This window comes from Mesorhizobium sp. M1169 (genome assembly GCF_040318345.1).
Classification (GTDB): Bacteria; Pseudomonadota; Alphaproteobacteria; order Rhizobiales; family Rhizobiaceae; genus Mesorhizobium.
Window position 1 is genome coordinate 1 of record NZ_JAMYME010000036.1, and the last position, 56820, is coordinate 56820.

General features: G+C 61.8%; 56 protein-coding genes and 1 pseudogene (1 of these 57 only partly in view). 41 read left to right on the forward strand and 16 right to left on the reverse strand.

What is annotated here, in order from left to right:
* Positions 1 to 312: 312 nt before the first annotated feature.
* The 5 genes from NKH41_RS26340 (at position 313) to NKH41_RS26360 (ending at position 4938) form a co-directional block, all read left to right on the forward strand.
* Positions 313 to 1563, forward strand: coding sequence for a lanthanide ABC transporter ABC transporter substrate-binding protein PedA1 (locus tag NKH41_RS26340; RefSeq protein WP_352934622.1), 1251 nt, complete (start codon positions 313 to 315; stop codon positions 1561 to 1563).
* A gap of 21 nt (positions 1564 to 1584) precedes the next feature.
* Positions 1585 to 2550 carry a YVTN family beta-propeller repeat protein gene (locus tag NKH41_RS26345; RefSeq protein ID WP_352474598.1) on the forward strand — a complete coding sequence of 322 codons (966 nt, stop codon included), beginning with the start codon at positions 1585 to 1587 and terminating at the stop codon, positions 2548 to 2550.
* Between the two features lie 98 nt (positions 2551 to 2648).
* Positions 2649 to 3437, forward strand: a complete 789-nt coding sequence (locus NKH41_RS26350) for a lanthanide ABC transporter ATP-binding protein PedB/LutE (protein ID WP_352934624.1) — start codon at positions 2649 to 2651, stop codon at positions 3435 to 3437.
* Between the two features lie 11 nt (positions 3438 to 3448).
* Positions 3449 to 4309 (forward strand): lanthanide ABC transporter permease protein PedC, encoded by an 861-nt coding sequence (locus NKH41_RS26355; protein WP_352503305.1) that lies wholly within the window; start codon positions 3449 to 3451, stop codon positions 4307 to 4309.
* The gene (locus NKH41_RS26360) at positions 4309 to 4938 is read left to right on the forward strand and encodes a hypothetical protein (protein ID WP_352934627.1); all 630 of its coding nucleotides are present in this window, start codon (positions 4309 to 4311) and stop codon (positions 4936 to 4938) included. The genes NKH41_RS26355 and NKH41_RS26360 overlap by 1 nt, the downstream gene beginning before the upstream one ends.
* Before the next feature lie 27 nt (positions 4939 to 4965).
* On the opposite strand, the gene NKH41_RS26365 is transcribed toward NKH41_RS26360, so the two are convergent.
* The 5 genes and pseudogenes from NKH41_RS26365 to NKH41_RS26385 all read right to left on the reverse strand — a co-directional run.
* Complete coding sequence (locus NKH41_RS26365; RefSeq protein ID WP_352779701.1) at positions 4966 to 5166, reverse strand: hypothetical protein; 201 nt, start codon at positions 5164 to 5166, stop codon at positions 4966 to 4968.
* Positions 5167 to 5435: 269 nt separating this feature from the next.
* On the reverse strand, positions 5436 to 6251 hold the full coding sequence (locus NKH41_RS26370; protein ID WP_352934630.1) for an oxidoreductase: 816 nt from the start codon (positions 6249 to 6251) through the stop codon (positions 5436 to 5438).
* Between the two features lie 66 nt (positions 6252 to 6317).
* Positions 6318 to 7622, reverse strand: coding sequence for a beta-ketoacyl-ACP synthase II (gene fabF, locus NKH41_RS26375; protein ID WP_352934633.1), 1305 nt, complete (start codon positions 7620 to 7622; stop codon positions 6318 to 6320).
* A gap of 47 nt (positions 7623 to 7669) precedes the next feature.
* A complete protein-coding gene (locus tag NKH41_RS26380; protein WP_352541912.1) occupies positions 7670 to 8248 on the reverse strand; it encodes a TetR/AcrR family transcriptional regulator in 579 nt (192 codons plus the stop codon).
* 259 nt (positions 8249 to 8507) lie between these two features.
* Positions 8508 to 8780 (reverse strand): annotated as a pseudogene (locus NKH41_RS26385) (TetR/AcrR family transcriptional regulator); the annotation flags it as partial.
* Positions 8781 to 8859: 79 nt separating this feature from the next.
* Here NKH41_RS26385 and NKH41_RS26390 point away from each other — a divergent pair.
* The 4 genes from NKH41_RS26390 (at position 8860) to NKH41_RS26405 (ending at position 14295) form a co-directional block, all read left to right on the forward strand.
* Entirely contained in the window at positions 8860 to 9222 is a 363-nt protein-coding gene (locus NKH41_RS26390) for a hypothetical protein (RefSeq protein ID WP_352934636.1), read from the forward strand.
* A gap of 92 nt (positions 9223 to 9314) precedes the next feature.
* A complete protein-coding gene (locus NKH41_RS26395) occupies positions 9315 to 10421 on the forward strand; it encodes an efflux RND transporter periplasmic adaptor subunit (protein WP_352934639.1) in 1107 nt (368 codons plus the stop codon).
* A gap of 2 nt (positions 10422 to 10423) precedes the next feature.
* Complete coding sequence (locus NKH41_RS26400; protein WP_352934642.1) at positions 10424 to 13534, forward strand: efflux RND transporter permease subunit; 3111 nt, start codon at positions 10424 to 10426, stop codon at positions 13532 to 13534.
* A 146-nt stretch (positions 13535 to 13680) separates the two neighbouring features.
* Positions 13681 to 14295 (forward strand): TetR/AcrR family transcriptional regulator, encoded by a 615-nt coding sequence (locus NKH41_RS26405; RefSeq protein ID WP_352795824.1) that lies wholly within the window; start codon positions 13681 to 13683, stop codon positions 14293 to 14295.
* Between the two features lie 438 nt (positions 14296 to 14733).
* Here the strand turns inward: NKH41_RS26405 and NKH41_RS26410 are convergent, their stop codons facing one another.
* Positions 14734 to 15693, reverse strand: coding sequence for a LysR family transcriptional regulator (locus NKH41_RS26410; RefSeq protein WP_352541885.1), 960 nt, complete (start codon positions 15691 to 15693; stop codon positions 14734 to 14736).
* 123 nt (positions 15694 to 15816) lie between these two features.
* On the opposite strand from NKH41_RS26410, the gene NKH41_RS26415 reads away from it, so the two are divergent.
* The 10 genes from NKH41_RS26415 (at position 15817) to gph (ending at position 25824) form a co-directional block, all read left to right on the forward strand.
* Positions 15817 to 16863: a class 1 fructose-bisphosphatase gene (locus tag NKH41_RS26415; RefSeq protein ID WP_352683984.1), complete on the forward strand. Its 1047-nt coding sequence runs from the start codon at positions 15817 to 15819 to the stop codon at positions 16861 to 16863.
* A gap of 5 nt (positions 16864 to 16868) precedes the next feature.
* The gene (locus NKH41_RS26420) at positions 16869 to 17741 is read left to right on the forward strand and encodes a phosphoribulokinase (protein WP_023678839.1); all 873 of its coding nucleotides are present in this window, start codon (positions 16869 to 16871) and stop codon (positions 17739 to 17741) included.
* A 10-nt stretch (positions 17742 to 17751) separates the two neighbouring features.
* Positions 17752 to 19773, forward strand: a complete 2022-nt coding sequence (tkt, locus tag NKH41_RS26425; protein ID WP_352934646.1) for a transketolase — start codon at positions 17752 to 17754, stop codon at positions 19771 to 19773.
* A 12-nt stretch (positions 19774 to 19785) separates the two neighbouring features.
* Positions 19786 to 20865, forward strand: coding sequence for a class II fructose-bisphosphate aldolase (gene fba / locus NKH41_RS26430; protein ID WP_352507750.1), 1080 nt, complete (start codon positions 19786 to 19788; stop codon positions 20863 to 20865).
* A gap of 21 nt (positions 20866 to 20886) precedes the next feature.
* Entirely contained in the window at positions 20887 to 22380 is a 1494-nt protein-coding gene (locus NKH41_RS26435) for a ribulose-bisphosphate carboxylase large subunit (RefSeq protein ID WP_084641467.1), read from the forward strand.
* 18 nt (positions 22381 to 22398) lie between these two features.
* On the forward strand, positions 22399 to 22833 hold the full coding sequence (locus NKH41_RS26440) for a ribulose bisphosphate carboxylase small subunit (protein ID WP_352934648.1): 435 nt from the start codon (positions 22399 to 22401) through the stop codon (positions 22831 to 22833).
* Between the two features lie 7 nt (positions 22834 to 22840).
* Positions 22841 to 23779, forward strand: coding sequence for a CbbX protein (gene cbbX, locus NKH41_RS26445; RefSeq protein WP_352686149.1), 939 nt, complete (start codon positions 22841 to 22843; stop codon positions 23777 to 23779).
* Between the two features lie 62 nt (positions 23780 to 23841).
* Entirely contained in the window at positions 23842 to 24528 is a 687-nt protein-coding gene (rpe, locus tag NKH41_RS26450) for a ribulose-phosphate 3-epimerase (RefSeq protein WP_352541879.1), read from the forward strand.
* Positions 24529 to 24568: 40 nt separating this feature from the next.
* Positions 24569 to 25126, forward strand: coding sequence for a thioredoxin family protein (locus NKH41_RS26455; protein WP_352934651.1), 558 nt, complete (start codon positions 24569 to 24571; stop codon positions 25124 to 25126).
* Positions 25123 to 25824, forward strand: a complete 702-nt coding sequence (gene gph, locus NKH41_RS26460; protein WP_352934653.1) for a phosphoglycolate phosphatase — start codon at positions 25123 to 25125, stop codon at positions 25822 to 25824. Before NKH41_RS26455 ends, gph begins: the two co-directional genes overlap by 4 nt.
* A gap of 59 nt (positions 25825 to 25883) precedes the next feature.
* Here gph and NKH41_RS26465 read toward each other — a convergent pair whose 3' ends face one another.
* Entirely contained in the window at positions 25884 to 26264 is a 381-nt protein-coding gene (locus NKH41_RS26465) for a c-type cytochrome (protein ID WP_352934656.1), read from the reverse strand.
* A 364-nt stretch (positions 26265 to 26628) separates the two neighbouring features.
* On the opposite strand from NKH41_RS26465, the gene NKH41_RS26470 reads away from it, so the two are divergent.
* Genes NKH41_RS26470 through NKH41_RS26485 form a run of 4 tightly spaced genes read left to right on the forward strand, consistent with a single transcriptional unit; the run spans position 26629 to position 29371 of the window.
* Positions 26629 to 26838 (forward strand): hypothetical protein, encoded by a 210-nt coding sequence (locus NKH41_RS26470; RefSeq protein WP_023678830.1) that lies wholly within the window; start codon positions 26629 to 26631, stop codon positions 26836 to 26838.
* 43 nt (positions 26839 to 26881) lie between these two features.
* Positions 26882 to 27868: an ABC transporter substrate-binding protein gene (locus tag NKH41_RS26475; protein ID WP_352934659.1), complete on the forward strand. Its 987-nt coding sequence runs from the start codon at positions 26882 to 26884 to the stop codon at positions 27866 to 27868.
* Positions 27865 to 28662, forward strand: a complete 798-nt coding sequence (locus tag NKH41_RS26480) for an ABC transporter permease (RefSeq protein WP_352474630.1) — start codon at positions 27865 to 27867, stop codon at positions 28660 to 28662. The genes NKH41_RS26475 and NKH41_RS26480 overlap by 4 nt, the downstream gene beginning before the upstream one ends.
* Positions 28631 to 29371 carry an ABC transporter ATP-binding protein gene (locus NKH41_RS26485; RefSeq protein WP_352934697.1) on the forward strand — a complete coding sequence of 247 codons (741 nt, stop codon included), beginning with the start codon at positions 28631 to 28633 and terminating at the stop codon, positions 29369 to 29371. Before NKH41_RS26480 ends, NKH41_RS26485 begins: the two co-directional genes overlap by 32 nt.
* Before the next feature lie 103 nt (positions 29372 to 29474).
* On the opposite strand, the gene NKH41_RS26490 is transcribed toward NKH41_RS26485, so the two are convergent.
* Positions 29475 to 29828 carry a hypothetical protein gene (locus NKH41_RS26490; RefSeq protein ID WP_023678826.1) on the reverse strand — a complete coding sequence of 118 codons (354 nt, stop codon included), beginning with the start codon at positions 29826 to 29828 and terminating at the stop codon, positions 29475 to 29477.
* Between the two features lie 347 nt (positions 29829 to 30175).
* Positions 30176 to 30445 (reverse strand): hypothetical protein, encoded by a 270-nt coding sequence (locus NKH41_RS26495; protein WP_352775537.1) that lies wholly within the window; start codon positions 30443 to 30445, stop codon positions 30176 to 30178.
* A 180-nt stretch (positions 30446 to 30625) separates the two neighbouring features.
* Between NKH41_RS26495 and NKH41_RS26500 the strand changes: the two genes are divergently transcribed.
* The 8 genes from NKH41_RS26500 (at position 30626) to pqqE (ending at position 37516) form a co-directional block, all read left to right on the forward strand.
* A complete protein-coding gene (locus NKH41_RS26500) occupies positions 30626 to 32401 on the forward strand; it encodes a methanol/ethanol family PQQ-dependent dehydrogenase (protein WP_502893813.1) in 1776 nt (591 codons plus the stop codon).
* 155 nt (positions 32402 to 32556) lie between these two features.
* The gene (locus tag NKH41_RS26505) at positions 32557 to 33081 is read left to right on the forward strand and encodes a c-type cytochrome, methanol metabolism-related (protein ID WP_352474919.1); all 525 of its coding nucleotides are present in this window, start codon (positions 32557 to 32559) and stop codon (positions 33079 to 33081) included.
* Position 33082: 1 nt separating this feature from the next.
* Positions 33083 to 33946: a substrate-binding domain-containing protein gene (locus NKH41_RS26510; protein ID WP_352450664.1), complete on the forward strand. Its 864-nt coding sequence runs from the start codon at positions 33083 to 33085 to the stop codon at positions 33944 to 33946.
* A 216-nt stretch (positions 33947 to 34162) separates the two neighbouring features.
* Entirely contained in the window at positions 34163 to 34258 is a 96-nt protein-coding gene (locus NKH41_RS26515) for a pyrroloquinoline quinone precursor peptide PqqA (RefSeq protein WP_101918690.1), read from the forward strand.
* Positions 34259 to 34411: 153 nt separating this feature from the next.
* Positions 34412 to 35350 (forward strand): pyrroloquinoline quinone biosynthesis protein PqqB, encoded by a 939-nt coding sequence (gene pqqB, locus NKH41_RS26520; RefSeq protein WP_352934665.1) that lies wholly within the window; start codon positions 34412 to 34414, stop codon positions 35348 to 35350.
* Positions 35347 to 36105: a pyrroloquinoline-quinone synthase PqqC gene (gene pqqC, locus NKH41_RS26525; protein ID WP_352851145.1), complete on the forward strand. Its 759-nt coding sequence runs from the start codon at positions 35347 to 35349 to the stop codon at positions 36103 to 36105. The genes pqqB and pqqC overlap by 4 nt, the downstream gene beginning before the upstream one ends.
* Positions 36102 to 36398 carry a pyrroloquinoline quinone biosynthesis peptide chaperone PqqD gene (pqqD, locus tag NKH41_RS26530; RefSeq protein ID WP_352541868.1) on the forward strand — a complete coding sequence of 99 codons (297 nt, stop codon included), beginning with the start codon at positions 36102 to 36104 and terminating at the stop codon, positions 36396 to 36398. Before pqqC ends, pqqD begins: the two co-directional genes overlap by 4 nt.
* Positions 36395 to 37516, forward strand: a complete 1122-nt coding sequence (pqqE, locus tag NKH41_RS26535) for a pyrroloquinoline quinone biosynthesis protein PqqE (RefSeq protein ID WP_352934667.1) — start codon at positions 36395 to 36397, stop codon at positions 37514 to 37516. Before pqqD ends, pqqE begins: the two co-directional genes overlap by 4 nt.
* Positions 37517 to 37537: 21 nt before the next feature.
* Here pqqE and fghA read toward each other — a convergent pair whose 3' ends face one another.
* On the reverse strand, positions 37538 to 38389 hold the full coding sequence (gene fghA / locus NKH41_RS26540; RefSeq protein ID WP_352934670.1) for an S-formylglutathione hydrolase: 852 nt from the start codon (positions 38387 to 38389) through the stop codon (positions 37538 to 37540).
* Positions 38390 to 38980: 591 nt separating this feature from the next.
* Positions 38981 to 39247 carry an AbrB/MazE/SpoVT family DNA-binding domain-containing protein gene (locus NKH41_RS26545; RefSeq protein ID WP_352503269.1) on the reverse strand — a complete coding sequence of 89 codons (267 nt, stop codon included), beginning with the start codon at positions 39245 to 39247 and terminating at the stop codon, positions 38981 to 38983.
* A gap of 546 nt (positions 39248 to 39793) precedes the next feature.
* Between NKH41_RS26545 and NKH41_RS26550 the strand changes: the two genes are divergently transcribed.
* The 10 genes from NKH41_RS26550 (at position 39794) to NKH41_RS26595 (ending at position 52291) form a co-directional block, all read left to right on the forward strand.
* Positions 39794 to 40633 (forward strand): succinate dehydrogenase/fumarate reductase transmembrane subunit, encoded by an 840-nt coding sequence (locus NKH41_RS26550; protein ID WP_023678783.1) that lies wholly within the window; start codon positions 39794 to 39796, stop codon positions 40631 to 40633.
* 656 nt (positions 40634 to 41289) lie between these two features.
* The gene (locus tag NKH41_RS26555; RefSeq protein ID WP_352934673.1) at positions 41290 to 42336 is read left to right on the forward strand and encodes an NAD(P)-dependent alcohol dehydrogenase; all 1047 of its coding nucleotides are present in this window, start codon (positions 41290 to 41292) and stop codon (positions 42334 to 42336) included.
* 342 nt (positions 42337 to 42678) lie between these two features.
* Positions 42679 to 43590, forward strand: a complete 912-nt coding sequence (locus NKH41_RS26560) for a carbohydrate ABC transporter permease (RefSeq protein WP_352474341.1) — start codon at positions 42679 to 42681, stop codon at positions 43588 to 43590.
* Complete coding sequence (locus NKH41_RS26565; RefSeq protein WP_352771234.1) at positions 43590 to 44489, forward strand: carbohydrate ABC transporter permease; 900 nt, start codon at positions 43590 to 43592, stop codon at positions 44487 to 44489. Before NKH41_RS26560 ends, NKH41_RS26565 begins: the two co-directional genes overlap by 1 nt.
* A 47-nt stretch (positions 44490 to 44536) precedes the next feature.
* A complete protein-coding gene (locus NKH41_RS26570) occupies positions 44537 to 46066 on the forward strand; it encodes an ABC transporter substrate-binding protein (protein WP_352934676.1) in 1530 nt (509 codons plus the stop codon).
* Between the two features lie 65 nt (positions 46067 to 46131).
* The gene (locus NKH41_RS26575) at positions 46132 to 47661 is read left to right on the forward strand and encodes a xylulokinase (protein WP_352873688.1); all 1530 of its coding nucleotides are present in this window, start codon (positions 46132 to 46134) and stop codon (positions 47659 to 47661) included.
* On the forward strand, positions 47654 to 48979 hold the full coding sequence (locus NKH41_RS26580) for an iron-containing alcohol dehydrogenase (protein ID WP_352771239.1): 1326 nt from the start codon (positions 47654 to 47656) through the stop codon (positions 48977 to 48979). The genes NKH41_RS26575 and NKH41_RS26580 overlap by 8 nt, the downstream gene beginning before the upstream one ends.
* A 77-nt stretch (positions 48980 to 49056) precedes the next feature.
* Positions 49057 to 50139 (forward strand): ABC transporter ATP-binding protein, encoded by a 1083-nt coding sequence (locus NKH41_RS26585; protein WP_352934678.1) that lies wholly within the window; start codon positions 49057 to 49059, stop codon positions 50137 to 50139.
* A complete protein-coding gene (locus NKH41_RS26590; RefSeq protein ID WP_352934681.1) occupies positions 50140 to 51195 on the forward strand; it encodes a hypothetical protein in 1056 nt (351 codons plus the stop codon). It abuts the gene before it with no gap.
* 271 nt (positions 51196 to 51466) lie between these two features.
* Positions 51467 to 52291 carry a sugar-binding transcriptional regulator gene (locus NKH41_RS26595; RefSeq protein WP_352934684.1) on the forward strand — a complete coding sequence of 275 codons (825 nt, stop codon included), beginning with the start codon at positions 51467 to 51469 and terminating at the stop codon, positions 52289 to 52291.
* A gap of 52 nt (positions 52292 to 52343) precedes the next feature.
* Here the strand turns inward: NKH41_RS26595 and NKH41_RS26600 are convergent, their stop codons facing one another.
* From NKH41_RS26600 to NKH41_RS26620, 5 genes are all read right to left on the reverse strand, one after another.
* Positions 52344 to 53075 carry an ATP-binding cassette domain-containing protein gene (locus NKH41_RS26600; protein WP_023678772.1) on the reverse strand — a complete coding sequence of 244 codons (732 nt, stop codon included), beginning with the start codon at positions 53073 to 53075 and terminating at the stop codon, positions 52344 to 52346.
* Between the two features lie 2 nt (positions 53076 to 53077).
* A complete protein-coding gene (locus tag NKH41_RS26605) occupies positions 53078 to 54058 on the reverse strand; it encodes an ABC transporter permease (RefSeq protein ID WP_352503300.1) in 981 nt (326 codons plus the stop codon).
* A gap of 194 nt (positions 54059 to 54252) precedes the next feature.
* Positions 54253 to 55236, reverse strand: a complete 984-nt coding sequence (locus NKH41_RS26610; RefSeq protein ID WP_502895713.1) for a sugar ABC transporter substrate-binding protein — start codon at positions 55234 to 55236, stop codon at positions 54253 to 54255.
* A gap of 39 nt (positions 55237 to 55275) precedes the next feature.
* Positions 55276 to 56481 (reverse strand): mandelate racemase/muconate lactonizing enzyme family protein, encoded by a 1206-nt coding sequence (locus NKH41_RS26615; RefSeq protein WP_352503248.1) that lies wholly within the window; start codon positions 56479 to 56481, stop codon positions 55276 to 55278.
* A gap of 14 nt (positions 56482 to 56495) precedes the next feature.
* On the reverse strand, positions 56496 to 56820 hold the end of the coding sequence (locus tag NKH41_RS26620; RefSeq protein WP_352503247.1) for a FadR/GntR family transcriptional regulator. 395 nt of this gene lie beyond the right edge of the window; the window shows 325 of its 720 coding nt (coding positions 396-720); its start codon lies beyond the right edge, outside the window; its stop codon occupies positions 56496 to 56498.

Sequence of the window (56820 nt, forward strand, 5' to 3'; positions counted from 1 at the left end):
CTTCGAGGTCGACCTCCATGATCTGCAGCGGCTTTCCGGCGGCAACGGCGACAGCGGCGCGCGTTTTCATCAGGCAATCCTCCCATGACGACCCATAGAGTTTCTCATTCCGCCATTGCTGCGGATGAGACCGCAATACGCTCATTCATCGCCGTATCCCCGCGAAAAGGAATAGGACTAAAGCAGACACGTAAGTCCACTTGCGGGGCTTTGATAAATCTTGTGGCGTCCGCTAAGCTCATTGTGGGCACCTTGAATTCGCGCTGGTCCGGGAACAATCGGACTTTAGTGCAAGAATGGGCAGTTTTATCGATGACGAGCGCGGTGCCAGGCACTCTCGCGGCCTTTTTGTGCTTTTTTTTCCAGACCGCCAACATTACAGGCGTGATGGCCCAGGAAGTGACGGGCAAGCAACCGGTCGCAGCCGACAGGCCGGAAAGAAAGATAACCGAAATCAGAATAGGTTATTTGCGGGCCTACGCGCCGCAACTGGCGCTTTCCCTGCTGGACCTGCCGCCACGCGACGAAGGTGTCGCCGGCGCCAATGTGGCGATCGGCGATAACAACACGACAGGAAAGTTCCTCAGCCAGAAATTCAGCCTCGACATAGCCGAGGTCAAGCCGGACGCCGACGCGGTTCAGGCGTTCAACGATCTGATTGCCAAAGGTGACCGCTATGTTGTCGCTGACCTCTCGGCCAGGCAATTGCTGTCGATCGCCGACATCGCCCGCGACAAGGGCGTTCTGGTCTTCAATGTCGGTGCCACAGACGACAGCCTGCGCGAGGAAGACTGCCGCATAAACATTTTCCATGTGGCGCCGACACGAAGCATGCTGGCTGACGCGCTGGCGCAGTATCTCGTGATAAAGAAATGGCCGAATTGGGTGCTGCTCTATGGTTCGCATGAGCGGGATCATCTCTATGCGGCCGCGTTGCGCCGCGCGGCGGCTCGCTTCGGCGGTCAGATCGTCGCCGAGAAGGAGTTCAAAGACACTGGCACCGCGCGCCGAACCGACACCGGCGCCACGCAGATACAGCAGCAGATTGCCGTGTTCACGCAGGATCTGCCGGAGCATGACGTGGTGCTTGTCGCCGATGAGAGCGAGGTGTTCGGAACATATGTGCCCTACCGCACCTGGACACCGCGGCTGGTCGCTGGCACGGCCGGTCTTGTCGCATCGTCCTGGCATCCCGCGAGCGAGCAATGGGGTGGCATTCAAATGCAAAGCCGTTTCCTGAGGACGACCGGCCGGCGAATGCTGTCCAAGGATATGTCGGCCTGGACGGCGGTGCGGGCGGTGGGCGAAGCCAGCACACGGACCAATGGCGACGATCCGAAGAAGATCAGCGACTACATCCGCTCGGACGATTTCTCGGTCGCCGCCTTCAAGGGACAGAAGCTGACCTTCCGCAAGTGGAACCATCAGCTTCGCCAGCCAATCCTGCTCGGCGACACCAAATCCGTGGTCTCGACATCGCCACAGGAGGGTTATCTCCACCAGATCTCCGAGCTCGATACGCTCGGCGTCGATCAGCCGGAAACGAAATGCGTCCTTAAGTAGAACCAATCGGGAGGAATTTTCGTGCAGAGACGAGCTTGCGCACTCGCCATTCTCGGCTTCATGGCCAATCCGGCGTGGGCTTACACCGTGTATGTCTCCAACGAGAAAGACAATACGATAACGGTCGTCGACACGGCGACGATGCAAGTGGTGAAGACCGTCGAAGTCGGCCAGAGGCCGCGCGGTATCACCATCTCGCATGACGGCAAGTTCATCTATTTGTGCGCCAGCGATGACGATACGATCGAAATCATCGATACCGCGACGCTGCAGATCGTTGGCACGCTGCCATCAGGCCCCGATCCCGAACTGTTCGTGCTTTCGCCCGACGGCAAGACGCTCTACGTCGCCAACGAGGACGACAATCTCGTCACCGCGATCAACGTCGAGAGCAAGCAGGTCATGACCGAGATTCCCGTTGGGGTGGAGCCTGAAGGCATGGCCGTCAGTCCCGATGGCAAAACCATGGTCAACACCTCCGAAACCACCAGCATGGCGCATTTCATCGACACCGGCAGCCATGAGGTGACCGACAACGTCCTGGTCGACACGCGTCCGCGCTTTGCGCAATTCAAGCCCGACGGATCCCAGATCTGGGTCAGTGCCGAAATCGGCGGCACCGTCAGCGTCATCGACAGTCTCAAACGCGAGGTGGTGAAGAAGATCCAGTTCGCGATTGCGGGACTGCGGCCCGAAACCATCCAGCCGGTCGGCATCGCAATCAGCGCGGACGGCAAGAAAGCCTATGTCGCGCTCGGCCCAGCGAACCACGTCGCCGTCATCAACACCGAAACCTACGAGGTGGAAAAATACATCCTGGTCGGCCAGCGCGTCTGGCATCTCGACTTCACCCCCGATCAGAAGACGCTGATCACCACCAACGGCAATTCCAACGACATCACCTTCATCGACACGGCGACGGACGAGCCGGTTCAATCGGTTACGGTGGGCCAGCAGCCTTGGGGCGTGGCCATATCGCCCCACTAGACCGCAGCAATGATCAGGGAGACCGACGTGATGAATATTTGCCGCGGGGATGTTGCAAGTGCACTAGATGACCAGCGCGCCCCGAAGGAGCCAGCGGCATGCAGCATGTGAGGACAAGCGGAGCTGGAGAGGAGGTGGCAGCGCTCGATGTTGCCGGCGTCAGCCATTCCTATGGTCCGAAGCGAGCGCTCCAGGACGTCTCATTCTCGATCGCGCCGGGAACTTTCACCGTTCTGCTCGGCCTCAATGGGGCCGGCAAGACAACTTTGTTCTCACTGATCAGCCATCTTTACGGCACCCGCCGCGGATCGATTCGCATCTTCGGCTATGATGTCAGCCGCGCTTCGGGCGAAGCGCTCAGGCGTGTCGGCATCGTATTCCAGGCACGCACGCTCGACCTCGACCTCAGCGTCCACCAGAACCTCTCCTACCACGCCTCGCTGCATGGCATTGGCGGCCACCAAGCCCGGCAGCGCATTGCCGCGCTGCTCGAGACAGTCAACATGCAGGGCCGTCAGCATGACAAGGCACGCAGTCTTTCCGGCGGCCAAATGCGGCGCATCGAGATCGCGCGGGCGCTGCTCCACCGCCCTTCCCTGCTGCTGCTCGACGAGGCGACGGTCGGTCTCGACATCCAGTCGCGTGCGGGCATTCTGGCCACCATCCGCAAACTCGTCGAAACCGAGGGCATCGGTGTGCTGTGGGCGACGCATCTGATCGATGAGGTCGAAGACGGCGACCATGTCGTCGTGCTGCGGCAGGGCGACCTGGTTGCCAAGGGTAAGGTGGCCGATGTCGTTGCGACGAGCGGTGCCAGTTCGATCCGCGACGCCTTTTCCAGGCTCAACCGCATCGAAACAAGCGGCATCGCGGAGATGTCGCCATGAGCGCTCCCGCAATGCCCGCAAAAGTCGCCGCCCTCACGCCGGTGAAGTTCGAACAGTTTGGGCTCCGCCACTACCTCGTTTGCCTCAAAGGGATCGTCGTGCGGGAGTGCCTGCGCTTCCTGCATCAGCGCGAGCGCTTTATATCCTCGCTGGTTCGGCCGCTCGTCTGGCTGTTCATTTTTGCCGCCGGATTCCGGCAGGTGCTCGGCGTATCGATCATCCCGCCCTACAAGACCTACGTGCTCTACGAGGTCTACATCACGCCGGGCCTGTGCGGCATGATTCTGCTGTTTTCGGGCATGCAGTCTTCGCTGTCGATGGTCTATGACCGCGAAATGGGCAACATGCGCACCCTGCTGGTCAGCCCCTTCCCGCGTTGGTTTTTACTGATCTCGAAGATGCTCGCCGGTGTCGCCGTGTCGATCGCGCAGGTTTATGCGTTCCTGATCGTTGCCTGGTTCTGGGGCGTCAAGGCGCCGCCGCTTGGCTATCTCACCGTGCTGCCGGCGCTGTTCCTGTCAGGCATGATGCTGTGCGCGCTCGGCATGCTTCTGTCTTCGATGATCAAGCAGCTCGAAAACTTCGCTGGCATCATGAACTTCGTCATCTTTCCCGGCTATTTCGCTTCTCCGGCACTCTATCCCTTGTGGCGTATCCAGGAGGCTAGCCCCCTGCTCTACAAAATCTGCCTCGCCAATCCATTTACTTACGCCGTCGAACTGATCCGCTTCGCCTTCTACGGCCAGGTTGACTGGCTGTCGCTGGGCGTCGTTGCCGGCTGCACGCTGCTGTTCCTTGCCGCCGCCATCATCGCCTACGACCCTTCGCGCGGCCTGATGACCCGCAAACAGGACACGGGAGGAAATGCCTGATGGCGCGAATGATCCATGTTCGCAGTCTGGCTCTGGTCGCCATGCTTGCGCCAGGCGTCAACGCCATGGCAGCCAACCCCGATCCGCACTGGCCCTGCATGCAGCGCAAGGTGCCGCAACTCTCGTTCGGCCAGATCTGGAGCGGACCGGACCTTCCTTCAGCCGCGAAGGACTGGTCGAAGGACCCCACCATCTCCGCCCTGATCGAGGAAGTGTCGGCTCGCCGGATGCCGATTGCGGAAGCTCAAAAGAAGATCAGGGATTTCGCGGCCTCCTTGCCGGCCGAGCAACGTGCACCCAAAATGGCGATGATGGTGCAAGGCATGTTCGACCACCTGGACGCCGAGCGTTCGCAGGTGATCTCCGGTATTTCCCGCTACGCCCACAAGCAGCTCGAAATGGCCGCCGCGTTGCGCAAGGAAGCGTCCGAGGTCGATGCATTGCGGGCAAAGCCGGATGCAGATCCCGAAGAGATCGATCGGCGAACCGAACAGCTGACATTCGCAACGCGAATTTTCAATGAACGCGTCCAATCACTGACCTACGTCTGTGAAGTGCCGACGATAATCGAGCAGCGGCTTTATCAATTGTCCAAGGCCGTCTCGGAAACGCTCGCCGCGAAGAAATAGAACCTCATTCGATCTTCGCGGCGGATATCACGATCCACGGCCGGGCAGCACGCGCCAGCGCTGAACGAAATAACCGGGATGCGTCTCGATCCACTGGGCTACCAGCGGTTGCGCCTGCATGAAGGCGGTCCCGGGATTCATCGCCAGGCCGTCCACCATCTGTTCGCGTTGTTCACAGGTCTGCGGCACATCCGTCAGGCAGACCATCATAATGAGCGTGTAAAGCATTACCCCTTGTCCCCATCGATCCCGAACCCCATGCCCGGGAGGTTTCCGTGATTCCGACCAGTCTGCAGGGGTCGCACATACAGATCGCTTACGGGTGTGAAAGGACGTGGCCCCCGCTCTTTCGCGCCGCAACATAACATGGCGCTAATCTACCGCCAACGACCGTAGGGCGTTCTCCAGAGCAATCGCGCCAGGTTGCGCCGCGCCAATGTGGTGCCGACGTTTCCAGCGTCGATGATTCCGATCTTCACGGGTGTTCGTCGATGTCATCAACCCGGGAGCCCGAGTTGCTTTCGCAGGCTTTTGTCGAATGCGGATGCGGGGACGAAACGGCGCAGGAAACTGACCTGGCGCGCCATTTTTCCAGCCGCATAGCGCCCCTTCGGAGCGGGATCGGTCGCAGCCGCCAAAACGGTCCTGGCCACCACTTCCGGCGCATCGCCTTTTTCCATCGCTTTCCGCACAGCTGCATTCATGCCGGCGCGCGCAGAGTCATAGATATCGAGCAACTGATCCGGCCTGGCGAGATTTTCTTCAAATGAGGTGCGGGTATAGGCGGGCTCCACCAACACGACGCGAATTCCGAAAGGACGCAGTTCGTGGTCGAGCGATTCGGAGTAGCCCTCAACGGCATGCTTGGTCGACGAATAAAGCGCGAAATAGGGAGCTGGAATGAACCCCTGCACCGAGCTCAAATTGACGATTCTGCCCTTGCCTTGGCGGCGCATTGTCGGCAACACCGCTTTGGTTACTCGCATAACGCCAAAGACGTTCACGTCAAACAACGACTTGGCCTGGGCCATCGAGGACTCCTCCGCGCCACCAAGCAGGCCAACGCCGGCATTATTGACAAGCAGGTCGATGCGCCCGGTCTCGGCCAGCACGTCCTTGACAAGTTTCGCCACCGACGTGTCATCGGTCACGTCACAGGCCAGCATGGTAACGCCATCGGATCGGTCGACGACCGCGCGACGGCTGGTTCCGAACACGCGAAAGCCCACGTTCTGCAGGGCTTTGGCCGTTGTGTGCCCGATACCGCTGGATGCCCCCGTCACCAGGGCGACGCCTAGATTGGTCTTGTTCATGGAGGTCACTTCTTTCTTCGTTTTGGATTGGCGTGGGAGAAGCGCGACAGGTCGGAGCGAAAGGCGTCAATCATGAGCGTCTCCGGCACTCGCGCCGGCCAGATCATCCGTCCAGCGCCGGAACAGCGCGCTGGCATTAACGCCTCCGAAGCCGAAGCCATTGGAGATTGCATAGCCCATCGCCATCGGCCGGGCCCGGTTTGCGACGAAGTCGATCCCGTCGCCGGCCGGATCGGGAGCGCTCAGATTGAGGGTCGGTGGTGCCATCTGATCCCTGAGCGCCAGGATTGCGAAGATTGCTCCGAGCCCGCCGGCGGCTCCGAGCAGGTGTCCGGTCGCCGATTTCGTTGCACTGACAGCTATCGCGAAATCGCGCCCGAACACGCTCTTGATCGCTTCGATCTCACCCAGGTCGCCCACCGGCGTGGAGGTCGCATGGGCATTGAGATGACGAACCTCGCGTGGCGAAATCCCTGCTTGGGCGATTGCGATCTCCATGGCCCGGCGCGCACCGTCGCCGTCCTCTGGACCGGAGGTGACGTGGTGAGCATCCGCCGTCGTGCCGTAGCCGACAAGCTCGGCCAGCGGTCTTGCGCCGCGCGCCAGCGCGTGGCTCAATTCCTCGATGACCAGCATGCCGGCTCCTTCGCCCATGACGAAGCCGTCCCGCGACTTGTCGAACGGTCGGGAGGCCTCATCAGGACGGTGATTAAAGGACGTCGAAAGAGAGCGTGCCGCGGCAAACCCACCGAGGCTGACAAGATTCATGCATGCTTCAGTCCCGCCGCACACGGCAATATCGGCCTCGTCGGCGCGGATTAGGCGAGCCGCATCGCCGATCGCCTGAATGCCGGCCGCGCACGCCGTCACGGGTGCACCGAGCGGACCTTTGAAGCCATAGCGGATCGAGACGTGGCCTGCCGCGAGGTTCACCAGGAAGGACGGCACCGTAAAAGGTGATAGACGGCGGACGCCGCGGCGGTCGACCGTGCGCACCGCCTCGGTTATGGCCGGGAACCCGCCGACGCCCGAGGCGATGATCGTGGCCGTGCGCAAGCGATCCGCTTCCGAGACGGGGGCCCATCTTGCTTGGGCGAGCGCTTCTCGTGCCGCGGCCAGCGCAAAGAGAATGAACCGGTCTACCTTGCGCTGGTCCTTCGGCGGAAGGATGGCTTCCGGATCGAAACCAGCGTCCGGATCTTCTTCTGTGGAAGGCACCACCCCGCCGACCTTCGCCGGCAGGTCGCACACCACATCATCCGCAAGCCTCCGGATGCCTGAGCGGCCGGCCAGGAGACGCGACCAGGACGCTTCGACATCGGCAGCAAGGGGCGTGACCGCTCCCATGCCTGTGACAACAATCCGTCGCATCTATTTTCCTATCAATTTGGGTGCGCCGCCAGCGCTGCGCACGCCGTTCAAGCGCCGGCTGCTTCGCGAACCTGTTCTGTCGCCGCATCCAGAAATGCCTGCGCGAGGTCGGGGTCGTTGACGACGCGCGAAAGGAGCACCGCACCGACCATTGTCGAGAGGATGGCCATGGCCTTGTCGCCGGGCCGCTCGCCGTCGGCCTCGCCAACCCAACTACCAAACATCTCAAGATATTCCCTGATCCCGGCTTCGAACGACGCTCTCACGTCCACGCCCTGTCTGGCGGCATCCGAACCGAGCGCCACGATCGGGCAGCCGTCCATCCTTTCTTCGCGATGGTCCATGCTGAGGTAGAACGCGATCACCGCGCCAAGCGGATCCTCGGGTTTTGCCGTAGTCGCGGCCGACCATCGGTGGGTGGCGCTCTCCATCGCCCGTTTGGACGCCTGCGCCGCCAGGTCCTCCTTTGACGCGAACTGCTTGTAAAAAGCGCCTTGGGTCAGCCCGGCACCCTTCATCAGATCCTTAAGGCCGATGCCGTCAAAACCGCGCTCCCGAAAAAGGCGGCTTGCCACGTTGATAACGGTTTCACGGTTTTCCGCAGCCTGAATGCGACTTACGCGCATCGGTAATCTCCCTTTTAGCGTGTGTTCGTAATCTATATCTTATATAGAGAGCGAACGCAATCTATCAAGAGAAGATGAGAGATGATCCGCAGAAACCCGACCGCTCCGCTCTTGGCCGCACTGAGATGGGCATGAAAACGAGACCCGCGTTGTGCTGGCGGGCGTCCTGCTCGGTGGTCTTCCCGACAGCGCCACGGATCCGACCAGCGGACAGAAAAACACTAAGGTTTCACCGGATCAAGATGTCAGAATCTACCCGGTAGAACGCGATCACCGCGCCAAGCGGATCCTCGGATTTTGCCGCGGTCGCGGCCGACCATCGGTGGTTGGCACTCTCCATCGCCCGCTTGGACGCCTGTGCCACCAAGTCCTCCTTTGATGCGATGCTTGTAAAGGCGCCTTGGGTCAGCCCGGCACCCTTCATCAGATCCTTGAGGCCGATGCCGTCAAAGCCACGCTCCCGCAAAAGGCGGCTTGCCACGTTGATTGCGGTTTCGCGGTTTTCCGCGGCCTGTATGCGACTCACACGCATCGTCGATCTCTTTTTTTAGATTGCATTCGTAATCTATCTGCTATATAGATGGCGAATGCAATCTAAAAAGGAGAACGAAATGATCCGCAAGATCCTGAGCGCTTCGCTCCTGACCGCGCTGTTTCTGGCGACCCCAGCGTTTGCCGAGGAAGCTACCGTCGGACGCCCAATCGAAGCCGGCAGCCTGCACAACGGACGCCTCGACATGGTGGTCTATTACGTCCCAATCGACGGCGACCTCCTGGAGGTCACCGCCACCTTCGCGCCCAAGGGCGGAGGCGATCCGCTGCGCGTCGTCATGGGCCTCGCCGACCGCGATTCCGTTGCCTTCTCCATGCCGGGCTACCGGGGCTCTCTCTACGCGTTCTCGAGGTCCGGCGAGGATGTGACAGTCGCGACTGGGACCGACAAGCATCCGCGCGCCGACGCGCTACCGGACTGACTCGCCGCGCAGGTCGCAGCCGGCCGCTGCCGGTCGACGCAGGACACAGCATAGAGAATGAACGCAATCTATTTCGGCATGAGGCGATGGGCATGAAAAAGCGACTTGTCATTGGGCTGGGCAGCGTCCTGGCCGCGGGGTTAGGGATGGCCGCATTCGTCACGCTGCCCATTCGCACGCAGGCAACCGCAGTGGCGGATCCGAGGCAGGAAGCGCCGATCGTCAGATTGGTGACGGCGGCGCCAGTGGCTGGATCCGAACGCGGTTTCACGGGCACGATTGCCGCGCGGGTGCAGAGCAATCTTGGTTTTCGCGTACCCGGCAAGATCATCGAGCGCCTGGTGAACGTCGGTGAACGGGTCAAGGCGGGCCAACCGCTTCTACGGATCGACGACACCGATCTGGCTCTCGCGCTGACCGCCAAGCGCAATGCGGTCGCCGCGGCACGCGCTGTGCTGGTTCAGGCGAGCGCGGACGAAAAGCGCTATGCCGTTCTGGTCAAGAAGGAATTGGCAGCAACTCCGCAGCGCTACGAGCAGGCGAAGGCCGCGTTGGACACCGCGACCGCACAACTCGCCGCCGCCGAAGCGGAAGCGAAAGTCGCGGAAAACGAAGCGGCCTATTCCGTCCTGGTGGCGGACGCGGATGGAACTGTGGTCGAAACCATCGGCGAGCCGGGACAGGTCGTCTCCGCCGGTCAGACAGTGGTTCGGATCGCCCAGGCCGGCCCTCGTGAAGCGGTGGTCGCGCTTCCCGAAACGATCCGGCCGGCGATCGGCTCTGTGGCCGAGGCCGCCGTTTATGCAGCCGATGGGCGCCATACGGCGCATCTGCGGCAGTTGTCGGATGCCGCCGATCCCCAGACCCGTACCTATGAGGCCCGCTATGTGCTCGACGGGGAGGCCGCGGCAGCACCGCTTGGCGCGACCGTGACTATCCGGATCACAAGCCAGGCGAGCCAGCCGGAAGTCCAGGTGCCGCTCGGAGCCGTGCTCGATAATGGCGGCAAAACAGGCGTTTGGGCCCTGGATCGCGCCACCTCGACCGTACACTTCCGACCTGTCGGCCTTGTTCGTGTGACAAGCGAAAGCGCCGTGGTCTCCGGGCTGAACATGGGAGATCCGGTCGTTTCGCTCGGCGCTCATCTTCTGCAGGAGGGCGCTCGCGTCAGGTCTGCTTCCGAAAGCGGGAGCAACTGACGATGAACCTCAATTTTTCAGCGATCGCCGTTCGCGAACGGGCCGTCACCCTGTTCTTCATCCTCCTGCTCGTGGCGGCTGGCGCCTACGCGTTCCTTATGCTCGGGCGGGCGGAGGATCCCAACTTCACCATTAAGACCCTGACGGTCACGACGGCATGGCCGGGCGCGACGGCCCGCGAGATGCAGGACCTTGTCGCCGAGCCGTTGGAGAAGCGGCTTCAGGAGCTCACCTGGTACGATCGGGTCGAGACCACCACGCGGCCGGGCTACGCCTATATGACGGTCACGCTGAAGGACAGCACGCCGCCATCCGTCGTGCAGGAAGAGTTTTACCAGGCCCGCAAGAAGCTGGGGGATGAAGCCCGCAACCTGCCGCCTGGCGTCTACGGCCCCTTCGTCAACGACGAATATTCGGATGTGAGCTTCGCCCTTTATGCGCTGAAGGCCAGAGGCATGCCGATGCGTGAGCTGGCCAGGCAGGCCGAGGCAATTCGACAGGACCTCCTGCACGTGCCCGGCGTCAAGAAGATCAACATCCTCGGTGAGCGCCCCGAACAGATATTCGTCGAGTTCTCCTATGCCAAGCTGGCAACGCTGGGCGTGTCGGCACAGGATATCATCGTCGCATTGCAGCGGCAGAACACCGTCACACCGGCGGGCTCGATCGATACTCAGGGGCCGCAGGTCTTCATCAGGCTCAACGGCGCTTATGACAGTGTCCAGGCTATCGCCGACACGCCGATCGTTGCCGGGGGGCGGACGCTGAAGCTTTCCGACGTTGCCGAGGTCCGCCGCGGCTACGAGGACCCTCCCACCTATCTCATCCGACGCCAGGGCGAGCCCACCATCATGCTCGCGGCCGTTATGCAGGAGGGTTGGGACGGTCGCGCGCTCGGCAAGGCGCTGGAGGACCGGACGGCGGCCATCGCACGAACATTGCCGCTTGGGATAACGCTCGACAAGGTGTCCGACCAGGCCGTCAACATCACCTCGGCGGTCGACGAGTTCATGTTGAAGTTCGCGATGGCGCTCGGTGTCGTGCTGCTGATCAGCCTGCTCAGCATGGGCTGGCGCGTCGGCATCGTCGTGGCGGCCGCCGTCCCGCTGACGCTTGCCGCCGTGTTCCTCATCATGCTGGAGACCGGCCGGTTCTTCGATCGCATCACGCTCGGCGCCCTCATCCTGGCGCTCGGTCTTCTCGTGGACGACGCCATCATCGCCATCGAGGTGATGGTGGTGAAGATGGAAGAGGGCATGGATCGCATCAAGGCGGCGGCCTATGCCTGGAGCCATACCGCGGCGCCGATGCTGTCGGGAACGCTCGTGACGATAGCTGGGTTCCTGCCCGTGGGCTTCGCACGCTCGACGGCCGGCGAGTACGCCGGCAATATCTTCTGGGTCGTAGGGTTCGCTCTCATCGTCTCCTGGATCGTCGCCGTGGTTTTCACGCCCTACCTTGGCGTCAAGATGCTGCCCGCGATCAAACCGGTCGAAGGCGGCGTTCACGCCATATACGACACACCGAACTATCGGCGCCTTCGCCGGCTCATCATCTTTGCCGTGCGCCACAAGTTCGTAACCTGCGGTGTCGTCGGCATCGTCTTCGCACTTTCGGTTGTCGGCATGGGCAGCCTGAAACAGCAGTTCTTCCCGACATCCGATCGCCCCGAAGTGCTGGTCGAGGTTCGTCTGCCGGAAGGCACCAGCATCGAGACGACGACCGCCACAGTGGAGAAGCTGGAGCACTGGCTGGACGGCCAGTCCGAAGCCAAGATCGTGACGAGCTACGTCGGTCAGGGCGCTCCGCGCTTCTTCTTCGCCATGGCGCCGGAACTGCCTGATCCTGCCTTTGCCAAGATCGTCGTGCTGACACCGGACGCGGAGGCGCGCGAGGCGCTGAAGCACCGGCTGCGGGAGGCGGTATCGCAGGGGCTCGCGCCGGAAGCCGATGTCCGCGTCACGCAGCTTGTGTTCGGACCCTATACGCCGTTCCCTGTCGAGTTCCGGGTCACGGGGCCTGATCCCGCGCAACTCTATAGCATTTCCGAGAAGGCCCTCGATATCATGCGGAGCGTCCCGGACGTGCGGCAGGCCAACCGCGACTGGGGCAACCGCACGCCCGTACTGCGCTTCATCCCTGACCAGGATCGACTGAACCTCATCGGCCTCTCGCCGGCGGAAGTAGGCCAGCAGCTCCAGTTCCTCCTCACCGGCATCCCTGTCACGCAGGTCCGCGAGGACATTCGCAATGTCCCCATCGTGGCGCGCAGCGCTGGGGCTGAGCGGCTGGATCCGGCGCGTCTGGCGGATTTCTCGCTGATGAGCCGGGACGGCCGCCAGATTCCGCTCGACCAGATCGGTCATTCGGAAATCCGTCTTGAAGAGCCGATCCTGAAGCGCCGCGACCGGACGCCCGTCGTCACGATCCGGTCGGATATCAACGAAGCGACTCAGCCTCCGGAGGTCTCAAAGCAGATCATGAAAGCCCTTCAGCCGCTGATCGCGTCCCTTCCGGCCGGCTATAACATTGAAATGGGGGGATCGATCGAGGAGGCTGAGAAGGCCAACACTGCTTTGGGCAAGATCTTCCCGGCCATGATCGCCGCCATGCTGATCGTCATCATGCTGCAGGTACGATCCTTCTCGACGATGGCCATGGTCGTGCTGACCGCACCGCTTGGGCTCGTCGGCGTCGTGCCGATGTTGCTCACCTTCAACCAGCCCTTCGGGTTCAACGCCATTCTGGGCCTGATAGGGCTGGCCGGCATCCTGATGCGCAACACCCTGATCCTGACCGAACAAATCAAGGAGAACCGTGCTGCCGGCCTTGACGACTATCACGCCGTCATTGAGGCCACCGTGCAACGCACGAGGCCGGTGATCCTGACGGCGCTTGCCGCCGTGCTGGCTTTCATCCCCCTTACGCACTCCGTGTTCTGGGGATCGATGGCCTATACGCTGATCGGCGGCACGGCGGCCGGCACGGTGCTGATCCTGCTCTTCCTTCCCGCTCTCTATGCCGCGTGGTTCCGGATCAAGCCGACCGCAGATGTGGCCCATGAGGCTTCGACCGAGGAACCGGAATTGCAAACAGCGATGGCTGCCGAATAGGGCACTGTTGTCGGAAAAGACGGTTCAAGTTCTCGCCCGCCGGTTTTGCCTGAACATATGCAGGGCCAGCCGGACGATCTTGCCGCTTACAGATGATCGCCCAGGGCGAGCCCGGCAGATCCGTTTCATCAGTCCTGGAGACATCCATGAATCGTCCGCTCCGAATGCGAACTGATCCCGACGAGGTGCGCGCGCGCATCCTGGAGGTGGCGGAGGGGCACTTTCGCCGCATCGGCTACAACAAAACGTCGGTGGCCGACATCGCCTCCGAACTCAGCATGAGCACGGCAAACATCTACCGCTTCTTCCCCTCAAGGGACGCAATCAAAGAATCCATCTGCGGGAAAGCTTTGAACGAGGTAGCTGACATCGCCCTCGCAATCGCGCGCACGAACGCGTCGGCCGGGGAGAAATTGGGTCAGCTACTGACCGCCGTTCACCATCACAAGAAGATGACGCTGGTCAAGGAAAGGCGCATGCACGACCTGATTGTCGCCGCCATGCAGGAGAACTGGGCGACCATCAAGGCGCATATCGAGCACGTGGTAACTACCTTAGGGGTCATTATCCGCGAGGGCATCGAATCGGGCGAATTCAATGTCGACGATTCCGCTACGGCGGCGCGTGCCGTCCACACCGCGTTCACGCCGTTCCTCCATCCGATCCTGATCGAGCACTGCGTCCAATACGGCGAAGACACCGAAGCGGGCCTACGCGAGCAGATCCGATTCATCCTGAAAGCTCTCGGCAAGTCGGATTGACCAGCCTGCCGTATGCAGGATCAAGCCGCCGCTGACGACATCCACGAGGACTCGACGGAGGAACTTGACACACGAACAGCAACAGTTGCCGAACCATGTGCCGGAAGAGGTGCAAAGCCGTCCCTCGTCCGAGACAGCTCTCCAAAGGCAGCCATTTCGGGCGATGCCCGCTGACCAGCCGGATGCGGACCTTGCAGCCCGCCTTCCGACGGTCGGCTTAGGGGTCGACTCCGGCCGCTCGGCCTTGATCGCTTTAGCGACCGCTCATGGCGCAGCTAAGCCATACGGACAAGCGGTTGCGTCGCTCCATTCGGACTTCCATCCTAAATGATTCGAGCCTTAGGGGTTAGTCGAGTCGAAGCTGCCGCTCAGCGCCACCGCCGTTCTCCTGTATTTGCACGCCACGTCCCCACTACGACCGAAACTTGTTGAACTAGGCTAACTCGCGCGACCTCTACTGTTCGGTTCCTCGTGCGGATAGAGCTTGCCGAACAGGGGCAGGTACATCGCGCCCTTGCGCATCAGAAAATCGTGGAAGGTCGCCATCGCCGGCGAGATCGCGTGATCGCTGCGCATCACCGAAAACCATTGCCGGCGGATCGGCATGCCGACAACGTCGAGGATAACCAGCCGGCCGGCTTCGGTTTCGGCAGCGATGGTGTGGGCAGAGATGAAGGCGATGCCGAGCCCGGCCATCACCGCCTGCTTGATGGTCTCGTTCGAGTCCATCTCGACGCCGAGATCGTCGATGCGGCCGGGCACGTCGCTCAGGAATATTTCCAGTGAGATGCGCGTTCCGGAGCCGGGCTCGCGAATGAGGAAATGCTCCTCGGCGATCCGCTCCTTGGAAATGTCGCGTGCCGACGCCAGCGGGTGGTCGGGCGGTGCGATGATGACCAGCGGATGATCGCCGAAGACCGAAGCACGCACCGGGACTTCCTTGGCCGGGCGTCCCATCAGCGCGATATCGATATCGTGGTTCTTCAGATTGTCGATCGTCTCGGCGCGGTTGCCGATGGCAAGGCGCATGTCGATATCTGGATGTTCCTTCATGAAGGCGGCCATCAGCCGCGGCGCGAAATATTTGGCCGTGGAAACGACGCCGAGCCGCAAGCTGCCGGCGCGCACGCCCTTGATCGCATCCATCTTGTCTTGGAGCAGACGAAGCCGCTCCTCGATGGCCTGTGCGGTCTCGACGAAGGCCAGACCTGCGGCAGTGGGACGCATGCCGTCCGACGTCCGGTCGAACAAGGCCAGTTGGAACTCCTCCTCCACTTGCCGCAACTGGATCGTCACCGCTGGAGGAGACAGCCCTAACACCTTGGCCGCGCTGACGATTTTTCCGTGGCTGATGATTGCCTGAACGGTCTTGAACTGCTTGAGCGTGAGGTTTCTCATACGGCATACTAAAATTTTTTTACTGCCTGAGTAAAGTTATTGAATTTTACTTATCCAGCGTCGTTTGTTCTCCTTTCCCAATCCGGCCGACCCGAGGAGAGGCGGCTGGATCGGGAGGTTACGATGCCAGCGGCAACACTCGACGCTTTTCTGAACTCCTATCTTGGCGAGCCGGACGAACTGCGCTCCGCCGTCGTAGCGACCATCCGTCAGCTGACGCAGGCGGCCACCACAATCCGCAACACCATCAATCAAGGGGTGCTCGGCACCGCCTTTGCGGGAACCCGTGGCGCCAATGCTGACGGCGACATCCAGAAGGATCTCGATGTCTTCGCCGATGACATCTTCCTCGACGCCATGCGCCACGCTCCGGTCGCGCTCTACGCTTCCGAGGAACTGGAGCAGCCGGTGCTGCTCGACAGGCAAGCGCCTCTTGCCATCGCCATCGACCCGCTCGACGGCTCTTCCAACATCGACACCAACGTGTCGATCGGAACGGTCTTCTCGCTTCTCCCTGCAACTGGTGCGCCGGATGGGAATCCGGCCGCCTCGTTTTTGCAGGCAGGCGTGAACCAGCTGGGCGCCGGTTTCTTCATCTACGGGCCGCAGCTGGCGCTGGTTCTGTCGCTCGGCAGCGGCACCCATGTCTTCGTTCTCTCGACCAGGCTCGGCACCTTCGTCCAGGCCTATGAGAGCCGGATCATCCCACAGCGAACCCAGGAGTTCGCCATCAACGCCGCCAACTACCGGCACTGGGACGAGGCGGTGCGGCTCTACATCGATGACTGCCTTGAAGGCACCGAAGGCCCACGTGAGAAGGACTTCAACATGCGCTGGATCGCCTCTCTGGTTGCGGACTGCTACCGCATATTGATGCGCGGCGGCGTATTCCTGTATCCAGGCGACAAGCGCAAGGGCTACAGGCAGGGGCGACTTCGCCTCGTCTATGAGGCAAACCCGATCGCCTATCTCGTCGAACAGGCGGGCGGTGCCGCCACCGATACGATGACCCGCATCCTCGAAATCGAACCCGAGAGCCTGCACCAGCGCGTGCCCATGGTTTTCGGATCGGCGCGGGAAGTCGCGCGCATCACCCGCTACCACACCGAGCCGAGCGCCATCGGCGAGCGCGCGCCGCTGTTCAGCCGCCGCGGCCTTTTCAGGGCCTGAAGACCATGTCGGCAAAGCACCCCATCATTACCATCACCGGGTCGTCGGGCGCAGGCACCACCTCTGTCAAGCGCATCTTCGAACTGATCTTCCGGCGCGAGAACATCGGGGCCGCCTTCATCGAAGGCGATGCTTTCCATCGCTACGACCGCGCCACGATGAAGGCGAAGGTGGCCGAGGAGGAAAAGGCGGGCAATCCGAACTTCACCCACTTCCATGCCGAGGCCAATGAACTGGCAATCCTCGAAGAGGTATTCGAGGAATATGGCCGACGGGGAACCGGAAAGACCCGCACCTACATCCATGATGAGGATGAGGAGAAGCAGTACGGCACGCCGCCGGGACATTTCACCGAATGGCGCGAATTTCCGCCGAGCGACCTGCTCTTCTATGAGGGCCTGCATGGCTGCGTCGTCACCGACAAGATCAACCTGGCCAGGCACGCGGATCTCAAGATCGGCGTGGTGCCGGTCATAAATCTCGAATGGATCCAGAAGATCCATCGCGACCGCGCAACGCGCGGCTATTCCACCGAGGCGGTGATGGACGTCATCCTGCGCCGTATGCCGGACTATGTCCGCTACATCGTCCCGCAGTTTTCGCAGACCGCCATCAACTTCCAGCGCGTGCCGATCGTCGACACGTCCAATCCATTCATCGCGCGCTGGATTCCGACGCCCGACGAATCGATGCTGGTTATCCGCTTCGCCAATCCCCGCGGCATCGATTTCCCCTACCTGCTTTCGATGATCCACGACTCGTTCATGTCGCGGCCGAATTCCATAGTGGTGCCCGGCAACAAGCTCGACCTTGCCATGCAGCTGATCCTGACGCCGCTCATCCTGCAATTGATCGAACGCAAGAACCGTGTGTCGTGAGGAGGACGCCATGAACAGCCAGGCAGCAGCACTGAAGCCCGTCGCCGCCGTCTCGGAGCGCGACATGGCCAACGCCATTCGCGCACTGGCGATGGACAGCGTCCAAAAGGCCAATTCCGGTCATCCGGGCATGCCGATGGGCATGGCCGATGTCGCGACGGTGCTGTTCAGCCGCTTCATCAACATCGATCCGTCGGCCCCCAACTGGCCCGATCGTGACCGCTTCGTGCTGTCGGCCGGGCACGGCTCGATGCTGCAGTATGCGCTGCATTACCTGCTAGGCTTTGAAGACATGCCGATCGAGGAGTTGCAGCGGTTTCGCCAGCTGGGCAGCCGCACCGCCGGGCATCCGGAATATGGCCATGCGCTTGGCATCGAGACGACGACCGGCCCGCTTGGACAAGGCATTTCGACCGCTGTCGGCATGGCGCTGGCGGAGCGCATGCTGGCGGCCCGCCACGGCGCCGATCTCGTCGACCATTTCACCTACGCAATCGCCGGCGACGGCTGCCTGCAGGAAGGCATCAGCCACGAGGCGATCGATCTTGCCGGTCACCTGAAGCTCTCCCGGCTGATCGTCTTTTGGGACGACAATGCGATCTCGATCGACGGGCCCACTTCCCTGTCGACATCGATGGACCAGCCGGCGCGGTTCAAAGCCGCTGGATGGCATGTCCAGTCGGTGAACGGCCACGACACGGAAGCCGTTGCGGCGGCAATCGAAGCGGCGCAGCAATCGGACCAGCCGTCTCTGATCGCCTGCCGCACGGTGATCGGCAAGGGCGCGCCAAATTTGGGTGGTTCGGAAAAGACGCATGGCGCGCCGCTGGGCGATGCGGAGATCGCCGCGACGCGCGAAAACATCGGCTGGGCCTTCGCGCCGTTCGAGGTGCCGGACGATATCCTTTTCGCCTGGCGCGCGATTGCCGGCCGCGGTCAAGCGGCACGCCGCGCCTGGGAGCAGCGGCTTGCCGCCTCACCACGGCGGCAGGCCTTCGAGAGCGCGGTCGCCGGCGCCCTGCCCGACGCGGTCTTCGAAGTACTCGACGCTTTCCGCAAGGAGCATGTCGGGAAGGCGACCAAGGTTGCAACGCGAAAAGCCTCGGAAATGGCACTCGCTGCGATCAATGGCGCAACCGAACTGACCGTCGGCGGCTCCGCCGATCTGACGCATTCGAACCTGACGATCACCAAGGGTATGAACCGCATCGCGCCGGGCGACTACGCCGGCCGCTACATCCACTATGGAATCCGCGAGCACGGCATGGCCGCAGCCATGAACGGCATCGCACTGCATGGCGGCTTCGTGCCTTATGGCGGCACGTTCCTGTGCTTCGCCGACTACGCGCGCGGCGCGATGCGGCTCTCGGCGCTCATGGGCCAGCGTGTCATCTATGTGATGACGCATGATTCCATCGGTCTCGGCGAGGACGGCCCGACCCACCAGCCGGTCGAGCACCTGGCGATGCTGCGGGCGACGCCAAACCTCAACGTCTTCCGCCCGGCCGACATCATCGAAACGGCGGAGTGCTGGGAACTGGCGCTGAGAAGCGAGAAGCGGCCGAGCGTGCTGGTGCTCTCGCGCCAGAACCTGCCGATGCTGCGCCAAGCACCTAGCGGCGAGCCACACAGCGACGAGAACCGGTCGAGCCGGGGCGCCTACATCCTGCGCGAGCCAGCCGGGCAGCGCGCGCTGACGCTGATCGCCACCGGCTCGGAGGTCGAGATCGCGGTTGCCGCCGCCGAACGGCTGGAGACCGAGCACGGGGTCGCCGCCGCAGTTGTCTCGATGCCGTGCTGGGAGCTTTTCGAGCAGCAGGACGCCGGCACCCGCAAGGCCGTCCTCGGCTCGGCGCCCCGCATCGCCATCGAAGCCGCAGCACGGCTCGGCTGGGACCGCTGGATCGGCGACACCGGCACTTTCGTCGGCATGGCCGGTTTCGGCGCCAGCGCCCCTGCCCCGGATCTCTACCGGCATTTCGACATCACGCCCGAAGCCGTCGCGGCAGCGGCGCTGAAGCTCATCATCTAGGAGAAACCGACAATGGCCCGCATCACCCTTCGCCAGCTTCTCGACCATGCCGCCGAGCACGGCTACGGGGTGCCGGCATTCAACATCAACAACATGGAACAGGGCCTCGCCATCATGGAGGCCGCCAGGGCCTGCGATGCGCCGGTTATCATCCAGGCCTCACGCGGCGCCCGTTCCTATGCCAATGACATCATGCTGGCCAAGATGATGGAGGCGTTGACCGAAATCCATCCGGCCATTCCGCTCTGCATCCATCAGGATCACGGCAACAACGAAGCCACCTGCCTGTCGGCGATCCGCCACGGCTTCACCTCGGTGATGATGGACGGATCGCTGATGGCGGATGCCAAGACACCGGCGAGCTACGATTACAACGTCGCCATCACCGAACGTGTCGCACGCATGGCGCATTGGGTCGGCGCTTCGGTCGAAGGCGAGCTCGGCGTGCTCGGCTCGCTGGAGACCGGCCAGGGCGAGGCCGAGGACGGGCACGGCGCCGAAGGTGCGCTTTCCCATGACCAGCTTTTGACCGATCCCGATCAGGCGGTCGACTTCGTGACCGCCACCCGGGTCGACGCGCTGGCGATCGCCTGCGGTACCTCGCACGGCGCCTATAAATTCAGCCGCAAGCCCGACGGCGGCATCCTGGCCATGCAGGTGATCGAGGCGATTCACGAAAAGCTGCCCAACACGCATCTGGTCATGCACGGGTCTTCCTCCGTGCCGCAGGAACTGCAGGACATCATCAACAACTATGGCGGCGAGATGCCCCAGACCTTTGGCGTCCCGGTCGAGGAAATCGAGCGCGGCATCCGCTACGGCGTGCGCAAGGTCAACATCGACACCGATTGCCGAATGGCCATGGCCGGGCAGTTCCGCCGCGTTGCGACGGAGGACCCGCGCGAATTCGATCCGCGTAAATTCCTGAAACCCGCCATGGACGCCCTGCGCGACCTTTGCCGCGATCGCTTCGAACGCTTCGGCACCGCAGGCCACGCGTCGAAGATCAGGGTGATCGCCATGGATGAGATGGCGAAACGTTACGCCGCAGGAAAGCTCGACCCCCATATCGCAACCGCGAAAGCCGCCTGAGCGGCAAACAGGAGACCTGCCATGAACAAGATCGACATGCCCTCAGCAGGCACGCTCAAGGAAGGCAAGGAACGCTACAGGTCGGGCGTCATCCCCTACAAGAAGATGGGCTACTGGGAGCCGGACTACCGGCCCAAGGAGACCGACCTGATCGCCATGTTTCGGATCACGCCGCAGCCCGGCGTCGACCACGAGGAAGCGGCCGCCGCCATCGCCGGCGAATCCTCTACCGCGACATGGACCGTGGTGTGGACCGACAGGCTGACCGCCTGCGAGCTCTACCGCGCCAAGGCATTCAAATCCGAGCCGGTGCCGAACACAGGTCCAGGCACCAGGATCGAGCAACAGTACTTCGCCTATATCGCCTACGACCTCGACCTGTTCGAGCCCGGCTCCATCGCCAACCTGACTGCATCGATCATCGGCAACGTGTTCGGCTTCAAGGCCGTCAAGGCCCTGCGGCTCGAGGACATGCGCATCCCGGTGGCTTACCTCAAGACCTTCCAGGGCCCGGCGACCGGCATCGTGGTGGAACGCGAGCGGCTCGACAAGTTCGGCCGGCCGCTGCTCGGCGCGACGACGAAGCCCAAGCTTGGCCTGTCCGGCCGCAACTACGGCCGCGTCGTCTACGAGGCGCTGAAAGGTGGCCTCGACTTCGTCAAGGATGACGAGAACATCAACTCACAGCCCTTCATGCATTGGCGCGACCGCTTTCTCTACTGCATGGAGGCTGTGAACAAGGCGTCGGCCGCCACCGGCGAAGTCAAGGGCCATTATCTCAACGTCACCGCCGGCACGATGGAGGACATGTACGAGCGCGCCGAATTTGCAAAACAGCTTGGCTCCTGCATCGTCATGATCGACCTCGTCATTGGCTACACGGCGATCCAGTCGATGGCCAAGTGGGCACGCCGCAACGACATGATCCTGCACCTCCACCGGGCCGGCAACTCGACCTATTCGCGCCAGAAGAACCACGGCATGAATTTTCGCGTCATCTGCAAATGGATGCGGATGGCCGGCGTCGATCACATCCATGCCGGCACGGTGGTCGGCAAGCTGGAAGGCGACCCGCTTATGATCAAGGGGTTTTATGACACGCTGCGCGAGGAGCGCACGCCGCAGAACCTCGAAACCGGGCTGTTCTTCGATCAGGACTGGGCCTCGCTCAACAAGGTGATGCCCGTCGCCTCCGGCGGCATCCATGCCGGCCAGATGCACCAGTTGATCCATTATCTCGGCGAGGACGTCATCCTGCAGTTCGGCGGCGGCACGATCGGCCATCCGGACGGCATCCAGGCCGGCGCGACGGCCAATCGCGTCGCGTTGGAGGCGATGATCCTCGCCCGCAACGAGGGCCGCGACTATCTGCGCGAAGGAACCAAAATCCTCGAACAGGCGGCCAGATGGTGCACGCCGCTCAAGGCGGCCCTGGAGACGTGGAAGGACGTCACCTTCAACTACGAATCGACCGACACGGCCGACTTCGTGCCAACCGCAACGCCGAGCTTCTAGACGAAAGGAACCGTCGCCATGATGACCAATCCCGGAAACAAGGTCACGCAGGGACAGTTTTCGTTCCTGCCCGAGCTAACCGATGAGCAGATTTCGGCGCAGATCAAATACGCACTGAAAAACCACTGGGCGGTCAGCGTCGAGTACACGGACGATCCACATCCGCGAAACACCTATTGGGAAATGTACGGCAACCCGATGTTCGACCTGAGGGACCCGGCGGGCATCCTGCTTGAAGTCGACAATTGCCGGAGAGCTATGCCCAACATGTATGTCCGGGTCACCGCCTTCGATTCGACCAAGGGCTGGGAAGCACCGCGCATGTCATTCATCGTCAACCGGCCACCCAATGAACCCGGGTTCCGGCTGCTGCGCCAAGAGCGTGACGGCCGCAGTCAGGGCTATTCGATCGTGCCTTATGCGACCGACAGGCCCGAAGGCGAACGGAGCTAGGCGAACCATGCTGGACGCGATAGCTAAGAGCGCTGCCGCGCAGGGCGAATCGGTTGATCTACAGGCCGAGTTCGAGGCCTCCAACATCGACGAGGTGATGGACAAGCTCGACCGCGAACTCGTCGGCCTGAAGCCCGTCAAGACCCGCATCCGCGAGATCGCGGCGCTGCTTCTGGTCGACCGGCTTCGCCGCAAGTTCGGGCTGACCTCGGGCGCGCCGACGCTGCACATGAACTTTACGGGGAATCCCGGTACCGGAAAGACCACCGTGGCGCTCAGAATGGCCGAAATCCTGCATCGTCTCGGCTATGTCCGCGAAGGGCACATGGTCGCGGTGACGCGCGACGATCTCGTCGGCCAGTATGTGGGCCACACCGCGCCCAAAACCCGCGAAGTGATCAAGCGCGCCATGGGCGGGGTGCTTTTCATCGACGAGGCCTACTATCTCTACAAGCCCGAGAACGAACGCGACTACGGCCAGGAATCGATCGAAATCCTGCTGCAATGCATGGAAAACAACCGTGACGATCTGGTTGTGATTCTTGCCGGCTACAAGGACAAGATGGACCGCTTCTTCGACAGCAATCCCGGCATGCGCTCGCGCATCGCCCATCACCTCGATTTTCCGGACTACGGCGTCAGCGAACTCAAATCAATCGCCGAGATCATGCTGGCGGAACAGAATTACCGCCTCAGCGAAGCGGCGGCCAAGGCGCTCGAAGAGTATCTCCCGATCCGCATGCGGCTGCCGCATTTCTCCAACGCCCGCTCCGTTCGCAATAGCCTCGACCGGGCGCGGCTTCGCCAGGCCGGCCGGCTTTTCGCATCGCGCGACCGGGCGTTGACGAAAATCGATCTTATCACCATCGAGGAATCCGATATTCGCGGCAGCCGCGTGTTCGCGGAAGGTAAGCTCGAAGGCGAACCGGAGACGAAGGCGCGCTGACAAGATGACGGCGGTTGGTGTGCAGCGACCGGAAACGGACGACAGAATGGGAGCCGACGACCATGGATAGCAAGACAATCATCGCGCCCTCGGTGCTTTCCGCGGACTTCTCGCGGCTCGGCGACGAGGTCGAAGCGGTCGTCCGGGCGGGTGCCGACTGGATCCATCTCGACGTGATGGATGGCCATTTCGTGCCCAACATCACCTTCGGTCCGCCGGTGGTCAAGGCGATCCGTAATCGAACGGACAAGGTCTTCGACTGCCACCTGATGATCGCGCCGGCCGACGCCTATCTCGGCGCCTTCGCCGATGCCGGCTGCGACATCATTACGGTGCATGCCGAGGCCGGACCGCATCTCGACCGTTCGCTGCAGGCAATCAGAAATCTCGGCAAGAAGGCCGGCGTGTCGCTGAACCCGTCAACGCCGGAAAGCGTCATCGAATATGTACTTGACCGGCTCGATCTGGTGCTTCTGATGACGGTCAATCCGGGCTTCGGCGGCCAGGCCTTCATTGCGGCGGTCGTCGACAAGGTCAGGCGGGTCAAGGCGCTGGTCGGCCATCGTCCGATCGACATAGAGATCGACGGCGGCGTCACGCCCGAAACCGCTCCGCTGGTCACCGCGGCCGGCGCCAATGTGCTGGTCGCCGGCTCGGCCATCTTTAAGGGCGGCACCGAGGCGGCCTATCGCGCCAATATCGGCGCCATCAGGCAGGCGGCCGACGGGGCGATCCGGAAAGCGGCGTAAACCGTTTCATCGGAGGGCAAACATTTCATCGGAGGAAAACTTGGCGGCAATCCCACCTTTCTGCGATTTCGGCTGGCGAGCCATCGACGCCGTTTTGCCAGGCGTCGACGGCACATCGCATTCGATCTTAAGCCACGCCGGCCCGAACGGGCTGGTGGTGGCCTTCATCTGCAACCACTGCCCCTATGTGAAGGCGGTGATTTCACGCATGGTGCGCGACGCCAATGACCTCAAGGCCGAAGGCATCGGCTTTGTCGCGATCAACTCCAATGATAGCGACGCCTATCCAGATGATTCCTTCGACAACATGAAGCTCTTTGCCAGGACGAACGGCCTCACTTTCCCCTATCTCCATGACGAGCACCAGACGGTGGCGCGTGCCTACGGAGCCGTTTGCACCCCGGATTTCTTCGGGCTCAACAGCGAGTTGACGCTGCAATATCGCGGCCGGCTGGACGCGTCGCGACGCGACGCCGACTTGCCCGGGCTGAGGCGCGACCTGTTCGAGGCGATGAAGCAGGTTGCCCGAACCGGCGACGGACCGCTTGACCAGATCCCTTCGATCGGCTGTTCGATCAAGTGGAAGGATGCTGCATGAACGTCGGCGCAGGCAGGCCGTTTCGCTCGCCCACGGCGATCCTGTTCGACCTCGACGGCACACTGGTCGATTCGGCGCCTGATATAGCGGCCGCCGTCAACGAATTGCTGGCCGGACGCGATCTGCCGCCGCTGCGGCTGGATCAGGTCAAGGCCATGATCGGCGGCGGCATCAGGAAACTGGTCGAGCGCGCCTTCGCGGCTTCCGGCACGCCGCTCCTCGGCACTGCGCTCGATGAGGCCAACCGCGTCATGGCGCCGATCTATCGCAGGCATCTGACCGGCCGCACGAGGCTGATGCCTGGCGTCAGGGAGGTTCTCACGCACTTGCATTTGAGCGGAATAGCCTTGGGCGTGGTGACCAACAAGCCGCAGCTGGCAGCTCGCGAAATCCTGCTGCATTTTCGGCTGACGGAATATCTCGGCGCGATCGTCGGCGGAGACGCGGTGACATACTTGAAACCGGCGCCAGACGCGCTGTTGCTGGCGCTCGACCTGCTTCAGGTCGAACCTCGTGACACGCTGATGGTCGGAGACAGCAGCGCCGACGTGGCCGCCGCCCGCGCCGCCGGCATGGCAGTCATTCTGCTGCGTGGCGGATACAGCCAAATTCCCGTTGAAGAGCTTGGCGCCGACCTCGTTTGCGACAGCCTGTTCGATCTGCCCTCCGCGATGCAGAGGCTGCAAGACGCTGCGTGACCCCAAGCGCAGCCCAGCCAACGCCGGCCGAGCGCAGTCCAACGGCCGGCAGTACCGCGTTATTTTGAGAATTGTTTCAGATAAGCAATGACGTTGGCGATGTCCTCGTCTTTCTTGAGACCGACAAACGCCATCTTGGTTCCTTTGACCATCGCCCTGGGATCGCGAAGGTAGGTCGTCAGCGTGGCTTCGTCCCATTTGACGCCGGACTTGCCGGCCTCGGTCATGGCCTTGGAATAGCTGAACCCCGGATGCGTCCCGGCCGTTCGGCCGATGACGCCGTTCAAGGACGGGCCGACCTTGTTCTGGTCCTTGTCTGCGACGTGGCAGACCTTGCATTTGGCGAAGACCTTCTCACCCGCCGCGGCATCCTGTGCCTGAGACTGGGTAGCGACAAAGGTGGCGACGGACACGGCGGCGAAAAAAGCGACTGCGCGCATGGCATTTCCTCATTGATGGTGTGAGTGCCCGGGACACTTTACGCGTGTCGATGCCTTGATCGCCGGCATTCGTTTTAAAGCGGGAGAGCGAACCATTCGTCCTTCCTCCCCGGACTGGCAGCACCTGCACACCTCGAAAAGCTAGACTGCCGATGAGGGAAGTCAATCGTACAAAGGTCCTGTTTCGTTTCCCGACTGCGCGAAGGGAAGTGTGTAGCGACACGCGGTCCACATCATTGACGCCTGTTGGCCGAACGCGTAGCCTCACTCCAACCGGTTTGCTGTTTGGGCACCTTCAGGAATCCGCGCAACTCCAAAGCACGAACTCTGGAGAGTTCGCCGCGCAGGCGACGATAAGTGCCAAATGGACATGGTCGATCTCATATTAACGGTGTGCCTTAGCGCCAATCCGGGCAATTGCCGAGATGAACATCTCTATTTCGAGAGCCGCGGCTCTCTGTTCCAATGCATGTTCCTGGCGCCCGCCGAGATCGCAAAATGGTCTCAGGAACATCCGAGTCTCAAGGTCGTGCGCTGGAAATGTGCCGTTCCGAGCAAGGAACGAGCGATTTGATCGACATTCCTGGTTCGTCGACGGCCCTGAAAGAGGAGACGCCATGATGATTTCGCGGCGTACGACGCTGCGCTTGGCGGCTTTGGCGGCCATCCTCGCCTCAAGGCCGGTTGCTGTCTTTGCGGCCGCCAAGGTCCGAATTGGTGTCCTGAAGTTCGGGACCGTGAGCTGGGAACTCGATACGCTGAAACGCCACAAGCTCGACGAGGCCAACAGGATCGATCTGGAGATTGTCTACTTCGCCGGGGAGGATGCGACCAACGTCGCGCTGCTGGCCGGCGCGATCGACATGATCGTGACCGACTGGCTGTGGGTCTCGCGCCAGCGCTCCGAGGGCGGCGACCTTACATTGGCCCCTTATTCGACCGCCGTAGGGGCAATCATGGTGAAGGAGGAATCGCCGATCCGGAGGCTCGCCGACCTCAAGGGAAAGAAAATCGGTGTCGCCGGCGGCCCGCTCGACAAGAGCTGGCTACTGGTCCAGGCGCTGGCCAGACGCGAGCACGGCCTCGACCTGCCGACAGCCTGTGACGTCGTCTTTGGCGCGCCGCCGCTGATTTCTGAAAAGGCGATGCAAGGCGAACTCGATGCCGTGCTCAATTTCTGGCATTTCTGCGCCCGGCTCGAGGCCAATGGCTTTCGCCGGTTGATCGGTGCGGATGACGCGACGAAAGCGCTTGGTGCCTCGGGCCCCGTGTCGGCACTCGGCTACGTCTTCCACGACCAATGGGCGAGCGACGATCCGGATGCCGCCCGGGGCTTCTTGAAGGCATCCAAGCAGGCCAAGGACTTGCTGGCCAGATCCGATGATGAATGGCTGCGCCTGGCGCCGCTCATTCGCGCAGAAGGCAAGGAGCTGGAAAAACTGCGCGACCGCTATCGCCAGGGCATCCCCAGACGGCCGGTCGCCGAAGAAGCGGCCGATGCGGGCAAACTCTATCACGTGCTGGCCGCGATAGGCGGCGAGAAGCTGGTTGGCAGGGCGCCCGAGATGGCGCCCGGCACGTTCTGGCCGGAACTCGCGAAATGACCGCAACGGAAGACAAGTCGCGTCGATCCGGCTTTGCGACGGCGCTGACGCCAGCGCTGACGGTAACGGTTTCCCTGCTGGGACTTTGCCTGCTGTGGAGCCTCGCGGCCAATCTGTGGCAAAGCCGCGCTTTGCCCTCACCAGGGCAGGTCTGGCAGGTGCTGCTCAGGGAAGCGGCGAGCGGCGACCTTTTTTATCACCTTGGCGCGACGCTCGGACGGGTTGCTGCGGCGTACGTGGTCGCAATGATTATCGGCTCGGTCATCGGCGTTATCCTCGGCAGCTACCGCGGTGCGGACCGGTTCTTCAGTCCATGGGTGGTCCTGTTTCTCAACATTCCCGCGCTGGTGGTCATCGTGCTCGCCTATATCTGGTTCGGCCTCAACGAGGCGGCGGCGATTGGCGCGGTTGCCGTGAACAAGATCCCGAATGTCGTGGTGACGATGCGCGAAGGCGCCAGGGCGTTTGATCCGCGTTATGCCGAAATGGCCGCCGTCTACCGCTTCACCCCACTCGAGCGCATCCGCCATGTCCTGTTGCCGCAACTGCAGCCCTATTTTGCCGCGGCCTCGCGATCCGGCATCGCCCTCATCTGGAAGATCGTCCTGGTGGTCGAACTGCTCGGCCGCTCCAATGGCGTCGGTTTCCAGATCTATCTCTATTTCCAGCTCTTCGACGTCGCCGCCATTCTCGCGTACACGCTGGCTTTCGTGGCGGTGATGCTTGTCATCGAACTTCTCCTGGTGCAGCCCATTGAACGACATGCAACCCGTTGGCGCGGTCGTCCCGCTTAGGGTCGATATCGCCGAAAAGACCTTCAGGTCCGCGCAAGGCGTCTCGATCACGGCGCTTCAGGGTATGTCCTTCGAGGTCCGGCAGGGCGAATTCGCTTGCCTGCTTGGGCCGTCGGGCTGCGGCAAGACCACGACGTTGCGCATCCTGCTTGGACTGGACAAAGACTTTTCCGGCTCTTTCCAACTGCCGCAAGGCGGCTCGAACCGCATCGCCGCCGTGTTCCAGGAGCCTACTTTGCTGCCATGGCGGACGGTGGAGCAGAATGTCAGGCTGGCGCTGCCGAAAAGCCTAAGAGCAAAGAGTCTCGACGAGCTGTTTGACACTCTCGGCCTCGCCGGCATGCGCTCGCTCTATCCGGCGGAGCTTTCGCTCGGCCTTGCGCGCAGGGCAGCGCTTGCCAGGGCTTTCGCCACCGAACCGGCGGTGCTTTTCCTGGACGAACCCTTTGCCTCCCTCGACGAACAGACCGCCGAGCGGCTTCGGCAATTGCTTTTGACCGTCTGGTCAGCGCGGCCTACGACCGCCTTGATGGTCACGCACAATCTGCGCGAGGCACTGATGCTGTCGGACCGCATCATCGTGCTTGCGCAGCGCCCAGCCCACGTGCTCGGCATGTTCGACGTAAGACTGCCGCGGCAGCATCGCAATCCACAGGTGATGAGCGACCTTTTGCGGTCATTCCAGCAAAAATTTCCGGGTGTGGCCTGATCGCCTTACGGCTCGAACGCGGATTGCAAGGTATTTCGCAGCCAATGGCCATAGAAACGGCGGGACTGTGAGGCGCACGGCCACGCGTGCCTGTTCCGCCTGACTAAAAGCAACGTACGTCGGCTTCGGCCTGCGCGCGTTTCAGTTCCGTGCGCGCCGCCTTCGCTGGCGCGCTTTCGCGAAACAACCCTGCCGCCTCCCCTGTCGTCAACGACATGCTTTTGAAGGTCTCCGCCCTCTCATAGTGATCGTAAGGAAGGATCGAGGCGATAACATCGATCGAGCAGGAACAGCTTTCAAGCGCCTGACGTGTCTGGCCATTTGTTTGCATGCAGCCGAGCACGTAGTCGGCAATCGTTGCCGTCGGGTAGTCTCCCGCGGCGTTGGCCAAGTTGGCAAAAGCCAGCGTCGCCGCAAAGGCCACCGGCAAGGTGAGAGATCCAACAGACCTTATCATGAGGAACCTCCAGTTGGCCTGGACACCATGCATCCAGACGGGGTCATCGCTCCAATTGGCGACGTGCCGCAAAGCCAGTCAAGCTCCCATGGCCTGCGTATAGGACCAAAGGAGGAATGCCCTATCGACCGACAAGAGCCCGCTTCATGACCCGCTGCGCGCCCTCCTTCATACGTTCATTTCATGCTTCGCTCACTATCGGCAGCGAGCGAGACGCCCGCATACTTACTCGGAGGTGCCCCGCAGAATATATCGAAATAAAGTCAAATGTATATCACCTCGAGAATACCCGAACAATATGTTGGCTATATATATCGGCGGCTGGTGGTCATTCTCTTATTAGTTTTTCATACGGTTCTTATTTTAATTGTTTCTAAATATTGCATCGCACCATATCGATATTGCAGCGCAGCGACCCATTGTAGGTTTTTGCTTGCCTGGACTTTTACGATGACATAGCTTTTTCCTGTTTCCGGCTTCAAGAGCGCCACCGTCATCAGGGAGCGGCGGCAGTCTTTCGAAGACCAAGGGGGGCGGGCGGTAACGGTGCCCTCTGCTTCGGGGTAGGTCGTGACAGCTGCCGGAAAATAACTTCCCAACATGAATTGCTTGGGCAAGCCCTTGTGGGGCTTGACGGTCGATTCTTCACTGCGAACCCGGGAGGATTTTGGATGCGTGTACTTGCGAAAACTACTTACATTCTGACGACCGCGGCGTTTTTATCGCTCGGCGCTGCCTGTACGGCTTCGGCCAATGAAGACCTTGCAAAGCTCGCATCGGATGCGAAGAACTGGGCGATGCAGACGGGTGACTACGCCAACACCCGCTATTCCAAACTCAACCAGATCACTGCCGACAATGTGAAGAACCTGCAGGTCAAATGGAGCTTTTCCACCGGCGTGCTGCGCGGTCACGAAGGCGGGCCGCTGGTCATCGGCGACGTGATGTATGTCCACACGCCTTTCCCAAACAACGTCTATGCTCTGGACCTCAAGAATGACGGCAAGATCCTGTGGAAATACGAGCCCAAGCAGGACACGAACGTCATTCCGATCATGTGCTGCGACACGGTCAATCGGGGTGTTGCCTATGGCGACGGCAAGATCATTCTCAACCAGGCCGACACCACCGTCGTCGCGCTCGATGCCAAGACTGGCAAGGTCGTCTGGTCTGTCAAGAACGGAGACCAGACCGATGGCGGAAAGGGTGAATCCGGCACGTCGGCACCCGTAGTCATCAAGGACAAGGTGCTCGTGGGCGTCTCCGGTGCTGAATTCGGTGTTCGCGGCTGGCTGGCCGCCTACAATCTGAAAGACGGCAAGCTCGCCTGGAAAGCCTATTCGGAAGGTCCTGACGCAGACACCCTTCTCGATCCCGAGAAGACCACCCATCTCGGCAAGCCTGTCGGAAAGGATTCCGGCACGAACACCTGGGAAGGCGAACAGTGGAAGACGGGCGGCGGCACGACATGGGGATGGTATTCCTATGATCCCAAGCTGAACCTGGTCTATTACGGCACCGGCAATCCCTCGACCTGGAACCCGGTCCAGCGCCCAGGCGACAATCGCTGGTCCATGACAATCATGGCTCGCGATGCGGATACCGGTGTTGCCAAATGGCTCTACCAAATGACCCCGCATGATGAGTGGGACTATGACGGCATCAACGAGATGATTCTCGTCGATGGCATGGAGGTCAACGGCGCCAAGCACGACGTGCTGGTGCATTTCGACCGCAACGGCTTTGCCTACACAATGGATCGAGCCACCGGCGAACTTCTCGTCGCCAAGAAATACGATCCGGCAGTGAACTGGGCGACGGAAGTCAACATGGATCCCAAGAGCGACCAGTATGGCCGCCCGCAGGTCGTGGCCAAGTATTCGACCCAGCAGAACGGCGAAGACACCAACTCGACCGGTATCTGCCCGGCCGCGCTTGGAACCAAGGACCAGCAGCCGGCCGCCTACTCGCCGAAGACCGGGTTGTTCTACGTGCCGACCAACCATGTCTGCATGGACTATGAGCCTTACAAAGTGAGCTACACCGCCGGTCAGCCCTATGTGGGCGCCACCGTGTCGATGTATGCGGCGCCCGGCGGTGACGGTAACATGGGCAACTTCATTGCCTGGGATGCAGCCAAGGGTGAGATCGTCTGGTCGAAGCCCGAGCAGTTCTCGGTGTGGTCGGGCGCATTGGCGACGGATGGCGACGTCGTCTTCTACGGTACCCTCGAAGGCTACATCAAGGCGGTCGATAAGGACGGCAAGGAACTCTACAAGTTCAAGACCCCGTCCGGCATCATCGGCAACATCACGACCTACGAGCATGACGGCAAGCAGTACGTCGCCGTTCTGTCCGGCGTCGGTGGATGGGCCGGTATCGGTCTGGCAGGTGGGCTGCTTTCGCCCGACAACGCCGCCGCCTGGCATGGCGCCGTTGATCAGGGCCGTGCGCAGGGCGATCAGGCCGCGGTCGTTGGAACCGCCGGTCTGGGTGCCGTCGGCGGTTATGCGGCACTTGCCGACTATACGACGCTGGGCGGGCAGCTCACCGTCTTCGGCCTCCCGGACTGATAACCGGGAAGAGCCTCACGGCTAGGTTCGAAAACGAGAGCCCGGGTCACCCCGAAGCCGGGAACCGGGCTCTCGATTGCGCCGCGCACCCCACTCCGATCAATGCCGCTGCACGACGGCAGCCAGGGTTTCTGGCAAACGAAGGAAGAGCCTGAATGATCGTTCGCATTGCAGTTTCCGCTCTCGCCCTGGTCCTGCTGCCTCTGGCCAGCTCAAGTCTGGTACGGGCCGAAGACAGCATGGAGAAAGCCAAGGCGGTGAAGCAAGAAGGAGGCAAATATTTAGATGCGGACGGAAATCCGACCTACAAGATCGAAAACGGAACCGTCGATTGGTACACCTTCAGCGGGTACCGCCGGTATCACTCAGATTGCCATGTCTGTCACGGACAGGACGCCACAGGTTCGAGCTATGCGCCTGCCCTGGCTAATAGCCTGAAGACCATGGATTACGCCACGTTCCTGTCGATCGTCGCCGAGGGCCGCAAGAATGTCGGCGGCGGCAAGGAAAACGTCATGCCCGCCTTTGGCGACAACAAGAACGTCTATTGTTACCTGGACGATCTCTACGTCTATCTGCGCGCGCGCGCCGATGGCGCGGCACCCCGCGGCAGGCCGCCGAAGCACGAAAACAAGGCTCAGGCAGCCAAGGATGCCGAAGCATCCTGCATGGGTGGATGATATGACCGGCTGCACTGCATCGAAGCTGCGTGTCGTTCTGCCGATCCTCGGCGCGCTCGCCTTGCTGCCGTCGAATGTTCTGGCGCAAAATGCCGGGCTTGGCGCTGCGGGCGAACTGGTCGATCCCGACATTCTGCGCGTCTGCGCAGATCCCTCGAACATGCCCTTTACCGACAAGAACGGCCAAGGCTTCGAAAACAAGCTGGCTGAACTGGTTGCCAAGAAGACGGGGCGGAAATCAGTCGCTTACACGTGGTTTCCCACTGTCACCGGCTTTGTGCGCAACACGCTGGGGGCCAATCGATGCGACATCATCATGGGCTACGCCCAAGGCGATGAACTGGTGCAGAACACCAACGCCTACTATCGCTCCGCCTATGTGCTGGTATACCCCAAAGGCAACGGCATGGAAGGCATCGAGACGATCGAAGACCCGAAACTTTCCGGCAAGAGAATCGGCGTCGTCGAAAGCACGCCGCCAACCGCCAACATGGCCGCCAACAAGCTTCTGCGGACCGCCAAGATCTACCCGCTGGCGGTGGATACGCGCGTCACCCCTTCCATGGGGGAGGTCATGATCAAGGACATGCTCGCCGGCAAGATCGACGCGGCGGTCCTGTGGGGGCCGATGGCGGGCTACTATGCCAGGGAACTCGGAGCCGATGTCACCATTGTTCCGCTGTTGAAGGAAAAAACCGGCTCGCGCATGTCCTACCGCATTACCATGGGTGTACGTCCGTCCGACCAGGAATGGAAACGGACGCTAAACCGGGTGATCAGGGAAAACCAGGCGGAGATCACCAAGCTCCTGCTGGGTTACAATGTGCCGCTGATCGACGAGCACGACAATCCGATTACGCAATAGTCGGGATGGGTCAGGAGGAGGAAAAACCTACGCGATGAACAATTGAAGAGAAGACTACAGCTACTTTCGATACTTTTTTGTTTTTCGGGCTTTCAAAACCTTGTGTTCATTTGTCCATTTTGAGAACGTGATGGACGAGCCATTGCTTCGGTGCCCTGCAATGGTTGGCTAACCACCGGATCGGCCCCTTCGGGCTGGTAGAAGAGGAGAAATGTTATGAAGAAGAGCTGGACAAAACCGACCATGTGCCAGGTTGCTGCGGGCTTTGAAATTTCGCGCTATCTGCCTGCTGAAATTACTCCCAAGAAGTAGGCCGCAGAGGTGCGTGTCCCTGGCAACAGGGGCACGCACCCCCTTGCCGTATGGGATTTTCGTGAAAGAGTTTGAGGCGCGCAAAGCGGGCGGGCCGTTTTTTGCGGCTGCAAATTGGCTGCTGGTCAGAGAAGCCGCGGGGCGGGCGTTTTCATGCGCTTGAGAATCATCGGATCGGCGGCCGGCGGCGGCTTTCCGCAATGGAACTGCAATTATCGTCTGAGCCGTGCGGCTCGCACCGGGGTAGCTAGTGTGCATTCACGAACCCAATCGAGTGTCGCCGCGTCGGCGGATGGCCTCGGGTGGGTTCTGTTCAACGCCTCGCCCGACATTCGCCAGCAGATCGCGGCAACGCCTGAATTGCAGCCCGCGCACGATGCGCCGCTGCGCTCGACGCCTATTCGCGCGGTGGTGCTGACCAATGCCGATGTCGATCATGTCGCCGGCCTGCTCAGCCTGCGTGAGCGGCAGCCTTTCGCTATCTATGCAACGACACAGGTTCTGGCGACGCTGGAGGCGAATTCGATTTTCAATGTCCTCGATCCGGCGCTCGTGCCGCGACGCATCTTGCCGCCGGCGCAAGAGCTGTCGATCTGCGATTCAGACGGCCACGACACCGGGGTGGCTGTCGAGAGTTTTCCCGTGCCCGGGAAGATAGCCCTCTATCTCGAAGAAAGAGGCCAGCCGGATGCCAATTTCAGCTCCGATGCCGGCGACACGATCGGCGTCCGTATCGCCGGAGCCGGCAGTCGCGGCTCCGTCTTCTACATCCCCGGCTGCGCGCGCATCGATGCGAGCCTGCGCACGCGTCTGGCCGATGCCGCATGCCTTCTGTTCGACGGCACGGTCTTCACCGACGACGAGATGATTGCTGCCGGCGTCGGCCAAAAGACCGGTGCACGCATGGGGCATCTGGCAATGTCGGGAGACGCGGGGTCGATCGCCGGCTTGGCCGATGTGAGGATCGGCCGCCGTGTCTTCGTCCACATCAACAACACCAATCCTGTTCTGGACGAGAATTCTGCCGAGCATGCAGCCGTCGAAGCGGCTGGCTGGGAAGTGGCCTGCGACGGGATGGAGATGGAACTTTGAGTGATTTCCACGACGCGGCCAGCAACGGCCTGTCCTCAAGCGAGCTCGAAGCCGTGCTGCGGCAGGTCGGTGCCGAGCGCTATCACAACCGCCATCCTTTCCATCACAGGATGACCAGCGGTGCGCTGTCGAGGACCGAGATGCAGGCCTGGGCGCTGAACCGCTATTGCTATCAGGCGGTCATTCCGCGCAAGGACGCCATGATCCTCGCGCATGCCGAGGATCCGGCGTTTCGCGCCGCCTGGCGCAAACGCATCGAGGATCATGACGGCGAGGACGGCTGGAGCGGCGGTATTGCGCGCTGGTTGCACCTGGCGACCTCGCTCGGTCTCGATGCCGACGCGGTGAAGAGCGAGAGGCTGGCCCTGCCGGCGACGCGTTTTGCGGTTGGCGCTTACCTCTCCTTTTGCACGAACCGGACCCTGCTGGAGGCGGTCGCGTCGTCGCTGACCGAGATGTTCTCGCCGCTCATCATCGGCGAGCGGGTACCCGCGATGCTGGCCAGATACGACTATATCACCGAGGACACGCTGGCCTATTTCACCCGGCGGCCCGAACAGGCCTCGCGCGACGCCGACTTCGCCCTCGCCTATGTGCTCGAACATGCCGACGCGGCGGAACGCCAGCAGCAGGCGATCGATGCACTGGTGTTCAAATGCGATATACTCTGGGCCATGCTCGACGCGCTTCAACACGCCTATGGCGAGCCGGGCAATATCCCGCCCGGCGCCTTCCGTCCGGAGGCAGCCCAATGATGGCACTGCGCGAAAGAGCCATGGTGTCGCTGCAGTCGGTTCCATCGCTGCCGAAGCACGTGCGCATACAGCATGACCCCGTGCGCCAGGCGTTCGCCGTGCTGTCGCCCGAAAAGGTGTTCTGGCCAAACGACATAAGCCTCGACATATTGCGCCGCTGCGATGGGCGGTCCACGGTCGGCGACATCATTGCCGGCCTTGCCGCAGATTATGATGCCGAACGGGAGGCTGTGGCGGCCGATGTCGTCGCCTTCCTGCAGGAATGGTCGGACAAGCTGCTGGTGAAGCTATGAGCGAGCCCCCTCTCCCCCCGATCGGCATGCTGGCGGAACTGACGCATCGCTGCCCGCTGCAATGCCCCTATTGCTCCAATCCGCTCGAGTTGCTGAAGGCCAATCGCGAACTCGACACGCAGAGCTGGCTCGACTTGTTCTCGCAGGCGGCCGACCTTGGCGTTCTCCAGGTGCATCTGTCCGGCGGTGAACCGACGCTGCGTCGCGATCTCGAGCAATTGATCGCCGGGCTTTCGGCGCGGGGCGTCTACACCAACCTGATCACCGCCGGCGTCGGCATTGCGGATGGCCGCATCGAGGCATTTGCCGAAGCCGGGCTCGACCATCTGCAACTGAGCTTTCAAGGCGCACGGCCGGCGACCACCGAGCGCATCGGCAATCACAGGGGCAGCCACGAAAAGAAGCTGGAAACGGCACGCCGCGCTCGCGCGGCCGGCTTGCCGCTTACCATCAACGCGCCGATCCATCGCCACAATATCGAGGAGGTACCGGAATTCATCGATCTGGCCCTTTCGCTGGGTGCGGAGCGTCTCGAGATCGCCAACGTGCAGTACGCCGGCTGGGCGCTGACCAATCGCGATCAACTCATGCCCGAGCGTGCTGCCGTCGACCGCCAGGCGGAGATCGTCGCGGCGGCACGCGAACGGCTCACCGGCATCATAAACATAGATTTCGTCACGCCGGATTATTTCGCCATCTATCCCAAGCCGTGCATGGGCGGCTGGGCGCGCGACGCCTTCATGGTGACGCCGGACGGCACCGTACTGCCATGCCATGCCGCCCAGACCATCCCGTCGCTCGGTTTCGAGCGTTTTGGAACACGCAGCCTGGCCGCGATCTGGACCGATTCCCCGGCATTTAATGCCTTTCGAGGCACAGACTGGATGCAGGAGCCCTGCCGCAACTGTGAGCGGCGCGAGATCGACTGGGGCGGCTGTCGCTGCCAGGCGATGGCAATCGCCGGCGATGCCGCCGCGACGGACCCGGCTTGCGCGAAATCGCCGATCCATGCGCGCATGGCAATGCTGGTCGACGAGGCCCAGCGCGCTGCGACGGTTCCTTCGAAGGACGAACCATTCGTCTACCGGCGCATCGGCGTCGTCACCGAGCCCGCCTGACTGCCGACCAATTCCTACGGCCTACCCTCGTGAAAGCCGTTCGGCATGCCACGTCATATGGTCATGCATGAATGTCGAAATGAAAAAATAGGAGTGATCGTATTCGTCCTGCATCCGCAATTTCAACGGAATGCCTGCCTTGGAGCAGGCGTCTTCGAGCAGCCAAGGCCTGAGGCCCTCCTGGAGGAAACCGTCTGACGTTCCCTGATCGACCAGGAATTCCGGGAAACGGTGCCCATCCTCGATGAGCGAAGTTGCATCGTAGCGCCGCCACGAGGCCTCATCCAGGCCGAGATATTTTTCGAAAGCCGGCTTCGACCAGCCGGCTGTGCTTGGCTGCACGATCGGCGCAAAGGCCGAGCAACTTCTGAAACGCGCGGGATTGTTCAGTGCGATCGTCAGCGCGCCATGCCCGCCCATCGAATGGCCGAAGATCGACTGGCGCGCCATATCGGCGGGAAATTCGCGCCCGATCACGGCTGGCAGCTCCTCGACGATATAGGAATACATGCGATAGTTCTTGGCATACGGCTCTTGCGTCGCGTCAAGGTAGAAACCGGCGCCGCTGCCGAACTGCCAATTGTCCTTTTCATCCGGAATGTCGGCACCACGCGGGCTGGTGTCGGGACAGACAACGATCACGCCAAGTTCGGCGGCAATACGTCTGTATTCACCTTTTTCCATCACATTTGCATGGGTGCAGGTGAGCCCGGAGAGGTACCAGACCACGGGACAACGGCTTTCCCGTGCCTGCGGAGGCACGAAAATGGCAAACGTCATTTCGCACGAGCAGTTCGTGGAGAGATGCGAGTAAACATGCTGGGCGCCGCCATGCGACTTGGCAGTCGAGACGAGTTTCAGGTGCTCTGGCATATATCCTTCTCCACCAATTTTAACCGCCGACCGTAGGCTCTACGACATCAAGGGTGATCGCGGCAACCTTGGTGGGCCGGCTGGCGCGCGGGGCTCTTGATCGGAGCCGGGATGGCCTGCCTTCGCCGACCGTCTTGGCGCAGCAAGGCGCGAGAGGCCGCTCGCTGGCGCAGCGCCATACGGGCCAGGCTGGGCGATTGTTGGCGATGCTGGCTATAACAAGGACGCAGTCACTGCGCAGGCATCGGCGATGCTTCCGGGACGCCGAGCCCTGCGCAAATGCGGCTTGACGTCCAGTTTGCCAAACCTGGTCAGCGGCGGTTTCGCAACCCACTGATCGACTTTTGCCCCGCGGAAACTGCCGGCCGGTTGACGACAACCATTCGCGGTGTTCAGCAACGCCCGGATCGCCGCGGCAAATTTTCGCGCTCTGTCTGGTACTGCCGGGCCAGAACCCTGGGAACTCGCACAAGGCCTTCACGCTCACGGCCACGATGTCCGCTTTGGCCAGCAGGTCGACAGCAATGGCCGCCTGCCCCTCATCATCGGCGACATAGGCGCGCAGCAGCACATTCGTGTCGGCCGTAACCCTCATTCCTCGCCGGACCCGGCCACAGCGCCCGCTTCCGCCATCGCCTCGTTGATCTCTTCGATGCTGAGCACCCGGCCGTTCGTCTTGCCTCTGAGGAAGCCGTGGAGGTCCCGGAACGACCCCTTCGCCCGTGCAGCCCTCAATTCCGCCCGACCGTCGGGCAGCAGATCAAGCTCGATTTTCTCGCCCGGTTTGATGCCCAGATGTTGCAGCACGTCCTTGCGGAACGTCACCTGTCCCCTTGTCGTCACTGTCAACGTTGTCATGTTAAACATTCCTGTTCATCGCGATAAGACAATGCAAATCTGCATTATTATCAATGCAGATGGTCGGGGCCAAGCTTGGCGTCCATGCGGCGACTGAATCGCGACCAGCGCTCTGCCAGAGTGAAGTCGCCAAACATCACCTGGAGGCCAGCATGCAAGCCAACACCGCGGCCGCTATCCGCGTCGATCTTGCCGCAATGTTGTCTCGTTAGAGCTGTCTCGTTCAAAATGGCTCGTCAATTCGCTTCGGCTGGTGTCGGGAATGGCGCGACCGCCGCCGGGAAGCGAGGGAAGACAGCGTCAAGTTCGATTAACCAGAGATCAACAAGAACAAGCCATCGCCGCATAGGCGTCTGCCTGCGTGGGTATGGACGGATTCACTCATGCGCAATATGAATCATGAATGGAGATGAGGCCTGCCGTGGCGCTCACATTATCGCCGTGTCGCTAAGGCAGGTGACGCTCGTTCAATGACGCTGCGCAGGGCGGATTGGCCTTCTGGTCTAACGCCGCCCGCAGAAGTGTCGATATCAGGGGATCTGGTCAATGACCGACAACAAGCCAGACGTTACCAAGGATTGGCAAGCGACGCAGGGCCAGAAGTCCTCCGCCACGCGTCTTCGCCTTTTCGCCGCACTCTCGTGGATCGTCGCCATTGGCGGCGAGATCTACGGAATTATGCTGCTTCGCCAGAACAAGTTCGACCAGGGACACCTGCCGCTGGTCATCGGCCTTCTGGTCGGCATCGCGATTTTCGCAATCGCCGGCAACTTGCTATGGAAGGCGGCCAACAGGCACGATCCGGCTCGTGCATCCGACGCAGCCAGGTTCTTCTTCCAAAACCAGCTCGGCGCAATCATCACACTGATTGCCTTCCTCCCGCTGGTTTTCCTGATCCTCACCGACAAAAACATGGATCCGCGGACCAAGAAGGTTGCCGGCGGCGTCGGCGCCGCGCTGGCCGTGCTCGCGACGGTGATGGGGATCAGTTTCAAACCCCCGTCGGTCGAACAGTACACCCAGGATATGAACGCATGCGCAGCCCAGATCAAGTCGGGGCAGCCCACCACCGCCTGTTCGCCCGATGTCGCCGCTCAGGCGCAGGCGATCGCGACGGACACCGCCGCCGTGGCGGCGGCGACGCGCGACGCGAGCCACCCCGCCGGTCAGGATGTCGTCTACTGGATCGCGCCCGAAAACGGAGCCGCGAAATCCACCGAGCCGCATGTTTTCCACCTCTGCGCAGGCGTGAGCCCGCTGAAGGACAAGACTGTGAATAGTGGCTCCGTGACGGAGGCCTACGCACAGAACGCCGTCCGCATCACGAAGCAGATCGATATGGAACAGAAGCAGTGCGGGTTCACCGCCACAACCAGCACCAACTGAACCCGTTTGCACTCGATCGGGTCCAGCCGTTGGTCTTGTCGAGAAGGATGGCGCGTAAGCGCAGGCTCAGTATTGACTCGCCGAAGCAACGCCAAATGCCGGGATCGCCCGGCTGGCCAATATTGTCCAACTGCAAACTTATCCGCGGCGGGCGATGACCTGGCGTCTTACGCACGGCAGCTTCCGGCCTGAGCGCTTCGAATGGAAAATGACGTTAATGAAGCGCATTGCCGCCCAGCAGCGTTACGGGCGGGAAGCGATCCGGGAACTTCTGGCGCCCAAAAAAACGATAGCGGACATTTCACCTGGTGGGCCGCATCGACCAGAAGCGGATCGGGCAAGCGTTCCATGGCATGTAGCGTCGGGTATCGCGCACCTGCTGGACCCCTGTTGACGACTGCCTGCTGGCTTGGAGGCGGGGGAGTGGGGAGTCTCGGGGCGAACGACTATTTCATTCCGCCGAGGGCATTCGGCAGCGGCATGGCCGGCCTTCAAAGTCCTTTGGCCGGGAAGTTCGTACGAATAGTCGGAATCAGGCAACCCCCCTGTTTTCCGAGCTGGATTTTGAAGCTGTGAATGAGCCGCTATGATGAACGCGCCGAGTGCAAGTAAGGTCACGAAGGCCCCTACAATAAGCTTTAGAGGAGACTACGTCGATGACGAACGTGCGCGCCCTTGTCCTTGAACGCCAGCACGAACTCAAGCTGCGTGACATCGATCTGCCACAGACCGTCGGCCCGGGCGAAGTTCGCATCAAGATCCATACGGTGGGCATCTGCGGCTCCGACGTGCACTACTATACGCATGGCCGCATCGGCCCATTCGTGGTCGAAGCGCCGATGGTCTTGGGCCATGAAGCCGCCGGCACCGTCGTCGAAACGGGGGAACGCGTCGAGCATCTGAAGGTCGGCGACCGCGTCTGCATGGAGCCGGGTATCCCCGATCTCAATTCGCGGGCGAGCCGGCTCGGCCTCTACAACATCGATCCAGCGGTCAGGTTCTGGGCAACGCCGCCGATCCACGGCGTGCTGACGCCCTATGTCGTCCACCCCGCCAACTACACTTTCAAACTGCCCGACAATGTCAGCTTCGCCGAAGGCGCCATGGTGGAGCCCTTCGCCGTCGGCATGCAGGCGGCTGCCAAAGCAAAGATCGCGCCGGGCGACACGGCGGTGGTGATTGGCGCAGGGCCGATCGGCACGATGGTGGCGATCGCGGCGCTCGCGGGCGGCTGCGCCCGCGCCGTTGTTGCAGATCTCGCCCAACCCAAGCTCGACATCGCCGGCGGCTATCAAGGCGTGATCCCGGTCAACGTCCGCGACAAGAACCTGGGGACGGAGGTAAAGCGCCTGACCGATGGCTGGGGCGCCGACGTGGTGTTTGAATGCTCAGGCTCGTCCAAGGCATGGGAGACCCTGCTCGATCTGCCGCGGCCCGGTGGCGCGGTAGTGGTGGTCGGCCTGCCGGTGGCGCCGATCGCATTCGATGTCGCCACCGCCTCGACCAAGGAAGTCCGCATCGAGACTGTCTTCCGATATGCCCACCAATATGAGCGGGCAATCGCGCTGATGGGGTCGGGCCGGGTCGACCTAAAGCCACTTATTTCGGGGACCTTCCCCTTCGAAGATTCCATCACCGCCTTCGACCGCGCAGTCGAAGCCCGGCCGGCGGACGTAAAGCTTCAGATCCTGTTGCCGGATTAAGGGGAATTCCAAAGCGCCCGGGTTGTCCTCCCGATCTCCTCGATGCTTTCGTAGCCTTCCGGGCTGCCAAAATTGGCGGCGGCCCCTGAGCGCGGTTGAGGCTGGTGCACGGCATTTGCCGGCGGCGTTTTCTCCAAAAACAACTCCATACCCGGCGATCACGGCATCCTCTGGGACCACGAGCAAATCCCTGGAGCGCTGACGGAACCGACTTGACAATTCGGCGGCCGTCCGACACGTTCTTAACAAAAGGCACAACAAACTTACAAAAGTTCAAGTTGGCACAATCTGGCCGATAGGGAGAAGGCCGATGCGTCTGTGTGACCGAGCGGAGATTTGCGCGTGAGCACGGTGACCGTGACCCGCGAAGCGCCCAGATGGGCCCTTCCCCGGTTCATGACGGCCGAGCATCCTTTCCCCTGGCTCGCGCCGATCACGGTGATGCTTCTCGTTTTCGGCATCTATCCCCTCGCCTATTCAGTCTGGCTGTCGTTACACAAACGCAATGTCGTCTCCCGGCAGCTCGACTTCGCCGGGCTCCACCAATGGACGCGCGCCTTCTCGGATGCGCGTATGTGGCATTCGCTGGAAACCACGCTGATCTACACCTTCGTCGCGCTTGCGGTTCAGCTTGCGCTCGGCATCCTCATCGCGCTTCTGCTTGACACCGATCGCAAGGGTTACGGGGTGCTGCGGGCGCTGATGACACTGCCGCTGGTGGTGCCGCCTGCGGTGACCGGAATGATGTTCCTGCTGATGCAGGACGGTTCTTTCGGCGTCCTGTCGTTCTACCTGTATGCCCTCGACCTGATCTCGCCGGCACAGCCGATCCTGACGCAGCCCGGAACCGCATTGGCGGCGATCCTGCTGGCGGACATATGGCAATGGACGCCGTTCATGGTGCTCATCATCCTGGCAGGGCTCAGGGCGCTGCCGAAGGAACCTTTCGAGGCAGCCGCGATCGACGGTGCCAACGGCATCCAGACGTTCTTGCGGCTCACATTGCCGATGCTGCGCAAGGTGATAGCGGTCGCGGTGCTGATCCGCGGCGTCGATCTCTTTCGCATCTACGACTACGTCTACATCATCACCGCCGGCGGGCCAGGCACGGCCACCGAGACGCTTTCGTTCTACGCTGGCCGTATCTACTTCACCGGAGACTTCCCCTATGCCGCAACCCTGTCGCTGATCGTGCTCGTCGTCTTGATCGTCGTGTCGAACCTCTTCGTCAGGCTGTTCAAGGTGAGGTTCTGATGGAGTCGTCGCGCGCCCAAACGATCGCCCGTGACGTGCTCGCCGTCCTGGTGGTGGCGATCTTCATGTTCCCGATCGCGTGGTGGGCGCTGTCGTCTGTCAAACCCTATTCGGCAATCTTCGACCGCAGCGGACCGGTCTACACCGGTTTCACGCCGACGCCGGACAATTACCGCGTGACGTTGCTTGGCGTCTCACGCGTCGACATCGGCATGGAACAGGGCGGCGAGGCGGCCGGGGTCATCAAGGGGGGCGCGAGTTCCTACGATTCCCGCCAGTCGTTGCTCGACAGCGCCATCATAGCCGTCGGATCGACGGCGCTGACGCTGCTGCTGGCCACCCTGGCCGCCTATTGCCTGTCGCGAATGCAGTTCAGCGGCCAGCAGTCCTTCCTGTTCTGGATTCTCTCGCAGCGCTTCATGCCGCCAATCGCGATCGTCATTCCGATCGTTTTCATGTTCCGCGATCTCGGCTTGCGCGATACCTATACGGGCCTCGTCCTCGTTCACAGTTTGATCAACCTGCCGCTGGCGGTTCTGCTTTTGAAGTCGTTCTTCGACGATGTTCCGCGCGAGGTTGATGAGGCGGCGCTTATTGACGGCGCGACGCGCTGGCAGACGTTCCGACGCGTGGTCCTTCCCATGGTCAAGGGCGGCATCGCTGCGACGGCTGTGCTGTGTTTCATCTTTTCGTGGACCGAGTTCCTGCTCTCACTCTTCCTGACAACGTCGATCCGCACTGTGCCGGTGAAGATCTCGACCTTTGTCACCTCGACGGCGACCGAGTGGGGCTACATCACAGCGCTCGGCACGTCCGCGATCATACCCAGCTTCATCTTTATCCTGCTGGTTCAACGGCATCTGGTCCGCGGCCTCACCCTCGGATCGCTGAAGGAGTGAGGCACAGACGAGAAGAACGACGACAAAAACGCAATGGAGGAACGATCATGAGCTTCAGTGAACACGACAAGAAGACATTCGTCGCCGATACCTGCAATGACTTTACGGCGCGCCGGATAACCAAACGCGACTTCATGAGGAAGATGGCGCTCGCTGGTGTCGGCTTTTCCGCCTTCGGATCGGCCATGCTGGGTGGTGGCCGCACCAATCGGGGGATGCTGGGCCTCGGGGTTGAAGAAGCCCGTGCCCAGGACGCCGATATGCTGAAGTGGCTGGCCGACGTCGGCAAACCATATGCCGGCACCAAAATCCGCTACACTTCGGAAGCGACGCCGCCAACGATTGTTGCCAACCAGCTTGTCGCGGGTGAATTCACCAAGGCAACCGGCATTGAGGTGGAAGTCGAGATCGTGCCGCTGGAGCAGGTTCTCGCCAAGGCGACGCAAGACGTACAGGGCCAGCTTGGCACCTACGACGTCTACTATCTCGACCAGTCCTGGATGGCGACATTTGCCCGGGATGTCGTCGATCCGCGCGAGTATTACGACCAGAACAAAGAACTGGCGATGCCCAACTTCGACTGGGACGATTTCTCCAAGCCGCTGGTCGACGGCATTGCCATGTACAACGGCAAACAGTGCGGAATTCCATTCGATATTCCGATCTTCATCCTGATGTACCGCAAGGATCTTTTCGACAAACACAACATTGCCCTGCCGACAGACCTCGACGCCTACCTCAAGGCCGTGCAGGCGCTCACAGAGGCAGAAAAAAGCAACGGCATCTTCGGCACCGCGTGCCAGGCGAAGTCCGGCCACTATTCGCTGGAATGCGACTGGACCTTCGCATTGTGGGGCCATGGCGGTTCTGTCTTCAACAAGGACAAGAAGTTTGTCGGCAATGACGAACGCGGCGTGGCCGGGCTCAAATTCTATCAGGAGCTGGTCAAGAACTCGCCGCCGTCGGCGACGACTTGGACCTGGGACGGCCAAGGACAGGCCCTGACACAGGGACAAGCCGCCATGGCAATCACCTGGGGCGAGGATTTCCCCGGCTTCGATGCCAACGATTCCAAGGTCAAAGGCCTGTTCGAGGCCCTGCCCGCGCCCAAGGAAGTTCCTGGTCGTCGCGCCGCTGCCGATTGCGGCTTCAATGAAATCCCGGCCGTCGGCCACCAGGGCGGCTCGACGATCTCGCTGTCGCAATATTCCAAGAACAAGGAAGCGGCATGGCTGTTCATGCAGTGGGTCTGCTCGAAGGATGTCATGGCGCGGGTATCGACGCTCGGCGGCGGCGCCTCGCCGATGCGCAATTCCTCTTTTACAGATCCTCGGGTCAAGGCGAAGGCTGTTGTCGGCCCCGGAACGACACGCCATTTCGACGCGATCAAATACACGATCGACAATCAGATGGGATCGGAGCCGGACATGCCGATCTGGGCGGATCTGTCGAACAACGACATTCCGGTTGAGCTCGGCAAGTTGCTTACGGGCCAAGACTATGGCGGCGATGCCAAGGCGTGCCTCGATGCCATTGCCGGCATTGTCGACGGCAAAGTCAAGGACGCCGGTCTTTAGCGGCTGGTCGGTGATTTGGGCGAAGGCGGCTTCGGCCGCCCTCGCCGTTTGGCAACGTGGCGGCAATGGTTCCTGATCTCGTCATCGGTATTGATTCCTCGACCTCGGCAACCAAGGCGATCGCCTGGGACCGCAATGGTCTGGCCGTGGCCGAAGGTCGTGCACCGCTTGCAATGTCCAAACCGCGTTCGGGGTATTTCGAGCAGGATCCGGCCGAGTGGTGGACCTCGACGGTCGCAGCGCTGCGCGCCGTGACGTCAACGGTTTCGCCGGCACGCATTGCCGCCCTTGCGATTGCCAACCAACGCGAAAGCTTCGGCCTTTTCGACGAGCAAGGCCAGGCGGTCGGGCCGGCAACGCTCTGGCTCGATGAGCGCGCCCGTGGCAAAGCACGCCGCTTCGGCGAGAGTTTCGGCGCGGCACGCGTCCACGCAATATCCGGCAAGCCGCTGGACGTCATTCCTTGCCTTTACCGCATGATCTGGTTCCGCGAGCAAGAGCCCGAGATTTTTGCCCGCGTGGAGCGGATGGCCGAAGTCCACGGCTATCTGGTCTTTCGCTTGAGCGGCCGGTGGGTGACGTCCACCGCATCCGCCGACCCGATGGGCATACTCGATATGCGGGCTATGGACTGGTCGAACGATATACTGGAGGCAGCGGGCGTCGCCCGGCGCATGATGCCAGAAGTGGCGCGGCCCGGCACCGTTCTGGGCCAACTGACTTCGCAAGCGGCCATTTCGACGGGCCTGCGCGAGGGCACGCCGATCGTCGCCGGCGGCGGCGACGGTCAATGCGCCGGCACGGGCGCTGGTGTGTTGCAGCCGCGATGCGCTTACATCAACCTCGGCACGGCGGTCGTCTCCGGCAGCTTCGGCACGGACTACGTCCACGACCAGGCCTTCCGCACCGAAACGGCGGTCGCCGACAATGGCTATATCTACGAGACGTGCCTTCGCGCCGGCACTTTTCTTGTCGACTGGATGGCGCGCGAGATGCTTGGCGTCGATCTGCATGGCGCAAGCGATGCCCTGGAGGCGCTCGAGGCCGAAGCCGCTGCCAGCCCGATCGGCGCAGGCGGCATAATGCTCCTGCCCTACTGGCAGGGCGTCATGGACCCACACTGGGACAGTGCGGCCCGTGGTGTGATTGCCGGGCTTTCGGGCTCGAGCCGCCGCGGCGACATCTATCGCGCCGTGCTGGAAGGCATAGCACTGCATCAGGCCGCGACAAGTCAGCGAGCGGCTGCGGCTGCCGCCCAGACTATCGACCAGTTCATAGCCATCGGCGGAGGAGCGAAGTCCGACCTGTGGATGCAGATTCTGGCGGATGCACTCGGCCGTCCCGTAAAACGTTCGACGACCGTCGAAGCCTCCTCGCTTGGCGCGGCGATGGCGGCGGCAAAGGGGGTGGGCTGGTTTTCCACCATCGCCGAAGCGTCGCTGGCAATGGCCAGCGAGCCGGCCAAAACCTTCGAACCGGACACGAAACGGGCCGCGCTCTACGCCGAACTTCTTGCGATCCATGCCGATCTTTGGCCAACGCTTTCAGCCTGGAACCAGCGCCTCGCGGCCTTCATGGAGGCCGATCATGGCTGAAACGACCAACTGGAACGCGTTGATCGAGGACGTTGTCGCTGGACGCTGGACAGATCCCAAGACAGGCGCGGCCGCGGTCCTGCCGTTCCAGACGATCGAATTGCTGGAGACGACGGAAGGCCGCGAGGCGGATCTCGTTGCGCCGCTGAAGCTAGGCAGCCGCATCGCCGTGGTCTCCGATATCAACACCGTCGATGTGATGGGCAGGCGCGTCGCGAAGGCGCTGCGTGCCATCGCCGACATCGACGAAATCGTGCTGCCTGACGGCCTCGACTGTGATGAGGCGACGATCCAGATGGTCAGGGAGAAGACACGTCACGCCGAAGGGGTCGTGGCCGTCGGGTCGGGCGTCCTCAATGACAGCTGCAAGCATGCAACCTTCCTCGACGAGCGACCCTATGCCGTCTTCGGCACGGCCGCCTCGATGAATGGCTACGGCGCCTCGACAGCGTCGGTGACCTTGGCCTCCGGGCTCAAGATCTCGCTGCCTTCACACGCGCCCCGGGGCATCTTCCTGGACCTTGGCGTGTCGGCCGCAGCGCCCGCCTGGCTCAGCGCCGCCGGGCTTGGCGACAGCCTCTGCCGCTCCACGGCCCAGATCGACTGGTGGGCTTCGCATCGGCTGTTCGACACTTACTATTCCGAGGTGCCCTACCAGCTGCAGGCGGGCGATGAGGAGCCGATGCTGGCCCATGCGCCTGGCCTTGCCAGGCATGACGTCACCGCTGTCGGGCATCTCCAGCGCGTCCTGACGCTGTGCTCGATGGGCGTGTGCTTTGCCGGCGTTTCCCATCCCGGGTCCATGGGAGAGCACCAGATTTCCCATTGGGTCGACATGTTCGCGCAAGACCATCATCCCGGCACCACGCACGGCCAGCAGGTGGGGGTTGCCTCGTTGGTCATGGCGCGGCTGCAAGCGCGGCTGCTGGACATGGAAAAGCCGCCGCAGGTGAAGCCGACCGCCATCGACGAGGCGGCGATGCTGGCCCGTTATGGCGCGCAACTTGGACCACTTTGCATTGCCGAGATGAAGAAGACGGCACTCGACGCCAGCCAGTCGGAAATCTTCAACCGCAGGCTTGCGGAAATCTGGCCGGCGCTGCGCCAGGAGGTTCGGCCCATGGCAATGCCGGTCGCCCGCATGGAGGCAGCACTCAAGGCTGCGGGAGGGCCGGTCACCGGCGCGGAACTAGACCTGCCGCGCGCGCTTTGGCACGACGCCATTCGCTATTCGCGGGAAATCCGCGGCCGATGGTCCTTTGTCAACCTGGCCGCCGATGCGGGACTCTTGGAAGAGTTTCTGGAGAGCGAATGGTGAGAGCGCATCCGATCGCCAATCGCTCGCATGGCGAAAATGAGATCCAACCGGCAAGGGCAATCGAAGGGTAGCAATTTATGGCGTCTGTCACCATCAGCAACATAAAGAAGGACTATGGCGCCCTCTCGATTATCGATGGACTCGATCTCTCGATCGAGGATGGCCAGTTCGTCGTTCTGCTGGGGCCGTCCGGCTGCGGCAAGTCCACTCTGTTGCGCATGATAGCCGGTCTCGAGCCCATCACGTCCGGTGAGATCGCCATAGGCGACAGGGTCGTCAACATGCTCCATCCCAAAGACCGCAATATCGCGATGGTCTTCCAGAATTACGCGCTTTACGCGCACATGACCGTCTTCGACAACATGGCCTTTTCCATGCAGTTGAAGAAGCGCCCCAACGAAGAAATCAAACAGAAGGTCGGGTGGGCGGCATCGATCCTCAACCTGACACCCTATCTGAAACGGTATCCCCGCCAGCTTTCGGGCGGCCAGCGGCAGCGCGTCGCCATGGGTCGCGCCATCGTGCGGGACCCAACTGTGTTCCTGTTCGACGAACCGCTGTCCAATCTCGATGCCAAGCTGCGGGTGCAGATGCGCACCGAAATCAAGGAGCTCCACCAGCGGCTGAAGACCACCACCGTCTATGTCACGCATGACCAGATCGAGGCCATGACCATGGCCGATGTCATCGTCATTATGCGCGACGGCCATATCGAGCAGATCGGGCGCCCGCTCGATGTCTACGATCGCCCGGCAAACCTCTTCGTCGCCTCCTTCATCGGCTCGCCCGCAATGAACATGTTCCATGGCGAGGTGGCTTCCGAGCGCGACGCCTGGGTGGTGCGGACCGACGAGCTATCCCTCCCGCTGCCGCCAGGGGCTACGGTCCGGCCCGGCCAAAAGGTGATCTACGGTATTCGCCCCGAACATCTTCGACCAGTGGCCGACGGGCGCGGAATTCCGGCGAGGATTACGGTTGTCGAGCCGACCGGCCCCGAAATCCACATCTTTGCCAGCATGGGCAACACCGCAATCTGCTCGGTGCTGCATGACCGCATGGAGCTCTCTCCTGGAGCTGTGATCCATCTGGAGCCGGCGCCTGAGCGAATCCATCTGTTCGACCAGGGCAGCGGCGAGCGGCTGGACAAGGGAAGAAGCTGAATGGCGCGGATCATCATCCTCGGCGCCGGCGTCATGGGCTCTGCCATGACGCTTCCGGCCGCTCACGCTGGTAACCGCATCACTCTTGTCGGGACCCATCTCGATGGGGAGATCGTCGGCTCGGTGGCCAGCACAAGTCATCACCCACGCCTCAACATCGCTCTGCCTGATGTGGTAACCGCCTGTTCCTGGACCGAATTCGGGGCGGCGATGAACGATGGACCCGATCTGCTTGTACTCGGCGTCTCGTCGGCCGGCATTCCTTGGGCGATCGACCGCATTGCAGAAAGCATCAAGTCGCCCGTGCCGATACTGATGATTACGAAAGGGCTTGCAGCAAGCGACGAAGGCGTGGAAATCCTGCCACATCTGCTTGCCCGCGAGATCGAGCAACGCACCGGCTTGTCGGTCCCGGTGATGGCCGTCGGCGGACCCTGCATTGCCGGCGAACTGGCGGCGCAGCGCGACACCTCTGTGATCGTGGCCGGGCATGATCCCGACCAGGTGGCCGCGGCGTCCCGCATTCTGCGCGCGCCTTTCTATCATGCGCGATCGTCATCCGATCTCGTCGGCGTCGAGATCTGCGCCGCTTTCAAGAATTTCTACACACTCGCCGTTGGAGCTCCCGTCGGGCTGCTCGAGCGCGACGGCAAGGCGCCCAATGGCGCACTGATGCACAATCTTGCCTCGTCGCTATTCTCGCAGTCCCTCGCCGAGATGGCGATTCTGGTCGAAGCCCTGGGTGGAAAGGTCGAAACAGTGCTGGGGCTGGCCGGCTCCGGCGATCTTTATGTGACCTGCCAGGCGGGCCGTAACGGTCGCATGGGGCGCCTGCTCGGCCGCGGCCTGCCCTATTCCGTGGCGAAGCGCGAACACATGAGTTCAGACACGGTCGAGGGCGCGCAACTGGCGCTGGACCTTGGTCCGACTTTGAAGAATATGATGGCCCGGGGTGTACTTCCCCACGATCGCCTGCCGCTGACGAGCGCCATCATCGACGCAATTTGCCATGATGCTCCGCTGGTTTTGTCCTTCGACCGCTATCATCGAGGCTAGCGGAGCCGGGAAACTCGATTGATGCCTCATATCGATGAGCACATGGCTCCGCCGAGCCGCTCTGGACCCGCTGCCGCGGAGTGGACAGGATGATCTGATGGAGAAACCAGCGCGAAAGAAACGCGATGGCCGCCAAGCCGTAACGAGTTCCGTCACGGCCGATCGCGAGGAAGGGCTGCTCGTACGCGCCGCCTGGCTTGCTTATGTCGGTGACCTGACGCAAGCACAAATCGCCAAGTCTCTTGGCCTGACACGCCTTCGCGTCAACCGGATGCTGGCGCATGCCCGTCAGCGCGGGATCGTTCAGATTCGCATCAATTCCAAGGTGGCGAACTGCATCGAGTTGGAGCACCGGCTGCGGGACGCCTATGGCGTTTCCGACCCAATCGTGGTTCCGACACCGCCCGATCCCGCCCTGGTGCCACAGGTGATCGCAGCCGCTGCCGGTGAAGCCCTGTCGCATAGAATCCGTGACGGGATATCGGTGGGCGTGGGATGGGGACGCACGCTCCAGCTTAGTCTGCGCTCAGTGACCGTACGCCCCGTCAAAGGGATGTCGGTCGTTTCCCTGCTCGGCGGGCTCACGCGTGGATCGGCGATCAACATCTATGAAATCGCCTCGCGGCTCGCGGCGCTTTTCGACGCGGAATGCTACTACATCGCAGCACCGGTGTTCACGGACACGGAGGCCACGCGCGATCTGCTTATGCGCCAGTCCATTCTGGAAGACGCCTTCACCCATGCCCGCGACGTTGACGCCGCTTTCGTTTCGGTGGGCGCGGTGCACAAGGACGCCACCATCTTTCGGATCGGACTGGTAGGAGACGATGATCTCAGATCGCTCCAAAAAGCCGGAGCCGTCGGCGATATTTGCGGCCACTGGATCGGCGCCGACGGACAACTCGTCGATCACCCGCTAAACAGCCGTGTCATCGGCCTCGCCCCCGAACATCTGCGCGACGTCGACACTGTGATCCTGCCCTCCGGCGGCCTCGACAAGGTTCCGGTGCTGCGTGCCGTGTTGCGTCTCGGCGTCGTCGATGTGCTGATCACCGACGAGAAAACCGCTGAGGCGATCCTTGCGGAAAAGCCGTAGCGCAGACTGACCTCTACCAGCAGAGCGGCTCGCGGGTGATCGCTTCTTCGCGTCACAGAACCTCGTGGATTTCCTCGATCGAAGTCTCGCCGATCCGCTTGTCGAGAACGATCTCGCCGCGCGCCATCGCCACGACCCGGTCACAGCATTCGAAAACATGATGCATGTTGTGGCTGATGAAGACGCTGGTGATGTTCTGGGCCTTGAGGGCACGAACGAAGCCGATCACCTTTCGCGTCTCCTTCACCGAGAGATGATTGGTCGGCTCGTCGAGGATCATGACTTTCGACTTGAAGTGCATGGCCCGGGCGATCGCCACGCCTTGGCGCTGGCCGCCCGACAGTTCGCCGACCAGCGCGTCGGGCGATCTCAGATGCAGATCGACGTCGGCGATCGCCTTGACGCTTTCGTCACGCATGCGCTTCTGGTCCAGGATGCCGATGCCGAAAACCGAGCCCTTCACCGGCTCGCGTCCGATGAAAACGTTGCGGGCGATGGTCATGGTCGGGACCATCGAATTGTACTGGTAGATCGTCTCGATGCCGCGATCCATGGCGTCGCGCGGGTTCGAGAATCGGACCGGTTCACCGTCGATCCTGATCTCGCCGCCATCGGGCTTTTGGGTGCCTGACAGGATGTTGATCAGCGTCGATTTGCCGGCGCCGTTGTCGCCGACGAGGCCCAGCGCCTCGTCTGGGTAGATGTCGAGAGTGACGTTCTTCAAGGCGTGGACGCCGGAATACCATTTCTGGAGTCCCTTGATCGCGATGATGGGTGCCGCCATGATCAGGTCTCCACCTTCATTGCCCTGCCCCGCTTTCGAAGCCAGGCGTTCACGACGACCGCGAAGATGGTCAGGAAGCCGATTGCCATCTTGAACCAGTTGGCGTCAACCTGGCTCAGCACCAGTCCGTTGTCGATGACGCGGATCAGGGCAGCCCCGATGATGCCGCCGAAGATGGTGCCAATGCCGCCAGTCAGCGAGGCGCCACCGATGACGGCAGCCGACACGGCTTGCAACTCCAGCCCCTCGCCGATCGAAGGCAGCGGCGCGCCGAGCCGCATCACCTGAATGGTGCCGGCAAAGCCGGCGAGCACCGAACAGATCATGAAGCAGGCGACCTTCACCCGGGCCGTCGGGATGCCCATCGATTGCGCGGCGGGCAGAAAGCCGCCGGTGGCGCGCACCCAGTTGCCGAAATTCGTGCGCGACAGAAGCACCGTCACCAGGATTGCCACGGCGAGAAACCAGAAGAACGACATGCGAAAGAGGTCGCCCGGCCCCACATAGATCGTAAACAGCCATTTGGGCAGAGCGTTGGCCGGGATGACAGGAGGGAAGCCACCGGAGATTACCACCGTCAGCGAACGCGCGATGAACAGCATGCCAAGCGTGGTGATGAAGCTTGGTATCGCGAAACGAATCGTAATGAACCCGTTGAAGAAGCCAATCAGGGCGGCGATCGCGAGTCCGGCGGCAAAGGCCGGCGCGAACGGCACGCCTGCCGCCAGCATTACCGCCATGGTCATCGGGGTCAGCGCAAATACCGAGCCTACCGAAAGATCAAACTCGCCGCATATCATCAGCAGGGTCACGCCGATCGCGACCAGCCCCATTTCAGGCAGCAGCCCAAGCATTCCGCGCACGTTCTGTGTGTTCAGAAATACGCCGTTCGAGCGAATCTGAAAGACGAGGAGGAGGAGGAGCAGGAACACGACCGCCGCAAGCTCCGGCTTCTCCAGATAAATCTTCATCAAGCGCTTCATCATTCGCTCCGGCTTGGGATTGTTTGCGCTGGCTTGTCGCATCGGCAAGGGGATGGCCGCAGTCCGTCTGCTACCGCCCCTGACAAGGGAGATGCCGTTGGAGGATGGGACGGAGCCGACGCCCAAGGCCGTGCTGCCTGGCCCTCCCCTTGCCCTCTCCGCGTAAGAACGAGGAGAGGACGCCGGCTTCGCGCCTACCGCACGCCTTGTGCGGCCAGTTCCTTGAGCTTTGGCACGTCTTCCTTGACGATGATGCCCTTGCCGGTGTCGATGTCTGCCGGCAGCAGACCGACGTTCTTGGCGAGATAGGCTTCCATCACCGGCATGAAGCCCTGCATGTAGGGCTGCTGGTCGACCTGGACCTGGATGTAACCCGCTTCCATCTGTTGCAGGACTTCCGAGACGATGTCGAAGCCGCCCATCAGCACCTTGCCCGGCTCGATGCCGCGATCGATCAGGACCTGGGCGACGTAGGCATGCCAAAGGCCGGTGTCGAAATACACCGTGGTGTCCGGGTGGGCAGACAGATAGGCGCCAACACGATCGGCGACGACGGCGCCATCTGTGCCGGTGTCGAGCCGTTCAATGACCACTTCGCGTCCGGCATTCGCGGCCTTGTATTCCTCAAGGAACTTCATGACGCCGGCAGCGCGCTGTTCCGACCAGTTCTGACCGGGCGCGGAGACGCCGACGAGCGCCCTGATCTTGCCTTCCTTGGGGAAGAACTCGGACATCTTCTTGCCGAGTTCGTAGCCGGCGGGAATGAAGCCTTGGCCGATGAAAGCCTGGCGGGCATTGCCGGCTGCACCCTCGGTGTCGTCGACGTTGGACGCGATGACCGTGACGCCGGCAGCGCGGGCATCGGCGATGATCTGGTCGAAGGCATTGTTGTCGACGATCGAGGTGATCAGCGCGTCCGGTTTTGCCGCGAGCGCCGCCTGCATGTTGGCCGATTGTTGCTCGATCGAGCCTTCGGTCTGCGTGAAGACCATCTGGCAATTGGCCTGGATCTTGGCGCAGGCGTCGTCAAAGCCCTTCTTCACCGCCTGCCAGAACGGGTTCGACGCCGACGAATGATGCGTGAAGACGATGTTCATCGGCTCCTGTGCGCGTGAGCCGATTGCCGAGCCACCAGCCAGTACTGCTGCCAAGGCTGCCGAGATAAGTAGCTTCTTCATGATTCTCCTCCTCCGTAGAAAGCTGCTTCAGGTTCATTTTCAGAGAGTAGATGCGTCGCTCACCCGTCGAAGCGCCGTGAAGGCGCGATCGATCTCCGGGTTCAGTTCCATGCCGAGGCCCGGTCCGGGGGGCACGGTGATCATGCCGTTCTTCACCTGCGGCAAAGCGGTCACAAGATCGCGGTACCAGGTCTTGTAAAAGGCCCTGACACTCTCCTGGACAAGCGCGTTCGGCGCATTCAGCGACAGGTGGGTCGATGCGCCGAGCACCACTGGACCGGTGCAGTCGTGTGGCGCGACCGGCAGGTGCCATGCTTCAGCCATGGCAGCGATCTTGCGCGCCTCCGAGAGCCCGCCGCACCAGCTGATATCAAGCATAATGACACCGGCCGCTCCGGTTTCGAGAAGGTCGCGGAAGGCCCACCGGGAACCGAGCGTTTCCGAAGCCGATATCGGCGCCAGCGAAGCCTCGGCATAGCGTTTCAGGCTGGACAGGCTGTCCATCCTGATTGGATCTTCGTGCCAGAAGGTCTTGTGGGGGGCAAGCTCGCGAGCGATCTGCATGGCCGGCAGCAGCTGCCACATTGAATGGAATTCAACCATGATGTCCATCTTGTCGCCGACCGCATTGCGGATTTTCTCGAACGGCGCCAGCGCGGAATTCAAGTCGGGCTGCGATATATACTGGCCGCGCGTTTTCTCGGCGGCCATGTCGAAGGGCCAGATCTTCATGGCCGTGATACCTTCCTCCAACAACGAATGCGCCAGTTCGTCGGCGCGGTGAAGGAAGCCGTTCAGATCATCATAGGCGTCGCCAGGCTTATCGAGCCCGTAGTTGGCCGTCGTCTGCCCGGTGGCCTTCTTGATGTATTCGGTTCCGGCACAGGTGTTGTAGGTCCTGATCTCGTGCCTGGTGAACCCGCCGAGGAGTTGTGCGATCGGCTGACCCGTCGCCTTTCCGAACAGATCCCAAAGCGCTATGTCGAAAGCGGAATTGCCCCTGACTTCCGCGCCCGTCGATCGGAAACCGAGATAGCCGACGAGGTCGGCGGCAAGCAGGTCGATCTGCAAGGGGTCGCGCCCGATCACGCACGGCGCGACATATTCGTGCAGATAGGTCTCGACGGTTTCAGCCATGAAAAAGGTCTCGCCGAGTCCGACGAGGCCTTCGTCCGTGTGAACCAGGACCCAGAGAAGGTTCGGCCGCTCCTTGAGCCGCAGCGTTTCCAGTTTCGTGATCTTCATTGCGCCCCTGCTCCTCAGGCGATGCCGGCCGCCAGCAGGGCCTTGACGCTCTCGTCAAAATGCCTCGCCATCAGGTCACGCGCCGACTGGGGATCACCGGTCTCGATTGCTTCGGCGAGGTCGATATGGATCTGGATCATCGCCAACTGCTCGGCATCCGAAGGGCGGGTCCGCCAGCCGATCGGCCAGGTCTGGCGCGATACGCGCTCGAACGCGCCGACGATGAGGCTGAAAACCGGATTCTTCGCAGCCTTGGCGATTTCGAGGTGAAAGGCGAGATCGTGCTCCATGACCTGTTCCGGCCGCTGGAAATTCTCGAGCATGGCGAGCGCGTGCGTC

Coding starts and splice junctions, on each gene's coding strand:
- NKH41_RS26435 (WP_084641467.1), top strand. CDS start 20,887: ATGAACAAGATCGACATGCCCTCAGCAGGCACGCTCAAGGAAGGCAAG.
- pqqD (WP_352541868.1), top strand. CDS start 36,102: ATGATGGCACTGCGCGAAAGAGCCATGGTGTCGCTGCAGTCGGTTCCA.
- NKH41_RS26475 (WP_352934659.1), top strand. CDS start 26,882: ATGATGATTTCGCGGCGTACGACGCTGCGCTTGGCGGCTTTGGCGGCC.
- NKH41_RS26405 (WP_352795824.1), top strand. CDS start 13,681: ATGAATCGTCCGCTCCGAATGCGAACTGATCCCGACGAGGTGCGCGCG.
- NKH41_RS26595 (WP_352934684.1), top strand. CDS start 51,467: ATGCTGGCGCATGCCCGTCAGCGCGGGATCGTTCAGATTCGCATCAAT.
- NKH41_RS26500 (WP_502893813.1), top strand. CDS start 30,626: ATGCAGACGGGTGACTACGCCAACACCCGCTATTCCAAACTCAACCAG.
- NKH41_RS26515 (WP_101918690.1), top strand. CDS start 34,163: ATGAAGAAGAGCTGGACAAAACCGACCATGTGCCAGGTTGCTGCGGGC.
- NKH41_RS26350 (WP_352934624.1), top strand. CDS start 2,649: ATGCAGCATGTGAGGACAAGCGGAGCTGGAGAGGAGGTGGCAGCGCTC.
- pqqE (WP_352934667.1), top strand. CDS start 36,395: ATGAGCGAGCCCCCTCTCCCCCCGATCGGCATGCTGGCGGAACTGACG.
- NKH41_RS26590 (WP_352934681.1), top strand. CDS start 50,140: ATGGCGCGGATCATCATCCTCGGCGCCGGCGTCATGGGCTCTGCCATG.
- NKH41_RS26395 (WP_352934639.1), top strand. CDS start 9,315: ATGAAAAAGCGACTTGTCATTGGGCTGGGCAGCGTCCTGGCCGCGGGG.
- NKH41_RS26575 (WP_352873688.1), top strand. CDS start 46,132: ATGGTTCCTGATCTCGTCATCGGTATTGATTCCTCGACCTCGGCAACC.
- gph (WP_352934653.1), top strand. CDS start 25,123: ATGAACGTCGGCGCAGGCAGGCCGTTTCGCTCGCCCACGGCGATCCTG.
- NKH41_RS26610 (WP_502895713.1), bottom strand. CDS start 55,236: ATGAAGAAGCTACTTATCTCGGCAGCCTTGGCAGCAGTACTGGCTGGT.
- NKH41_RS26400 (WP_352934642.1), top strand. CDS start 10,424: ATGAACCTCAATTTTTCAGCGATCGCCGTTCGCGAACGGGCCGTCACC.
- NKH41_RS26555 (WP_352934673.1), top strand. CDS start 41,290: ATGACGAACGTGCGCGCCCTTGTCCTTGAACGCCAGCACGAACTCAAG.
- NKH41_RS26480 (WP_352474630.1), top strand. CDS start 27,865: ATGACCGCAACGGAAGACAAGTCGCGTCGATCCGGCTTTGCGACGGCG.
- NKH41_RS26390 (WP_352934636.1), top strand. CDS start 8,860: ATGATCCGCAAGATCCTGAGCGCTTCGCTCCTGACCGCGCTGTTTCTG.
- pqqB (WP_352934665.1), top strand. CDS start 34,412: ATGCGCTTGAGAATCATCGGATCGGCGGCCGGCGGCGGCTTTCCGCAA.
- NKH41_RS26420 (WP_023678839.1), top strand. CDS start 16,869: ATGTCGGCAAAGCACCCCATCATTACCATCACCGGGTCGTCGGGCGCA.
- NKH41_RS26615 (WP_352503248.1), bottom strand. CDS start 56,481: ATGAAGATCACGAAACTGGAAACGCTGCGGCTCAAGGAGCGGCCGAAC.
- NKH41_RS26380 (WP_352541912.1), bottom strand. CDS start 8,248: ATGCGCGTAAGTCGCATTCAGGCTGCGGAAAACCGTGAAACCGTTATC.
- NKH41_RS26605 (WP_352503300.1), bottom strand. CDS start 54,058: ATGAAGCGCTTGATGAAGATTTATCTGGAGAAGCCGGAGCTTGCGGCG.
- fba (WP_352507750.1), top strand. CDS start 19,786: ATGGCCCGCATCACCCTTCGCCAGCTTCTCGACCATGCCGCCGAGCAC.
- fabF (WP_352934633.1), bottom strand. CDS start 7,622: ATGCGACGGATTGTTGTCACAGGCATGGGAGCGGTCACGCCCCTTGCT.
- NKH41_RS26470 (WP_023678830.1), top strand. CDS start 26,629: ATGGACATGGTCGATCTCATATTAACGGTGTGCCTTAGCGCCAATCCG.
- NKH41_RS26490 (WP_023678826.1), bottom strand. CDS start 29,828: ATGATAAGGTCTGTTGGATCTCTCACCTTGCCGGTGGCCTTTGCGGCG.
- NKH41_RS26600 (WP_023678772.1), bottom strand. CDS start 53,075: ATGGCGGCACCCATCATCGCGATCAAGGGACTCCAGAAATGGTATTCC.
- NKH41_RS26355 (WP_352503305.1), top strand. CDS start 3,449: ATGCCCGCAAAAGTCGCCGCCCTCACGCCGGTGAAGTTCGAACAGTTT.
- NKH41_RS26440 (WP_352934648.1), top strand. CDS start 22,399: ATGATGACCAATCCCGGAAACAAGGTCACGCAGGGACAGTTTTCGTTC.
- NKH41_RS26510 (WP_352450664.1), top strand. CDS start 33,083: ATGACCGGCTGCACTGCATCGAAGCTGCGTGTCGTTCTGCCGATCCTC.
- NKH41_RS26340 (WP_352934622.1), top strand. CDS start 313: ATGACGAGCGCGGTGCCAGGCACTCTCGCGGCCTTTTTGTGCTTTTTT.
- NKH41_RS26360 (WP_352934627.1), top strand. CDS start 4,309: ATGGCGCGAATGATCCATGTTCGCAGTCTGGCTCTGGTCGCCATGCTT.
- NKH41_RS26570 (WP_352934676.1), top strand. CDS start 44,537: ATGAGCTTCAGTGAACACGACAAGAAGACATTCGTCGCCGATACCTGC.
- NKH41_RS26545 (WP_352503269.1), bottom strand. CDS start 39,247: ATGACAACGTTGACAGTGACGACAAGGGGACAGGTGACGTTCCGCAAG.
- NKH41_RS26415 (WP_352683984.1), top strand. CDS start 15,817: ATGCCAGCGGCAACACTCGACGCTTTTCTGAACTCCTATCTTGGCGAG.
- NKH41_RS26580 (WP_352771239.1), top strand. CDS start 47,654: ATGGCTGAAACGACCAACTGGAACGCGTTGATCGAGGACGTTGTCGCT.
- NKH41_RS26550 (WP_023678783.1), top strand. CDS start 39,794: ATGACCGACAACAAGCCAGACGTTACCAAGGATTGGCAAGCGACGCAG.
- tkt (WP_352934646.1), top strand. CDS start 17,752: ATGAACAGCCAGGCAGCAGCACTGAAGCCCGTCGCCGCCGTCTCGGAG.
- NKH41_RS26465 (WP_352934656.1), bottom strand. CDS start 26,264: ATGCGCGCAGTCGCTTTTTTCGCCGCCGTGTCCGTCGCCACCTTTGTC.
- NKH41_RS26365 (WP_352779701.1), bottom strand. CDS start 5,166: ATGCTTTACACGCTCATTATGATGGTCTGCCTGACGGATGTGCCGCAG.
- NKH41_RS26370 (WP_352934630.1), bottom strand. CDS start 6,251: ATGAACAAGACCAATCTAGGCGTCGCCCTGGTGACGGGGGCATCCAGC.
- NKH41_RS26585 (WP_352934678.1), top strand. CDS start 49,057: ATGGCGTCTGTCACCATCAGCAACATAAAGAAGGACTATGGCGCCCTC.
- rpe (WP_352541879.1), top strand. CDS start 23,842: ATGGATAGCAAGACAATCATCGCGCCCTCGGTGCTTTCCGCGGACTTC.
- cbbX (WP_352686149.1), top strand. CDS start 22,841: ATGCTGGACGCGATAGCTAAGAGCGCTGCCGCGCAGGGCGAATCGGTT.
- NKH41_RS26505 (WP_352474919.1), top strand. CDS start 32,557: ATGATCGTTCGCATTGCAGTTTCCGCTCTCGCCCTGGTCCTGCTGCCT.
- fghA (WP_352934670.1), bottom strand. CDS start 38,389: ATGCCAGAGCACCTGAAACTCGTCTCGACTGCCAAGTCGCATGGCGGC.
- NKH41_RS26565 (WP_352771234.1), top strand. CDS start 43,590: ATGGAGTCGTCGCGCGCCCAAACGATCGCCCGTGACGTGCTCGCCGTC.
- NKH41_RS26485 (WP_352934697.1), top strand. CDS start 28,631: ATGCAACCCGTTGGCGCGGTCGTCCCGCTTAGGGTCGATATCGCCGAA.
- NKH41_RS26410 (WP_352541885.1), bottom strand. CDS start 15,693: ATGAGAAACCTCACGCTCAAGCAGTTCAAGACCGTTCAGGCAATCATC.